Origin of the sequence: Dyadobacter sp. CY312, assembly GCF_021390535.1 — a bacterium.
GTDB lineage: Bacteria > Bacteroidota > Bacteroidia > Cytophagales > Spirosomataceae > Dyadobacter.
The window spans coordinates 173014-230684 of record NZ_JAJUXG010000007.1; the positions used below are offsets into that span (position 1 = coordinate 173014).

Below are 57671 nucleotides of genomic sequence, written 5' to 3' on the forward strand. Positions count from 1 at the left end.
TGGTGAGTATCGCCCGGTTGCGGAAAATACAACAGTTGAAGGTTTGCAGTCTAACCGTCGTGTTGAGATCAAAATCTTGCCTCAAAACACAATTCGTTCTTCTTACCCTGCTGGTTTCAGAAAATAAGAAGTTCAGTTAAAACATACAGAGAGGGAAATCAGGAAACTGGTTTCCCTTTTTTTATGAAAATCGTTGACTATAAGTCACTAATCTATTAACAATTATCCCTACCTTTGCACCCTGTTTAATTTAGGGACGAGTTCCCGATCATAACAAATTCAATAATGGCAGTAAAAATTAGGTTAGCGCGTCGTGGACGCAAGAAAAAAGCGATTTATGATATCGTAGTCGCAGATGCCAGAGCACCACGTGATGGTCGCTTCATCGAAAAATTGGGTAGCTACAACCCAGGTTCAAACCCTGCTTTCATCGTTTTGGAAGCGGATAAAGCTGTTGACTGGTTGCTTAAAGGAGCTCAGCCAACGGATACAGCACGTTCAATCCTGCAACATGAAGGAGTAATGCTGAAAAAACACCTTCAGATTGGTGTGATTAAAGGCGCTATTACTCAGGATGTGGCAGATGCTCGTTTTGAAGAGTGGAAAGAATCTAAAACTGGCCGTAAGGCAACAGCTGCTGATTCATTGTCTCAGAAATTAGAAGCTGATAGAAACGCAAGACTTGAAGCAGAACGTAAAGTTAACACTGCACGTGCTGAAGCTATTGCTATCAAAAATGCACCTCCGGCTCCTGAGGTGGTAGAAGAAGAAGTTACTGAAGAAGTTGTAGCTGAAGAAGCTGCTGCTACCGAAGAGGTGGCTGCGGAAGAAACTGCTGCTGTTGCTGAGGAAACTGTTGCTGAAGCTGCACCTGCAGAAGAAGCTGCTCCTGCTGCTGACGAAGCGGAAAAGGCTGAATAATATAGCTTTAACCTAATAAATATGAGTCTGTCGGTTTTCCGTACAGACTCATATTTATTTAAGGTCATTTAAAACTTTAAATACAAAACAGTGACACAGGATAATTGTTACTTACTTGGTTACATTGTTCGCACGCATGGCACCAGTGGCAATGTGGTTATTTTTCTGGATGTAGACTACCCGGATGATTACGAAGATCTGGACTCGGTATACGTTCAGTTGAAAGGCGAATTGGTTCCTTACTTTATTAGTAATTTCAATCTTCAGAAGCAGGGCAATGCCATTGTTACCTTTGAGGATGTGGATACAATAGAGAAAGCGCAGGCATTGGTAGGCAGCTCTTTGTTTCTTTCGCTGGATGAGCTCGACGAGCTGGACGGTGAGGAGTTCTACTACCACGAAATAAAGGGCTTCACTGTTGTGGATGAAACCAAAGGTGAGCTGGGCATTGTGCGGGAAGTATATTCACTGAACGGACAAGACCTGATCGCCATGGATTACCAGAATGTGGAAGTTCTTATTCCAACAGCTGAAGATATCGTTCTTAAAGCCGATAAAGAAAATAAAAAGCTATTCGTGAATCTGCCGGAAGGATTGCTGGAAGTATATCTGGATAATGATTCGGACGACCAAAACATACCCGATGATGCGGATTGATATCATAAGTTGTGTGCCCAATTTGTTGGAAAGCTTTTTTGCACACTCCATTCTCAAACGTGCACAGCAGGGAGGATTTGTGGAAGTAGTTTTGCACGACATCCGCGACTTCTCCGTTAACAAGCACCGTACCATCGACGATTATGCTTTTGGTGGTGGGGCAGGAATGGTGTTGCAAATTGAGCCCATAGCGCGTTGCATTCGCTCTTTACAGGCAGAGCGGGATTATGATGAGGTTATCTATCTTACACCTGACGGTGAGCTCATGGAGCAGAAAATGGTGAATCAACTTTCTCTGAAAGGAAATCTGATCATGCTTTGCGGACATTACAAAGGTGTGGACCAGCGGGTAAGAGATATGTTCATTACGAAAGAAATCAGTATAGGAGATTACGTACTTTCGGGTGGAGAATTGGCTGCTGCCGTATTGGCTGATTCTATTATCAGACTTTTGCCCGGTGTATTGAACGATGAGACCTCTGCACTTACCGATTCGTTTCAGGACAATTTACTGGCTCCACCGGTTTATTCAAGGCCTGCCGATTTTGAAGGAAACGTGGTGCCTGAGATTCTGATGTCAGGGCACGAAGCGAAAATTGAAGAGTGGAGGTATACGCAGTCGGTGAAAAGGACCCGGGAGCGTCGCCCTGATCTGTTAGGATAAAAGAAGAAACCCCGACTCAGGTATTGTACCGGGCCGGGGTTTTATATGATGATCAAAAATCAAGATTGCAGTTAATCCACTCGTTATCGAAGTTGGTTCCGTATTTGCGATAAAAGCCAACAGCGGAGGTGTTCCAGTCTAACACCTGCCACATCATGCCTGTACAGCCTGTTTCTTTTGCAGCTCCAACTGTCGCGTCAAAAAGTACCTTTCCAACTCCATTGCCGCGCATGTCTTCCGTCACGATAATATCTTCCATATAGAGCCGCTTCCCTTTCCAGGTTGAGTAACGGAAATAAAACAAGGAAAGACCGATAATTTTGGAATCAACTTCTGCGACGAAAAAGTCAAAAAGCTTCTCGTTATAGTCTCGCGTAAGCTTCTCAACATTATTGGTTACCTGATCAAGTGCCCGTTCATAAATGGCAAGTTCTTTGATTAGCTCATAAATTGCAGGTATATCATTTACGGTTCCTTGGCGGGTTGAAACGTTCATAACAGTGGTTTAAGCTTTAAATTCTTACTGGTTACAATATACAATTTTTCACTATTGATGTTGCACATAATTGCCCCATTTTTCCAGAATTGCCTGGAAATTAGCAGGTAATTCTGTGTCGAACTGCATCCATTCGCGGGTTGTTGGATGAATGAAACCGAGCGATTTGGCATGAAGCGCCTGACCCGGTAACATGGCAAAACAGTGGTCCACCATGGCTTTGTAACTTCCCGATGATCCACCTCTCAATATCTTGTCACCACCATAAACGGTATCATTAAAAATAGAGTGACCAATGTGCTGCATGTGAGCACGTATCTGGTGTGTACGTCCTGTTTCAAGATTACACTTTATGAGTGAGACATATCGTAGAGGCTTGATTATTTCGTAATGTGTAACCGCATGTTTGCCTTGGGAGCCGTCTTCGAATATATCCATCACCCTGCGATCCCGTGCACTTCTGCCGATGTGACCAGTAATGGTGCCTTTCCATTCTTTTGGCTCTCCCCATATGAGCGCGTTGTATGTCCGCTCTATGGTATGATCTGAAAACTGTTTGGCAAGAAACGTCATCGCAAATTCGGTTTTGGCAATAACCAGTAATCCTGATGTATCTTTATCGATGCGGTGAACAAGTCCGGGCCTTCCTTCTCCATTTCTGCCCACAGGTAAATTTTGAAAATGGTAAACCAAAGCATTAATCAGGGTTCCTGTCCAGTTTCCAAATGCCGGATGGACAACCATGCCGGTTGGCTTGTTTACGAGTAATAGAACATCGTCTTCATAAATGATATCTAATGGAATATTCTCTGGAATGATTTCGGTATCCCGTGGTGGCTGTGGCAGGGAGAGCGTAACAACATCGAGTGGTTTCACCTTATAGCTTGCCTTGGTAACCTGCCCGTTCACTTTTACTGCTTCTGCATCAATTCCGTTTTGTATTTTTGTGCGTGAAGCATTTGCTACATGAAGACTCAGGTATTTGTCCAGCCTCATGAGACTTTGGCCTTTATCGGCAACTATGCGGTAATGTTCGAAAAGATCGTCTTCTTCGGAGGTTATTTCCAGGTCGTGTTCTGACATGCTAAGATATGGGGCAAATGAAATTAAGGATGAAGCTGTTTCTCAGTCAAGAAAACTTCATTCTACAAAGCACAAAATTATCAAATTAAGTGGATAAACTGGTTCCTTTCCTGCCTACACCTTTGCAGTTACTGTCTGACGATGAAATTCGCCGGGCTGGAATAAGATTATATATAAAACGGGATGATCTCATACACCCCACTGTTTCGGGAAATAAATGGAGGAAACTGAAATATAATCTGGCAGATGCTATTGCCGGAAATCATGCAACTTTACTGACGTTTGGCGGAGCTTATTCCAATCACTTGTACGCCACAGCGGCAGCAGGAAATGCACTCGGTTTTAAAACAATTGGCATCGTTAGAGGAGAAGATTTTGAGTCTGAACTTACACCAACTTTGCTATTCTGCCGGGAACAGAATATGGATTTGCATTTTATTTCCCGGCAGGAGTATAAGCGGCGTAATGAGGCGGAATATTTGAATGAAATTTCCAAAAAGTTTAAAATGCCTTACCTCATTCCGGAAGGAGGAACAACAGGACTTGCGCTCAACGGAGTGGGGGAGATGGCAACGGAAACACAATCCCAGCTCGGTTTTAGACCTGCTTATTATGCAACCGCAGCAGGTACCGGTGGAACGGCCGCCGGAATATTATCGACTGGAAGTAACGTGTTGGCTTTTTCTGCTCTGAAAGGAGGAGGTTTTTTAGCCGATGATATTTCAGAGCTGCTTGCCACAAGTGAAAACCCGGGCAACTTGCAGTTATTAACACAATACCACTTTGGAGGATATGCGAAATGGACACCCGAGCTGCTCAGCTTCATGGCTGACTTTTACGCCCGACATGGCATTCAATTGGAACAGGTGTATACAGCTAAAATGATGTACGGTCTTTATGACCTTATGGCAAAGGACTTTTTCAAGCCAGGAGATACGGTCGTTGCTGTTCACACTGGCGGGCTGCAAGGCCTGTTGGTTCAGAAAATGACTGACAACCAATCAGGCACATAACTCTATTTTTTTTCAGCTTCACCGGTACCAGTAGATTTTTGATTAACATATTCTTTAATCAATTCTTTCTCGCCGGCGATCCACAGTACATCATCATTTTCTATAATCATAAAAGAATCGGGATTCAGAATTCGTTCGCCATTGCGTTCAAGCCCAACGATCATACCATGGGTATTTTCGCGTATTTTGCTTTCCCGAATACTTTTGCCACGAATATTGTATTCGTTTTTAATTTGAATCCTTTCCAAAACGATGGTTTCGGGAGGAGCAATGTAAGTGTCACCATTTACGCTAATTTCAACATGTCCTCTAAATGCATCCAACTGTGCATCGGTGCCAATTACTTCAATACGGTCGCAGGGATATAATACTTCGCTTGGCTTGGGCAGCTGAATGGTTTTGCTGCCGCGTTCAATCAAAACTACGTTGATGCCGAAATTCTCTCTGATTTTGAGCTCCTGTAAAGTTTTGCCAATCAGATTGGAATCTGCACTCACTTCCAAAAAGGCAAAGTGCGCTTCCCAGGGCAAAAGGAGCTTTCTGGACTTTCCACTTCCTTCCAACTGGCGTGCATTGAGATTTTGAAGAAATCGTTCTTCAATTTTCTGATAGAATAATTGTAATCTCTGGTAAAAAATGGCAAACGCCAGAATCATGATGCCACCGGCAATAGCCAGCGCTTCCGGTGTACTGTAAAACTGGCTTAGCAGGAATACCATCAGCAGCAAAGCAACCAGAACCCGGGAGAGTTCCAGGACAAGTAATGGCCCCCGGCTGTATTTTCTGCTTAACCAGATAGAAGAGTAGGCTTTCCGGTTTGATCTTTTAAAAATGAGTGCCCATAAAAACGGTGCTATCAGGAGGAATGTAATGAAAAACAGAACGGAATTGGTAACATAGTTTTCGGGAATACGCGCATGAAGTATGTCAGCCAATTGCTTGGAAGACAGTAAAATGATACCAATTACAACAACTGAATTAAGTATGACCGTTTGGGCGTATGATTTCAAAATCTGCTGCCACTGCGTAGTTCGGGTAATATTGCCGGTGGTGGAACTATATCGATTCAGATAACTACGTAGTTTTATTGGTAAAACCCTGTCAAGCCAATTGTAGAGTGGATCAGATAGTTTCATCATGTAAGGAGTGGTGAACGTAGTAATCACCGAAACACCGACAGCAATTGGATATAGAAAATTACTCGTAACGTGAAGCGACAGCCCAAGGTTTGCGATAATGAATGAGAACTCACCTATTTGTGAAAGACTCATGCCCGACTGTAAAGAATTTTTTAATGGTTGACCCGATATAACGGCCCCGATGGTCACAAAAGTGGTTTTCCCAAGAATTACCACCAAAACCAATATGGCTGTAGGTATCGCATATTCTAAAAGAAGACTCGGATTAATAAGCATCCCAACGGATATAAAGAATACCGCCCCAAACAGGTCTTTGAGCGGTTTTAGAAGATGTTCAATTTTTTCTGCATGTGTTGTCTCTGCAAGGATAGATCCCATAATAAAGGCCCCCAAAGCTGCTGAAAAGCCCGCCTTTGTAACAAGAAATACCATTCCAAAGCAAAGTGCAACGGAAGTGATTAGCACGCTTTCGTCATTCATAAGCTTCCGGTAACGACGCAGAAGCGTCGGGAAAATAAAGATTCCACCCAAAAACCATATGATCAAAAAGAAAAATAACTTTAGAATAGATTCAAAAAGCTCCATTCCTGCAAATTGCTGACTGATGGACAGGGTTGACAGTAATACCATAAGTAAGACTGCTGTAAGGTCTTCAATTACGAGAATTCCTAAAACCACGCGCGTGAACTGTTGCGTTTTTAAGCCAAGCTCATCAAAGGCTCTGAAAATGATAGTAGTGGAGGAGATGGCAATGATCCCGCCAAGAAATAGGCTGTCGATTTTACTCCACCCAAGTAACTGACCTGTGGTGAAACCTGTTACAAGCATGAGAGAAACTTCGAAAAGCCCCGTGATAGCTGCCGTATTCCCAACCTTCATCAGCTTTTTAAAACTAAACTCGAGACCAAGATTGAACAACAGGAATATGACTCCTATCTCCGCCCATATTTCGATCGTTTTGATATCGGTTATGGTTGGAAAAAGGTGGAAGTTGGGTCCTACGAGCAATCCGGCGAGTATGTATCCTAAAACAATGGGTTGCTTGAGTTTTTTAAATATCAGCGTGATAATACCCGCCATTGTGAGTATTAACGACAAGTCAACAATGAGTTGCGGAACGTGGGTCATGTACTATATGCTGTTGTATTACACTTCGGGAAGCAATAAAATACAAAAAGCCTCTGATAAATCAAAGGCCTTTTGTATTAGACTTGAAAATTCAGATAAGCTAATATTAACCTACACTTCCTTCAAGGCTGATTTCCAATAGTTTTTGTGCTTCCACAGCAAATTCCATCGGGAGTTGATTTAACACTTCTTTGGCGTATCCATTTACGATCAGAGCAACGGCCTGTTCCGTAGGAATACCTCTTTGATTGCAATAGAAAAGGATGTCCTCTCCAATTTTTGAAGTCGTTGCCTCGTGCTCAACCATTGCCGAAGGATTGTTCACTTCGATATATGGGAAGGTGTGAGCGCCACATCTGTCGCCAAGCAACAGGGAATCACATTGGGAGAAGTTACGTGCTTTTTCAGCTTTTTTGAAAACCTGAACCAATCCACGGTAAGAATTCTGACTCTTTCCGGCAGAGATTCCTTTTGAAACAATACGGCTTCTTGTATTCTTTCCTATATGGATCATTTTGGTACCTGTATCGGCCTGCTGCATATTGTTGGTCACAGCCACGGAATAGAATTCACCTATCGAATTATCGCCTTTCAGGATAACGGATGGGTATTTCCAGGTAATGGCTGAACCTGTTTCAACTTGAGTCCAGGAAATTTTAGAACCTGCTCCGTCACAAAGACCTCTTTTGGTTACAAAATTGTATATCCCACCTTTTCCGTCCTTGTCACCAGGATACCAGTTCTGAACGGTTGAGTACTTTACATTGGCATTTTCATGCGCGAATATCTCTACTACCGCAGCATGAAGCTGATTTTCATCGCGCATTGGCGCTGTGCATCCTTCCAGATAACTTACGTGGCTATCTGCATCACCTATGATCAGTGTACGTTCGAACTGACCCGTTCCGGCTGCGTTGATACGGAAGTAGGTAGATAACTCCATCGGGCAACGAACACCTTTAGGAATGTATACGAACGAACCATCAGAAAAAACAGCGGAGTTCAACGCGGCGTAATAGTTGTCTTTCGGAGGAACTACCGATCCAAGGTATTTTTTAACAAGCTCAGGATGCTCTCTGATCGCCTCACTGATGGAGCAAAAAATAATTCCTTTTTCTCTCAGAGACTCTTTGAAAGTTGTAAAAACGGATTCCGAATCCATTACAGCATCCACGGCAACCGGAACGCCCGAAAGCCTTTTTTGTTCGTTTAAAGAAATTCCAAGACGCTCGAATGTATCACGCAATTCCGGATCAATATCATCCAGACTGTCAACTTGTTTTTTCTTTTTCGGTGCCGAGTAATATTTGATTGCCTGAAAATCAATCTTTGGATAAAAAACATTAGGCCATTTTGGCTCTACCATTTTTTGCCACATCGCAAAAGCTTTCAAACGCCACTCAAGCATCCATTCCGGTTCATTCTTTTTGGCAGATATAAACCGTATTGTGCTTTCATCAAGCCCAACAGGAGCTTCATCCGCCTCAATATCAGTTACAAAGCCGTATTTGTATTCCGAACTGGTGATCTCCTCCAACAATTCATCTTCTTTGTTCATAGTCTTATTATTATCACGCTACATCCTCGTTGTGAGTGTAACACACAGAAACGGGATTGAGTTTATTGAGAGGGCCAAAAATACATAAAAAAGCCCACAAATTTATGACGCAGATCATAAGTTTGTGGGCACGGGGTATCTTAAAACGATTATAAATACGCTCCTGTCGACAGATAATTCTTTACATAATCAGCCACACCTTCTTCCAGTGTATGAAATGGCTTGTCGTAACCGATCGATCTTAATTTGCTCATATTGGCCTCGGTGAAATACTGATATTTGTCACGGATATCGGCTGGCGTATCAATAAATGAGATGTCAGGAGTTTTGTCCATAGATACAAAAGTATTGATCACCAGATCTTTGAAAGTACGTGCCTGACCGCTTCCCAGATTGTAGATACCTGAATTTTTGCGATGATGCATCAGGAAAATACATACGTCAATAAGGTCTTTCACGTATATAAAATCACGCATTTGTTCACCGTCCTTAAAGTCGGGATTGTGGGAGCGGAACAGTTTCATTTTGTCCGTTGCTTTGATCTGATTGTAAGCATGCATAATCACCGAAGCCATGCGGCCTTTGTGATATTCGTTTGGTCCATAGACGTTGAAGAATTTCAATCCTGCCCAAAACAAAGGCTTTTTCTCCTGCTGCAATGCCCAGATATCAAATTCGTTTTTCGAATCACCGTATGGGTTCAGTGGTTTTAATTGAGAAAGCGTCGTTTCGTCGTCGTCGTACCCATGTTCACCAAGTCCGTAGGTTGCAGCCGAAGATGCGTAAACCAAAGGAATCTGGTATTCAACGCATTTGTTCCAGATGTCTTTAGAATAGTTTACGTTCAGTTTGTCGAAAATTTCTTTGTCAAATTCCGTAGTATCGGTTCTTGCACCTATGTGGAAAATGAATTCGAGATCCCGGTTATTTTGGTCGATCCAGGAGAAAAGTGAATCCCGCTCTACTCTTTCCTTGATTGTTTTTCCTTCGAGATTTTCTGCTTTTTCGATTTTAGAAAAATCGTCTACGGCAATGATATTTGTAAAGCCATCCTGGTTAAGCTTACTGATAAGTCCGCTGCCAATGAATCCGGCTGCACCTGTTACGATAATCATGGGTGATTACTGGTTTGATCTGTAAAAAGAATGCTAAATAAGAGCGTTGAAACTTGCGTATCTACTCTTACTTTTTCAGACAAATAGGATTTTTTTTAGTTATCCGCCTGTTTATCTGCAAAACTACGGATACAAGATGTAATTTTGTACCCTATTTATTTAGAGAGAGGAAAGTTTTATGATTTACGTAACAAGAAAAGAGCATTTCAACGCTGCCCACAGGCTTTTTAATCCTGCCTGGTCAGATGAAAAAAATCAGGAGGTCTTTGGCCCATGTGCCAACAACAACTGGCATGGGCATAATTTTGAATTAATTGTTACCGTAAAAGGCAAACCCGACGCTGATACAGGTTTTGTGATAGACCTTAAAGTGCTGGGCGATATTATCAAACAAAAGGTTGTGGATAAGGTAGATCATAAAAACCTGAATCTGGACGTGGATTTCATGTCGGGCAAGATGGCGTCCTGTGAAATATTTGTGATGGAAATCTGGAAGATTCTCGCGCCTGCTATTTCAGAAGTGGCTCCCAATGCCAATCTGCATTATATCAAACTGATAGAAACTCCTAAAAACTTCGTGGAGTATTACGGAGAGTAAATGTTACAAAGCATGAGGCTAGTAGCTAAGTGCCAACAGCTAATTGCTGAAATATGAAATACTACCTCATTGCCGGCGAGCGTTCCGGAGATCTTCATGGAGCAAATTTGCTAAAAGGTATTAAGGAAAACGATCCGGATGCGGTCTTCCGTGGGTGGGGTGGAGACATGATGCAGGCAGAAGGAATGGAGCTGGTAACACATTACAAAGACACTGCCTTCATGGGGTTTCTGGAAGTGGCGCTCAATCTGCATAAGATTTCAGGATTTTTGAAAAAGTGTAAAAGTGATATTCTTGAATACCAGCCGGATGTCATCATTCTGATAGATTACCCTGGTTTTAATCTTCGTATTGCATCTTTTGCCAAAAAGAAAGGTCTGAAAGTTTTCTATTACATATCACCCAAGGTGTGGGCCTGGAACCAGAAAAGAGCCTTGAAAATTAAGGAGAATGTAGACCGCATGTTCGTAATCTTTCCTTTTGAAATTGATTTTTACAAAAAGTACGATTACAACGTCGACTATGTCGGAAACCCTTTGATGGATGCTATTGCGGCATTCAAACCGGATCCTGAATTCAAAAAGAAGAATAATCTGTTGACCGATAAACCCGTCATTGCCTTGCTGCCCGGCAGCCGGAAACAGGAAATTATTGGAATGCTGGATCTGATGCTTGCCGTGCAGCCTCATTTTTCGGCTCATCAGTTTGTGATAGCAGGAGTAAAAAATTTGCCTGCTTCCTTGTACAACAAATATGTTACAGCGGGCAAAGCTGTAATCGTTTATGAATCTACTTATGATCTTTTGTCCATTGCCGATGCTGCATTGGTTACGTCAGGGACAGCAACCCTCGAAACCGCGCTGTTGAATGTGCCTGAAGTAGTCTGTTACAAAACCAGTGGCTTCTCTTATGCCATTGCAAAACGGTTGATCCGGGTTCGTTTCATCTCTCTGGTGAATTTAATTATGGACAAAGAAGTGGTGCGTGAGCTGATACAGGACGAATTAAATGAAAAAAATATCAGAGAGGAACTGGCTTCTATTCTTCCCGGCGGCCCGAAAAGGTCTGTTCAACTGAGTGATTATGCCAAATTACAAGAGCTCGTAGGAAGGGAAGGAGCCTCGGAAAGAGCTGGGGGGCTGATGGTTTCGTATCTGAAAGAGAGCAGGGGAGATAAAAGTGTAAATCGGCTCTAGCTTAGAAACCAAGGGGAACTATTTGATTGTAAAATAGGCTATAAATTTTTTCCATGATTTCGATTGATTTAGGTTAGAGTGTTTTGTGATTAAGATCGAATCTTCCTTCCGTAATATGAACTGATTCTCCGGTAGCAGATGTAGCCGTGAACTCAAAAGTGCCAGAAAGAATTCCAGAAGAAATGTTTGATTTAGAGATCGTTATTGATCCAGTGTGTTCTTTGGATGTAATGTAATTCTTATGTTTAAAGGAATAAAAGCCATAGTTTTTAGGGTAAAACGAAGATCCTGTAACTTGTGTATCATCATCTAACATGTGGACACCAACATCAAACGTTCTAAGAAACAACTGCACCTGTTCACCAGAAGAGGAATTGGTCTCAATGTTTACATAAATAGTATCAATCAATGAATTATAGTAATATACCCCATAGATAGGTTTGATATTAACAAAAATATCTCCCGTTCCATCCGGTATCCACACCTTCCCATTCACCTTGCAGGAGAAAGTATTCTTTCCCTCCTGGGAAATGGGTGTAAGTTCAGGGCCTTTGTCGCAGCCCCAAAAGAGGATCAGAACTGCTAACGCTGTGATGTATAGGTTTACATTTTTCATTGGTTTTGTTGTTTTGGATGAAAAACATTCGTTTTAAAATTTGCTTGTTCTACGGCGGTTTCATACGGTAGTTGATTTAGTTCAATGGTTTTTTAAACATAAGCAAGTTAGCACTGTCCTGCGGTGTTGTATCTTGTCGTAGGACAAGATTTTAGGTTGTTCTACGACAATATTTTGACTTGTTGCAGAATAACAAAATTTCGTAAATTGCTAATGGTTAGTAATTTACTTCATCAGCAAAATGAAAAACAATAAAACTGTTCAGGAGCTTTATCAGGTAATTCGTGAATTGGATTCGTTTTCAACCATAGGGATCAAACCACGGCTTTTCCCTAGGGAAAAATATCATTAAGTGAAAGAGTCCACCTCACTTTTCGTCGTGTACCTGATCGTTATACCGCTACATTTCTGGGAACCACTGAGCCTACATTTTGTAAATGTTTGAAAAAGGTATTGATGGAGAAGCAATGATTATTTAGAGAGAATCCATTCGCCCTTATTTGAAAATTGGGCGGTTTCTGTCCAGTGTTTGTAGCGTTAATATTAAGGCGTTGCAAACGCTGATCCATTCAACCTCGATTGTAAATCGCGTTTAGCGGGTTAACCCGTACTGGTTGCCTATCTTGTTGTTCAAGAGAGACGTTAAGCGAGCTGAATTTTGAATCTGGTCTGCCTCAACCTCAAAGTCGTGGCGAGGCAGGGGACACTAAAAAACAAAAACCCCACAAATAAATGATTTGCAGGGTTTTGCTAACTTCTATCCCAACTACAATTAATGAACTTTCACGATTTTACTGATGACAGACTCACCATTTTTCAGCCTGAACTGCAACAGATATTGTCCCTCGGGATACGTTTTCATATCAAGCTTGTTTGTTTTTAAAACACTGGTGAATATCACTTTTCCAGAGGGATCGACAGCCCGCATATCCACCACCTGGCTCCAATCCGGAAACGAAATAGTCACTTCATCGACAACCGGGTTGGGATAAACGACAAGCAGTTTTTTCATTGAAAAATGAACGTTTTCGATACGGCTGTACTCATTGTCCCCGTTCAGGTCGATTTGTTTTAACCGGTAGTAATTAAGACCGGCGATCGGGTTGTTATCCCTGAAATTGTAATGTAGCACACCCGCACTATTGCCTTCACTGCCAGCAGAAGCAACAAATCCGATGGTATTCCAGTGCGTTGCATCCGACGCGGCCTCCACTTCGAAACCGGCAGATCCGCTTTCACTGGCAGTAGTCCACGACAAGGTTATGGCGTCGCTATCCTGCGCCGCATCAAACCGGACCAGCCGGACTGGGAGCGGATCGGGAACTTCCCCCGACAATTGGAGCTGGTCGATATAGAATACTTGCCCTACCGCGCTGCTGCCATTTTGGATGGTAATTCTTTGGGCCAAATCCGCCATAGTCCGGGCGTTTTCTGAGCCAATGCGGGCGGCGGAGTTCAGCGCTAATTCCGACCACGGTATCACCACTTTTGTCCATACATTCAAAGGCACTTCGATCTGCTTCACGCTGCTGGCAGGCACGCCGTCACCCGTACTTTCTGTATAAACACGCAGTTTGATGGTAGTACCTTCCGACGCCGTTTCTCCGAACACCCAGAATGAAATTCCACCTTTGTAGCTGCTGATATCAAGAGCCGAACTGTTGTAAAAACTAAGTGCTCCCCAGGTTTCGGTGGACGTCACCTTCAGCGAATTAGCTCCCACCTTCACCTGAGTGGTGCTGCTTGCCTCCTGCGTTACCGCATAAGACCAGTTCTGCCATCCTGTTTGGAGCGCATCTGCATATATTATCTTGTCGGGATTCACCGTAATCGGAGGGATTTCAGCCAGTAATTTGATACCATCGAAGTTCACATCAACCCCTCCTGCGCCTCCCGTTTCCCGAAATAACACCGATTTAACCTGACCAGGGTTACCCAGATCCGCCCATGGGATCTTGAAGTAGGTCCACGCTCCGGCCGTAACCGAGATGGGTTTGGGAGTACTTTCCACATCGGAGGCATTGGTAGTCAGTACACTCAATTGTACTGCGCTGCTGCCCTCGGCGTAGGCCCAAAAACCAATACCTTCCGGATAAGTTATTGTCGATTGTGCATCGGCGGCATTAGTTGCAGCCAATCTGAAACCCTGCCACGCGCCGGTATAGCTTACCTTATATGCTTTGGTGCCCACCTTGACGGGAGCAGTACTTGCTGCATCCTTCACGCCGGCCCAGGAATTCCAGTCGTTCCATCCCGCGAGGATTGCTTCATCGTATAAAACCAGGTCCGGCGTTGCGGCATTGCTTGTTGTGACTGCCAACGATACGCTGAAATCAGAGGTGTTCCCGGCGGCATCTTTCGCTTTCACAGTCAGATTGTAAATGGTATTGCCCGAAAGCCCGGATACGGCATAGTTAGTAGCAGCCGTTTCAGCAATTTTCACCCCGTTTCTGTAAACATTGTACCCGGTGACACCAACGTTATCGGTTGAACCGGCCCAGGATAATACAAAACTCGTCTGCGTTATGCTCGCTGCCGATAGGTTTACGGGCGTAGAAGGAGCCTCGCTGTCGCCACCTGTTTGCGCAACTGTAGTCGTCGCGTAAACCACACCGCGGCAATTGGTGGCCAGATAAACCCTGCCGTACGTATTGGGATCGCCCGTGATATCATTGATACCGCCATACTGATGATCGGAATCGTTGATACGCACCCAGGATGCACCCATGTTGGTGGAGCGGTAAAACCCGTAAACTCCTCCCCAAAAACCTGCGATGTAAACCGCGGGATGGTTGCTGCCGTTGGGCGCTTTGCCGAAACCAACCTTGGAAGCACTGTTTATACCGGCTACTTGTGTATAGTTCGCGCCGCCATCTGTGGAATAATATAATCCGACCGTGTTGCAAATCCAGAGCTCTCCCTCGATGCCTGGTACCGCTTTGATGCCTGTTTTCCATAATTCCCAGCTGAATGCAGTGGGAAGCCCGGAGGAGGCCACTGAGAAAGTTGCCCCGCTGTCTGTACTGCGGTAAATTTTTCCTTCACCGGCATCGTAACCGTAAAACGTAGCGGGGTTCACACGGTCGGCCACAGGCTTGATACCTGCCGGAAGTCCCGACACAGCAGTCCAGGAAGTTCCGTTATTGGTGGAGTAGAATGCAGCAGCATTAGCAGGCTGCCAAACCAGCGTATTGCCGTCGGAAGAGATCGCTATGTTCCCAGCACCCGTTGTTCCTGCGGGGAAGCCGCCGAATGCGGTCCAGTTTACTCCACCATCGTTTGAATAAGCGCCGTAATTGCCTGAAACATTGGTATGGACCCGTACCATTTTACCGGCAACATTCTCGGCGTATGCAATGGACGTATTGGTGCCATAATGTGGAGACAGTCGTCCGGAGGTCGGGGACTCGTCCAGGTTGGTTTCATGCCGGAAACCGTCAATATCACCTATCGCGCTCACGAGCAGCGGACCGGAAGCCGGACTTGCCAGTTCAAGCACAACGGTTTCTTCGATACCCTTCACCTTGAAATCCCATGTGGGGACAGCGGCTGCGACATTACCCGAATTGAAAACACCATACCCTGTAATAAACCACGCATTGTTTTCATTGAAAGGGTCTATGTCCACATCACCGATCCAGTGAGGAGTGGAAGCTGCGCCAAAAGGTGCATCCGTATAGGTGTATCCGGCGCCGTTCAGGCGTGTTTGCCAGGTTGCACCGCCATCGGTACTCCTGTAAATTTCGTCTCGGGGAGCCCATCTGTCGAGGGTACTAACCACAAGCACATCCGGATTACCCGCAGAAACGCTGATTCCGCCGTAGCCACCCTGATCTGTATGCGGGCTCGGCGTAATTTCCGTCCAGGTACCTGATCCTGTGGCATATTTTAAAACTGCGCCGGCCGTAGCCCCATTTGGACCGGCTCCATTCGCGTAAGCAATGTATAAAGTGCCATTGGAAGCCAGTGTGGCATGATGAGGCATGTACTCCGTAGTAGCCCCTGCAACGAGCGACCAGCTTTCGCCGCCGTCGGTTGAGCGGTAAAGATTAGGACTGCCGGTAACTGCTACGCCGACATAAATGGTCTGGCTGGCTGAGCCTGCACTGCCACTGGTTTTATCAAAAAGCACAAACGAAATTCCACCGGATGCGATGGCAGAGGAAGTCACCGGGAAGCTGTTGACTTTGGTCCAGGTGGAACCGGAATTTACGCTTTTCCATAACCCGTCGGTACTGGATCCAAGAAACAACGTACTGCCCAGGTTAGGGTCCACCTGCAACCGTTCCCCCATAGTGCGTCCGTTTTCGTTACCTCCGATTTTGATACCTAGCGGACTTCGCGTCCAGGTGTTTCCCTTATCAGACGAAGCGTAAACGGCCCCCGTACCGCCCCATGATTGTGTGTATAGACCCGTTAAGATGTACACTTTATTGGCATCGCCTGGATCAGGCGCGATGCTCAATACGCCCATATCGTCGGCCGTATTGTTTCCCATAAAATCCGTAATAGGTATCCATTCCTGCGAGGCCTGGTTCCAGCGGTATGCGCCGCCCACGTCGGTCCGGGCATAAACCAGGTTTTGCTCTGCCGGACTATACTCAACGCCCGATACCAATCCACCAGCGCCCATGCGCACATTTTTGAACGTATGAACTTCGGAAGTCTGTGAAAAACCCGGACCAAAAGTCCAGAAAATCAGCATTAAACTCAGGACAAAAGACCGGTGGTTGAGCCCGTCAAATGATAGGAATGTCTGTCTGGTAATCGTTTTTTTCATAAGTAAATTTCATTTATACACTTAAACAATTGCAGGAATTTCCCTGGATAATGATATGCGTAGGCTAATATCTTTCTTTTATCCAAAAATTTCTTGGACAAATTTAGAATCAATCAGTATGGCAGAGGGGTACCTTTTGTATCTTTTTAGGGGTTCAAAAGTTTCCTGTTGAATGAAATTTGTTAATTGTGACACTTTTTACAGCTTTATCAGTTCCTGACCGGCGCCATACAGTGAGCACTCGTCCGGCGTGCGCAGGCTGCGGGCGAATAAGCTACCATTGACGATTTTATAAATGATTGATTAATAATAAATAATATAGTGTATCGGATTTCGACTCCGCTCCTGACAAGCATTTTGGGCGTCATCGCACCGGCGACCCGGTTATATTGTTTTTATGAAATAAAATTAGTCCTCATACAGACGTTTGTGGCGGCTTGATTTGGAAGCTACAACGAAATACCATTCAGCTACCATGTTCTTTCGTCCGCCATTGCAATTAGCCTGACTATGGGAATCTTCTTCACGTTTCGATGCAAATGCCCTCTTCTGTTGGGCTTGAGACCTTGGAAAGTACCTGGGCTTATGCCATCTCATTCCAGCAATATTGTTTAATAAGAGATTATAACAGTACGACTGCCAGCCTTATGATCTCACTTTTTGAAAATTATCTGATCCATACTCAAAAGAGAATTGAACTCTTCAGGTATAATTCTGTGGAAGACCGTATAGATCATTATTTGAAAGAGTCCACCTCACTTTTCGTCGTGTACCTGATCGTTATACCGCTACATTTCTGGGAACCACTGAGCCCAATGTTTGAAAAAGGTGTTGATGGAAAGAAAATGATGTTCAGGTGGGGTATTCTCAGGCATCAATTAGTAGGAAGGGAAGGAGCCTCTGAAAGAGCCGGGCGGCTTATGGTTTCGTATCTGAAATAAGTTGGAACTGAGCTGACAACTTTCTCCATTTCGAAAGCCAGTTTGAGTAGAGGACAGGCAGATTTGATATCTCCGATATGCGACAATCAGTCAAAAAATCAAACTAGAATATTCTGTAAATTATAGAGATTATTCTATATAGGTGTTATTTGATGAAAATTGTTATATTTTTGAGATCTATAATTCCGGGAAACATCCAATTAATTTGGATACTCTGGTAATCCTGCATTCGATACCGAGATATCAATTATGCTCAAAATGTTATTGGTTGGTGATAAACATGATGTTTATGACAGAATTGTCCTGATTTTAAAGGAAAATAGTTTTCAGGACTTTACCGTAGTCCAGGTGGAAAACGGACAGGACGCGCTGGAAAAGCTTGCAGCCGGATTTGACTTTTTGCTGCTCGACCTGGAAGTATCCGATACCAAAACACTCGCTTTTGTGCTTCATGTACGGAAAAATTATCCTGATTTACAGTTGATTACTTTCTCATTTAATATGGAATATGCTATTGTGAGGCGGTATCTTACCAGTGGTGTAAAAGGGTATTGCCTTTTGGAACAGGACAATTATCAGGAGATGATACAAGCCATCCGACGAACTCAGGCCGGGAAAGTATATATTAGTCCGGTAATGTTGGAATACGTAGCTAGTGAGGCACTCTATTCTCGTAAAAATGACCGTTTGCATACGCTGGATACACAAGAATTCGATATTTTGATGCACCTCAGAAAGGGAAAGTCTTTCGAGGTAATCGCGGCCATTTTTGACGTACACATCTCGACTATTTCGTTTCACAAATCCAGAATACTTGACAAATTGAGGATCAGCTCCATATCAGAATTCGAAAACATACTGAAAGTAGAATGCATTCTCTAATTCCGCATTCTTACCAGTTTCTCATATTCCAACACCGTAATCAGGCTGCCCTTCATATCCACGAGCTTTTTGTCTTTGAAATCTGACAAAGTCCGTATCACGGTTTCTGTCGCTGTCCCTACCATAGATGCTATATCTTCCCGGGTTATTGACATGGAAAAAGGTTTGGATCTGTCGTCCTGATAGCGTTGTACAAGCATCACCAAAGCCTGAGCGACCCGTTTTCGAACCGAATTGTAGGCAAGTTGAAGAAGGCGCTCTTCCCGATCTTTAATTTCGTTACTCAGCATTTTAATGAATTTGGAAGCCACCTCGCGGTTACCCTGTAAAAGATTGAAAAAATCATCTTTGGGTATCATGGCAACTTCCGATTTTTCGAGCGATATGGCCGTTTCCTGGTACGCTTCGCCTTGTAACAGATCCAGATATCCGAAAAAATCTCCCTCCTTGTATAGGTCTGTGATATACTCTTTTCCGTTGTCGTTTGATTTGTAGGCTTTTACTTTTCCGCTTTGCAGGAAAAATACATTGGATGGATAACTTCCTTCGGTATATATAGTCTCCTTTTTACGAAGGGTTTTAATCTTCTTGTCTTCGGCAAGTTTGGCGATAAGATCGAAAGACTTTGCCTCCTTAATAAACTGATCGAGGCCATCCGCAGAACGATCGAAATGACGTTTCAGTCGCTCACTCTTTTTGAGCCTTATCTCAACTGCGTTCAGAAGTTCTACATCATCGTAAGGTTTTGTCAGGTAGTCGTCTGCACCCATGGTCATTCCTTTTCTATAATCGTCTTTTTCGGCTTTTGCTGTTAGGAAAACGAAAGGAATATTGGATGTTTTTTCATCTTTTCCCAACATATGCAATACACCATAACCATCCAGTTCCGGCATCATGATATCGCAGATGATCAGGTCGGGCTCTGACTGGCCGGCAAGTAGAACGCCTTCTTTACCATTCCGGGCTGTAACTACTTCATAATTGGCCAGTTCCAGAATTTCCGCTGTATTCTCCCGCATTTCCGGGTTATCTTCAATCAAAAGTATTTTCTTGGTTTCCAATGTGTTATCTGTTATGATGTCGTTAGTGTAGATACTTTTTTTAAATATCAGTCATTCTTAATATGTTCCGGAAGGTGATTGGGCAAAACGATGGAAAAAGTACTGCCCACGCCGACTTCACTGGTAAACGACACCTTGCCGCCCATCAGGTCAATGTAATTTTGCACGATATTGAGTCCCAGCCCTGTACCCTGCGCATTTCCTGCATTGTGTGCTCTGAAAAAGCGCTCAAATATATGCGCCTGATCCGCACCGGGAATTCCGATCCCTTCATCCCGAATCTCTATGGCTACTAATTCCTGATCCGATGTAATATTGAAATGGATTGATTTTCCGGCATCGGAATATTTGATGGCATTGGAAAGCAGGTTAAAAAGTACGTTACGCAAAAGTTGCTTATCGAGCCACACATCAGATATACCTGTGTATTGAAATTTGATTTGCTGGCCTTCTTTGCACAACCCTTTTATCTCTTCTATCAAGCCCGAACTGAATTCTTCCAGTTCCACCGAAACAGGAATGCTTTGTACACGACCTTCTTCCAGTTTACCAATGGAAAGGAAATCGTTGAGAATCTCGGTGAGGTTGGTAACGGCGGACTTAATGCGGAGCACATGTTTCTGCCGTTTTTCCTCTTCCTCTGTTTTGGCATATCTGCCTATCAGTGACGCTGATGATAAAATTGTAGCCAATGGCGTTCGGAATTCGTGAGATGCTATGGTTACAAACTGGCTTTTCATGTTGTTCAGCTCACGCTCCTTTTTCAATGCTCGTATCACTTCCTCCTGCGATTCTTCCACTTTGCGTACCGCCGCTGCCAATTCCTGGGTACGCAAATTTACACGTTCTTCCAATTCGGCATTCAGTTTTTGAATTTCAAGATTTGCCTCTATTATGCGATTCTCCTGTTTCTTCCGCTCTGTGATGTCTATGACAAAACTTACAACAAATTCGCCATCACTGGTTTTGAAAGGACTCAGACTTACCTCAACCGGAAATTCACTCCCGTCATAGCGCCTGGCAAAAAGATCCATAAGGTGTCCCATACCACGCGCTCTTGGAGCTTCAAGGTATTCGTCACGATACGAAACATGATGTTTGCTAAACCGTTGCGGTATCAGTGTTTCAATTTTTTTACCAACCAATTCCATGTCGCTGTACCCGAATAGTTCTCGTGCCTTCGGATTCATCATTACTATCTCCCCGCCTTTATTCACCACAACAATTCCTTCCGTTGCGTGTTTGAAGAGGGCATCTAGCATTTCAATATGCCGTGTCATCACCTTTGTATGTATTAAAATATCTTCATCGAACATACAAGGTACAGGAGATAGGTGAGGAGAACAAGGTTTAGAATGGTACTGGAAGTTGGATTTGTTTGTAACTAATTGATTGTTAAGATGAAACCGTCGTCAGGTTTTCTACTATGTATTTTGTTCTAAGTGTTTGAGCGAAATTAGTTTCGGTTATTTTTTAAAACCAATTGAAATACAAGTCTTTAAATAGCTAATCGCTAAAAGCTGATTGCCAGTAGCTGCTTATATTAAACGGTTTGGCTAAACAATGCCGACTGTGGAACGCTTTCCCATAACCTTGCATCGAAAGCCATACACACATTTCGAACAAATGCTTTTCCGCCTTCCGTTATGCGTAAGTGGTACGGCTCAATAATAATGAGTTCATCCGCTTCCATTTCTGACAAACGCTCCACTGCTTTGTAAACTTCCTCACACACGTCGTCTTTGGATGTCCAGGTTGTTTCAAACTGGGTCATCAATCGTAGAATGTGCCGGCGAATGATGAGGTCGTCGGCTGTAAGCTCATGCCCTCGAATGATCGGCAATTGACCTGCATTGATCCTTTTGTAGTAATCTTCTACTTTCTTCTCGTTTTGAACGTAACCATTCCAGCTATCGCTGATAGAAGATGCGCCAAGACCGATGAGTAATTGCGTGCGCGTATCGGTGTAGCCCATAAAGTTCCTGTGCAGGCGTTGTTCGGTTTGCGCTTTGTACAGTTCATCGGTTTCCAGTGCGAAATGATCCATACCAATATCCTTGTATCCGGCAAGTTCCAATGCGTTACGACCAGTTTCATAAATCGCCATTTTTTTGTCGGCATCCGGCAAGTCCATTTCCGTGAAATTTCTTTGCCCTGGTTTTATCCTTGGAACATGGGCATAACTGTAAAATGCAATGCGATCCGGTTTCAGTTTGATGACCTTAAACATGGTCTCCATCATGTAACAGGTTTTTTGCTGAGGAAGCCCGTATACGATGTCATAGTTGACAGAAGTGTAGCCAATTTCTCTTGCCTTACGGGTTAAATGCGCTACTTGCTCGTAGGTCTGATGTCTGTTAATAATCGCAAGTACAATCGGGTTAAAATCCTGAACACCGATACTGATTCTTCTGAAACCTACATTGTAAAGCGCTTGCAGATGTTCATCGGTCGTATTGCCCGGATGGGCTTCAAAACCAAATTGTACATTGGGATGAATCCCTGCATTTTTGGTCAGTCCGTTAATGAGTTTTGTCAGGTTCTCAGGACTGAAAAATGTGGGTGTGCCACCTCCCAGGTGTATTTCTCTGATAATGGGTTTTTCATTCCCGAATATGGAGAAATACATTTCCCATTCTTTCAAAACTGCATTGATATATTTTGTTTCAACCGCGTGGTTGATCGTAATTCTGGTATTGCAGCCGCAGTAAGTGCAAAGACTTTCACAAAATGGCAGGTGAACATACAGGCTGATTCCCTCTTTCTGATTAGAAACTGTAAATGCTTTTTTTGCAAGATTACTCCAACTTTCCTGGGTCGGTGGTGTTTTTTGCCAATATGGAACGGTGGGATAGCTCGTGTAGCGGGGACCCGGTGTATTGTATTTGAACAGCAAATCCTTATCCATGAGAAGAATCGTTTTGATGTATGATTGAGTGGATCAAAACTAGCAATGTGCCAAACCTAAAAACATGACTTAGGTCAGCTTAAAAACTTACTGTTGTGGGCGTGGAAGTGGCTTGTTGCAGTAAATAGCAGGCAAAACAAAAATACCTGAATCAGTATATGCTGATCAGCAAAAATGATTTCCTACTCGGAATCAGAAGCTTATTGTGTACTCCCAAAGAGAATGAATGCTTACTTTCCATGGCAGATCGTAATTCGGTCGGCCTTTGCGGAAGTATTCGCGGGATATTGAATTAAAAGCCCACGGGCAACCAGCCATATTCCTGCGACCGCCATCACGATGGGGGTCAGTTTACGAATGCGTGTACGAAGGTTGGGCGTGAACCATTGTTTAAAAAAACCAACAGCCATCATCATTGGAAGTGTTCCTATTCCGAAAAGTAACATGTACAATCCGCTGCCTGCCATGCTTCCCGTAACCATGGAACTGATCAGTGCCAGATACACCATACCACATGGAAGCAAACCGTTGAAAATTCCAAGCAGCAGCCAGCCGTGCATTTTTCGGCTCCTTAGCATTTCGCCCATTTTTTTTCTGACAAAGTTGACTGCACGTTGCCAGAATAGGGGAGTGTGGAAGTATGTGTCGAGCCTGGCTGGCCAGAAAACATAAGCCAGCATAAGTATTCCTGCAAAAACAGATAGGTATCGTAAATAGCCAATCCAGGCGAGAGATGAACCTATGGAGCCAATGAGCAGACCAAGAATTCCATAAGTGAAGGCGCGACCGGAATTATAAATGGTTAGTCCTGCGAGTTGTTGTAACCGGTTTCCTTTCTGAACGGGCAATGCAAGAGCAATGGGTCCGCACATGCCAATACAATGGAAGCTGCTCATGAGCCCCATTGTAAGTGCCAGATATGGAAGAAAGGTGATCATCGGGAAATTTAACGGCCTTCCATTACAATTACATCTTCATTCCAATACGTATCCGTTCCGTTTTTCCAGTCAATTTGGAGACGGTAACGCCCGTTATGAATTTTTGATGCAGGAATAAATTGTTGTTTATCCTGATTTACAATGACAAAACTGCGGTCATTCTTTTCATTGGAAGGACAATACAGATTGATTGTTCCTGTAACATTTCCGGCATTTTCCGGATACTGAATCGTCAGACCTTCTTCATTTACCTGCCAGGATAGCGGTTCATAGAGTTCTTTTGCACGATTGGTTTTGTTAAGTTTTTCCTGAAATTTCGTTTCCTCTTCGTAATAATGATCCGTAACCAGATCAATCTTCTGACTCGCACTCATACCTACCAGCACCAGTATTCCGGCTACAAAGCTCAGATACAGAGTGGTTATTCCGGCTCCCCAATTGAATTTCATAATGATGATGGATATAAAGCTGTTGGCTATTAGCTTTTAGTGATTGGCCGTTAGCTTTTAGTTAATATGGATTAAACTTCGTTTGTTGCAATTTCGGCGGATAACACTGTTTCTTTAAACTGAAAACTGTTAACTGAACTCTAGTAAGCCGGTGCCATAAAGGTCGTTTCAAAGGTTTCGAGTTTTTCTTTTCCCTGATACACCGACAGTTTTAGTTTCGTTTTTCTGCTTTTTAATTCCGCTTTTGGTATGGTGATAAACAGCGTTCCATCTGACATTCCGGCTCCGTTGAGTGTCAAATCAGGTGTTCCTGCAAAAACGAGCTTACCCTGAGAATTGTCTAAAACAAGAGTGGGCCGTACGACATGATTGGTTTTATTGAATATCTTAAAAGTGTAAAGATTACTCACAGAGCCATCCTTGTTCTCAATGTATTGGCTTCCCGGAGCACGGAACAGCGTAGTCTGGGTGTCTGTGCGCGACAAGATCATAAAGCCGGAAACCGACCAGAGTAATACCAGCACTACGATGTACCCAATTACCCTTGGTGTGATCAGCTTGTTGGTTTTGTTAACGATGGCATTTTCGGATGTGTAACGGATCAAACCGTGATCAAAACCTACTTTATCCATAATAGAATCGCAGGCGTCTATACAAGCTGTACAGTTCACACATTCCATTTGCATTCCGTTTCGGATGTCAATTCCGGTTGGGCAAACTGCCACGCACTGATGGCAATTGATGCAGTCACCTTCGTTTCGGTCTTTACCTTTGTGCAGCTTGCCACGAGGCTCGCCGCGTTTGTAATCGTAAGCCACCACAATAGAATTACGATCCATCAAAACTCCCTGCAAACGTCCGTATGGACACACAACCGTGCAAGCCTGATCACGTAACCATGCAAAATTGAAATAGAAAATCGCAGTGAAGGCCACGATACCACCAAAAAGTGGCAGGTGATCGCTGATTGGCTCACTGATGATTTTGCCAACTTCATCTACACCGATTACGTAAGACAAAAGCAGATTTGCAATCAGGAAAGAAACGGTGAGAAACAGGGTATACTTCAAACCCTTTTTTATGATTTTATCACTATTCCATGGAGCTTTGTTTAGTGATTTTTGTTTTCCTGCGTCACCCTCAATGGCGTATTCGATTTTCCTGAAAACCATTTCCATAAATACCGTTTGCGGGCAAGCCCAGCCACACCACAAACGACCAAAAATGGTGGTGAAAAGCACAATAAATACCATGAACGAGAGCATCAGGAGACCGAAAAGCCAGTAATCCTGCGGACCGATGAAGATGCCGAAAATGATGAATTTTCGTTCCAGAACATTGAACAGCAATAATGGCTGTCCGTTGTATTTCAGAAATGGCGTTACGAAGAGTAATGCTAATATCAATACCGTAAACCATACGCGTCTGTTGTGCCAGTTGCCTTTTGGTTTTTGCGGATAAAACCAGTTTCTTTTCCCATCCTCGCTCACACCGCTGAAATGATCGCGGAAGTATTCGTCCTGCTCCGGAATATCAAAGGTTTTCATTGATAATGCATTTTAATGTTTCAGACAAAGTCCGGATGATAATCCTGGATCCAGAACTTTACCTGAGTGAATTTATTTGGCAGCCACTTTATCTTCCACCAATTCACCCTGAGGTTCTTTTGGATTGGCAGGTTTGGTGCCTTTTATCGAGAGTACAAAACTTGCTACTTTCTGAATATCAGTTGGTGAGAGCTGCTTCTCCCAGGAAATCATTCCCTTTTCGGGAACACCGTATTTGATTACTTTAAAAAGGTCGTTGATACTTCCGCCATGCAGCCAATATGCATCTGTTAAGTTTGGTCCCACAGTACCTCCACCGTCCGGACCGTGGCAGGCTGCACATTTTTCGGTGAACAGCGCTTGTCCCTGACCTATTGAAGCGTCATCTGTAAGTTCGGTCACCGAATTTTCGTCCATGCTGGCACCTACTTTTTCAATATAGGCTTTCTTCTCAATCTCCGCCTGGGCGATATCTTTTTCGAGTTCGGCTATTTGCATGTCTCCAAATCCGCCAAAGTAGTAAGCTGAATAGCCGATTGCAATTACAATGGTTGATACAAAAAGCGATTGGAGCCAGGGTGGCATACGGTTATCAAGTTCCTGAATACCATCGTAGTCGTGTCCTTCGATCAGAATTTGCTGTTCGTCTTTGATCGCAATACCCATCCCGGCGAATTTCTTCCACCAGTGCTCGCTGAAGAGCGCCTTGGATTCGCCTTCGGTGGTAGTCATTTGTCTTAGTAGGCTCAGTGCATTCACCAGCAAAATCACCACCAGCACAGCGACAAAGAATAGTACGCCAAGCAGGATATACAAAAGCAGATCGGTGCCTGTAATAGCTCTCACAGGTGCTTCATCTTGCGCAAATGCAGAAAATGAAACAAAAAACAGCATTAGCACAGACAGTACTCCTTTCTTTACTACACCATCGTTGAGCGGCAGACTGCTCATATTTTTAAGTGATTTTTTATCAATCCTGAAAACAAAAACCAGGAGGGATATAAAGAATCCAAAAAATATGATCAGCGAAATCAGAGGGAAGATCTCAATCCCCACAATGTTTTCAAGATATGTTCGAAATTTCATGATGATAGTTTAAAATGATAATGACAGATGATTTTTTATTGTTTGTCTGTCTTGATATCGGTTCCCAATCTTTGCAGATAGGCAATCAATGCGATAATTTCCTTGTTTTCGCTGGTTTTGATTCCACTCTGTTTCAGTCGTCCCTGAATCTCTTTTGCCTGTCGGGTCAGGTCCGCATTGGCGACTTTATCATAATCCTTTTCGTAGGGCACACCAAGCGTTTGCATCGCACGAATTTTCGCGGCGGTATTGCTCGTATCCAGGTCGTCTTCAAGAAGCCAGCCATATCTTGGCATGATCGATCCCGGCGACATACTTGTCGGATCTTCCATGTGGTTGTAATGCCATGAGTCAGGATATTTACCCCCAACACGATGCACATCCGGTCCGGTACGCTTGGATCCCCATTGGTGCGGGAAGTCGTATACAAACTCACCTGATTTGGAATACTCGCCATAACGCTCTATTTCAGCACGGAATGGTCTTATCATTTGGGTATGACAAACGTAACATCCTTCCCGAACGTAAATATCGCGTCCCTGTAATTCGAGCGGGGTGTATGGCTTCACAGCTGCAATAGTCGGTACATTGGATTTGATCATAAAAGTTGGAATCATTTCGATCATACCACCAATGGCTACGGCGATCAATGCGAAAATTGTAAGTGCCAGAGGTTTGCGTTCGAAAATTCTGCGGTGCCAGTATTCGTTTTTAGATGCATGCCAGATTGCACTCAAAGGCATTGCTTTTGCGGTTTCGGTTGGTACCAGTTTGCCTTTTAGAGCAGTCATCCAGAGATTGTAGATCATCACTACAAATCCGATCAGGTACAATGTACCACCAACACTTCTCAGGAAATAAAGTGGTGCAAGCTGGGTAACGGTTTCAAGGAAATTGGGATATTTCAGCAGACCTTCCTGAGTGAATTCCTGCCACATAGAGCTTTGTACCCATCCTGCCCAATACATTGGAACGGTATAAAATATGATACCCAATGTGCCGATCCAGAAGTGGAAATTGGCTGCTTTTTGAGAGTATAACGGACGGTTGTAAAGACGTGGAAACAGCCAGTAAAGCAATCCGAAAGTTAAGAAACCATTCCAGCCGAGGGCACCAACGTGCACGTGAGCAACGATCCAGTCGGTATAATGTGCAATGGCATTTACATTTTTGAAAGAAAGCATTGGACCTTCAAACGTAGCCATACCATAAGCCGTAATGGCTACAACAAAGAATTTTAAAACGACATCTTCACGAACCCGGTCCCATGCACCGCGAAGGGTCATAAGTCCGTTGATCATCCCGCCCCATGATGGTGCAATAAGCATAACGGAGAAAACGGTTCCCAGCGTTTGAGCCCATTCGGGCAGAGATGTGTATAACAAATGGTGAGGTCCGGCCCAGATGTACAGAAAGATAAGTGCCCAGAAATGGACAATGGATAACCGGTATGAATAAATTGGACGGTTGGCTGCTTTGGGAAGGAAGTAGTACATCAAACCCAGATACGGTGTTGTAAGGAAGAAGGCCACAGCATTGTGTCCATACCACCACTGCACGAGGGCATCCTGCACACCTGCATAAACCGAGTAGCTTTTGAATAATGAAATTGGGAGGGCAATACTGTTCACAACGTGTAACATGGCCACTGTTACAAACGACGCAATGTAAAACCAAACAGCCGCGTAAATATGTTCGGTACGGCGGTTGATGGTGGTCATCACAAGGTTGATTAATGCCGATACCCAAACCACAGCAATGGCAATGTCAATCGGCCATTCAAGTTCTGCGTATTCTTTGGAGGTTGTAAGTCCCATTGGAAGGGTGATCGCCGCTGCCAGAATGATGAACTGCCATGCCCAGAAATGGAAACGACTCAGAACCGGGCTCCACATGGGTGCCCGCAAAACACGCGGTGCAGAGTAATACAGACCAGTGAAAAATCCATTACCAACGAATGCAAAAATGACAGCATTGGTGTGAAGGGGTCTTATCCGGCTAAAAGTGAGATAGGGAATATCCATGTTCAGGTCGGGGAAAACGAGCTGGAGTGCGGCAAGCAGACCGACAAGCATTCCGATTAACCCGAACAGAATTGTTGCAATAGCAAAATTTCGTACGATGCGGTTATCATATTGAAACTCGTCCAGCTCGACAGATGCAATACCCGGATGTGGAAGGTTTGACATAAGTTAATAGAATTTGGTGAATACAGTATTAATTGGTTGGTTGTTCCGTAGTGGTATCGTCAAGCAGTATGCGTACCGATGGTGTATAGTCGTCATCAAAATGCCCTTTTTTAACCGACCACATAAATGCGCTTAAAAAGCCGACAGCGATGATGAGGCTGATGGTGATCATGATATAAAATGCGCCCATGGTTGGCTGGGGTTAAGTTTTATTGATAGGTCAAAACTACCGGGTTACTGTCGGTGGAACGATGACACAGGTTATGGTTTCAATATGACATTGATCAGTTTTTGATCCACTTTCGTGCTGCTAAGTTGCTGGCGAGCGTTGTGAAGGCCACAATGGTAATAGAACTGACGGGCATCAGGATCGCGGCAATTACAGGTGATAAATTTCCGGTGACGGCAAAGGCTAGTCCGGCAATGTTGTAAAACAATGAGATTCCAAAACTTAGCTTAATAATCTGCTGCCCTGATTTGGCCAGTTTCATATAAGCTGGCAACTTCGCAAGCTGGTTCCCTTCCACAATGGCGTCGCACGAAGGGGAGAAATTATTGATGTCGTCGGATACGGCAAGTCCCACATTGCTTTGGCGTAAAGCACCTGCGTCATTCAGTCCATCTCCAACCATGAGTACATTGCGGTATTCGGTTTGTTGCAGATTCTCAATAAAACGCAGTTTTTCTTCCGGTTTTTGTTCAAACAAAAGACTTGATCCGTCGCCGAAAACGGGAGTTAACAAAGCTTTGTCAGTAGGTTTGTCTCCTGATAAAAGGTAAGTATGGTAACCATTTTTTTGTAGTGCTTTTATGGTTTCGGCTAGTTCGGGTCGGTATTTGCTTTTTACTGTGAAGTAACCGTAAACTTCATTTTCGACAGAGAAATACACATGAGATGCATCGCTTTTTTCTTCGGTTGATACCGTTGCACCTACCCATTTTGAAGAACCAAGTCTAACCTCTTTTTTGCCCCAATATGCGCTGATGCCTGCTCCGCCGGTCTCGGTGTAATTGCCCAGGCTGCGTTTGCTTGCAGTTGTATCGGCTAGTTTTTTTACGATCATTCTGCTCAGCGGGTGCGACGACTGCATGGAGATTGACTTCACCATCACCAGTTCTTCGGTAGATAATTCCTTTCCTACAAAATCAACCTCGGCTTCGTTTGCCTGCGTAATGGTGCCTGTTTTATCAAACACGACTGTGTCTATATGCGAAAGCCGTTCTATGGTATGTGCATTTTTTGGGTAAAATCTGTTCTTGCCAAAAAGTGCGAGCAGGTTTCCGTTTGTGAATGTAGAGGAGAGAAGCAGTGCGCACGGACAGGCAACCAGCAAACTTGTAGTAAATGCCCGAAAGGCAGTTTCCGGGTTGTGAAGAAAGATGATCCAGGTCAAAAATGTAACCGTGGCAATGATCAGTACGATCACCGAAAAGTACTTATTGATGCGAGCCGCGAGCGTCTGGTTTTGATCTTCCTTTTCCTTGGAAAATGTATCGTGGTTCCATAGTTGAGTAAGGTAACTTTGCGAAACCCGTCGCAATACTTCCAGCTCAATGGATGGTCCTTTTTGTTTTCCGCCTGCATAAATGGTATCTCCTTTTTTTCTTTCAACAGGTTCAGATTCACCCGATACAAAGCTATAATCTACCATTGCCCGAGGACTAAGCAGGACGGAGTCGGCGGGAATAAGTTCTTCATTCCGAACCAGAATCTGATCACCGGTAGTTAATTCTGTAATGGGCTTGCGGGTCTCAACGCCGTCATCGACAACGGAAACAGCCACCGGGAAATAGGATTTATAGTCTCTGTCAAACGAAATTCCTGCATAGGTTTTGTCCTGAAAATACCGGCCTATCAGCATAAAAAATACGGCACCGCTGAGTGAATCCAGATATCCGGGACCCGTTTCTGTGAAAATCTGATACAAACTGATCAGGAAAATACAGGTCAGAGCGAGTGCGATCGGAGCGTCAATATTGAGATATCTGCCCTTTAAAGCTCCCCAGGCAGACTTGAAAAAATCGGAAGCACAATAGAAAAAAAACGGTAGACTGAAAGCGATATTGAGCATGTTAAACAAGAATCTCAGATCGCTGTCCGAAGAAGAATCGCCCAGATTGAAATACTCCGGGAAGCTCAGCATCATAATGTTCCCGAATACAAATCCTGCTATACCGATCTTGTATAAATGTGTACGGTTCCACTTTTTGATCTGTTTTCCTTCCACATCATTGAGGCTGATGTAAGGCTCGTAACCAAGGCTGGAAATGAGTGAAGCCAGTTCACTAAGTCTGATCTGTCCGGCGTCGTAAGTTATACGTACTTTCTTTTCAGGGAAATTGACAACAGAACTTCTTATGGCAGGGTTGAGCCTATAAAGTTGTTCGAGTAGCCAGATACAGGAACTGCAATGCATTTTGGGAACAAGCCAGTTTACACTGGAAAGGCGTCCGTCGGTGAATTCGAGTAACTTTTGTGAAACTTCGGGCAAATCCAGATAATCATATTTGCCCTGGAAATAAGCTTTGTCGGGTGATATTCCCTGAGCTCCGTCGATGTTGTAATACCGGCAAAGGTCATTTTCTTTGAGCAGGTCATAAACAACCGAACAGCCATCGCAGCAGAATTCATGGCCATCCTGCTCAATGATCTCATCCCGGCATTCTTCTCCACAATGGTAACAGGTTGTATGGGTAGGAGTTTCTTCTTCAACTGCAAGTTTGTTCGCGCTCATGGCTCTACTCTTATTGTGATATCACCCGATGGTTTCCAGTGATGAAATGCAGCTTGACACGTATGTAAAACTGTGATTCAAAATTGGGAGAATTGGACGGGAGAGAAGATGACGGAAGCGGGTGACCAAGTATGACTTTGGTCAGGAATTGAGATGGTGTTCTGAAATTTTGAGACAACAAAAAAAGCCAAAAGGTGCGAAACCTTCTGGCTTGATCTATTTCTTATGGCTAATAGAAAATTATCTACCTTTTATTCAACATCTGTGGAATACCGATTTTACGGTTCGAAGCTGCCGTACTGTCAACACCTAGATTTTTTAGTATCTCCGAAGTAAGCGTGGAAGTCGTATCTTTTGCATACAAAACGACCGGCCACAGGTCACCGCCATCAGGGTTCAGATCCATGCGGAGTAGAAAAGCATAGCCATTTTTTCTTCCTGCAAACACAATGGCGTCATTCACTTTTTGCTTGATGGGTGTAAATTTTTTGCTGAAATAATTACGGAGTTCAGTCATGGAGTTGTTCTGAAACTCTTCATATGATGATTTCAGGTTTTCGAGTTCAGCCGCTTTGTCTTTCAGGATTGCCTCGCTTGTTTGTGCAGAAGCAAGTTTTTCGAATGCTGCTCTTTTGCTTTCGAAGTCGTCGAATTTGCTTTTCAGAATCTTGTCGTACTGAACACTTTTTTCAGTGATTTCTTCATTCAGCTTTTTGAATTCCGGCATGTTCGAGAGGATAAACTGTTGGTCAACATGACCAATCTTCATGTCCTGTGCCTGACTTTCAATAGCACAAAAAGCTAAAATAGCGAAAGTGAAAAGGGAAGAAATTGTTTTCATCTTGTCTGAATGGGTTAAAGAGTGGATAACTTCAAACCCAACGCAACTGTCTGATTTCTATTGTGTTAAAAAATGTTAAAAGGTTGTTCCGCTTGTGGTTAGCATTATTCCACAAATGCAATGCATTCCACAGATATCAGGATGCCTGCGGGAAAGGGCATAACCTGGGGTGTGCTTCTGGCAGGAGCATTTTCCGGGAAAATCTCTCCATAGACTTTATTCAAAATAGCGAAGTCGTTTCCTGTAACCATAAATACAGTTGTTTTTACAATTTTGTCCAGACCGCTTCCAAGTTCTTCCAGAATTGTTTGTATGTTTCTAAACGACTGGGTTGCTTGTTTCTCAAAGTCGTCGTCTAGTTTTCCAGTAGCCGGGTTGACGCCGGTGGTACCTGAAATAAATATAAAACCCCCGGCAACAACCGCTTGTGGAAACACTTCGGTCATTCGGGGTATTTTAGATGTATTGAAATTCTTCCTGTTTGTCATGTTAATTTTTTGGTTAAAACACCCTTACAAACTTCTAAACCCGACTTACTAATCGTCGTTACGTCTTTCTTTTCTTCTTCCTGGCCGAAGGAAACAATACATTATTCAGTATGAGCCGATAACCCGGAGAATTAGGATAAAGATTGAGATCCGTGGGCATTCGGCGTCCGCCGCCTCTTCCCTCCGGATCGTGGCCGCCGTAGAAAGTCCATTGCCCGCGGCCCATTTCACCATAAATGTAACGGTCCGACTGGCTGCTTGTTCCCATAACCAGCGCGCTTGGTTTTACTGTGTTTTTAGAGAATGCAGTAGTTTGTCCAAAAAATTCTCTCACCAGATTTTCATGATTCTGCACCAACATGGCAGGAATTACGTCCCATTTTGCTGAGAAGTCGAAAAGGGAAAAATAAGCTTCGTTGCTGCCATAGCCGCGGAAGCGTCCAGCCGAGGAATTGATATCCGAAAACCCCATTCCCTCGTAATCGTCCAGCTGTAATTTAAAATTTTGGAAGGCAAAGGTTTTGTCGAAATCGAGCCGGGATTGTGCGTCGGGATCAACACCATCGCCATCGAAATTGTCAACAATGTCGATTCCTTCGGCGGCAAGGGCAATATCAAAAGTTTCAGCTCCCGAGCACATTGCGAACAAAAAGCCGCCGCCGGCACAAAACTCCTTGATGAGCTTGGCAACTGCAAGTTTCATTTTAGACACTTTTGAATAACCAAACCGATCTGCTATGGCTTCCTGTGCTTTGATGTCTGCCGGAGAAGTTCGGCGAATACTGCGGCCAAACTGACCAGTGAAATCTTCGTGATGCAGATGCAGCCAGTCGTACCTGGGCAGATCGCCTTTTAGTATTTCCTCATCGTAAATAACCTCGAATGGTATTTCTGCATATTTCAGCACCAACAGCACGGCATCGGTATCTTCAAATTCAGCTGGGCTTATTTTCACAGGAGAATACACCGCTATTTTCGCTGCTTTGTGAAGTTTCACCACGTCCATGTTTACATCCGGTTTTTGGATTTCGTTCAGTATCTGTTGATTTTGAGCGTTTGATATGATCTCGTAAGACACCGCCCGTAACTTGCATTCATTTTCGATGCTTTTGCTGTACTGCACCATAAAACTGCCGCCCCGATAATTCAGCAGCCAGTCAACATCCAGATCACCTTTCAGCAACATGTAGGAAAGTCCATAAGCTTTGAGATGATTGCTTTGGGTATTGTCCATCGGGATCAGTAGAAAGTTGGCGAAGCAACTCTGGGTGGACAAAATGAAAAGTGATAAGATAAACCTGATCATCATACAACAGCCGGTTTGAAATTGCAGGAATTATGGGGGGAGGGGATCAATAAAATCAATTAAATTTATTAATTATTCGTTTGATAATGAAGTTTTTGTAAAAGATAAAATCGATTTTTTATTCGTGCTCATTCGTAAATTCGTGGCAGTTTTTTTCTGGATAACTTACTGATCAGGATAAAGCTTAATTTTGTTAACACCATCATAAACTGATATTTAATGACAGAAATAGAGATGTTGGGCGCGGTTATGAAGCAATTCGCCGGAATGGAGCAGGAAGCGTTTGCCTTATCGCATCCGTTTTGGCAAAAGAAAACTTACAAAAAAGGAGAGTTTTACAACGAATATAAAAACGTTTGTAAACACCTTGGGTTTATTCTGAATGGTGTTTTTCGTACCTATTATACTGATTCGGAAGAAGAAAAAAATGTTTTCTTTTTCTCACAAAATCAGATAGTTGTATCCTACAAGAGTTTCGTGACACAAACCCCGTGCAATTATTACACGGAGTCAATGACGGAAGCAACGATACTGTACATCCACTATGACCACCTCCAAAAGCTATACAGACAGTCGCAGCAGTGGGAGAAGTTTGGCAGGCTGGTGGCTGAAACCGCTTTCGACATCGCTATGACACGGGCAGAACATTTCCTCTTCCTGACACCCGAACAGCGATACCTGGATCTGCTTGAAAAACATCCCGACATCTTTAACAACGTTCCTCTATACCACATCGCTTCGTATCTGGGCATTCAGGGGCCGTCGTTAAGCCGGATCCGTAAACGGATGAGTAAGAGTTAACTAAACCGAATCGTATGTTTGAAGGGCGTGAATCCTGTAAGGAATACGGTGGGAGCATCCATTGGTGGCAGTGCACCTCTTAGTGCAATGTTTTTATGAAGGCCTGTTCCCGGACCGAAAGAGATCGTATCACTTCCGAAAGTGTAAGTTCCGGTACCTTCTTTTAAAATCCATGAGTCTTTGGAACCATCTACTTTTACCACACCTTTGAGTTCGCCGCCGGGTCTGAAAATCAGTTCCAGAGCAGCAGGTACGCGTTCCGTTCCATTCGTAATCACTTCGATTTCCATTCCTTCTTTCGTTTCCTTTATGCGGATGTTGGTTTCAAGGAGCTGCACTTCACTCTGCGGACGATTTACTTTTGGCATTTTTTCCCAGTCTCCGCCCGGATCAATAGCATCCTTCGGATAAGGTTGCCAGTATGGACCTTCCAGCTTTTGCGTCAGTTCGTATACATTTCCGTTCACCTTCACTTCGTCTGACTGGAATTGTCCTTTACCGAAGAAAGAAGATGCAAATCGCACGCCCTGAAGTACCGCGTTTCCTTTCATGAATGTGAACCACACGGGGTTTTTGGCGATCAGAGTTGCATCTCTGCGATTTCTTCTGATGCGCACCAGTCCGGAATATGGGAATGCCTTAACATAACTCAGCGGCAATGCGGCAGGAGGAGGAAGCGGTTCCCACAAAGTGGAGTCTGTTAAATAGTAGTCGAGAAAATAACCGATTTTATTTCCGGCTGTCTCCTCAATCAATCTGCACATCGCTGCGTATGTTTGATTTTTGTCAAGAAGCGCAAGGTACCGATATGGGTAATAGTAATTTTCGAGTGTGCCAATCAAAGCTTTATCCTGCCTTCCAGACGCGTCGGTGACGATTTCACCGTTCGGATGCACATAATAAAGTGTCATATTCAGGTTTTTTCGGACGTGTTCAAGCAGTTCGGGTTTATTAAGTCCCGCAGCAATGGTTATCAGCAGGCGGTCTGTCAGCGAAGAATATATGAAAGTACTTTTCTCATTGTACTGTCCGTCGGCGTCTATGTCAATGTTTTCTCCCAGCCATTCATTTATTCTGTCTACATATCGGGTGTCGGGCCAAAGCCCGTTCAGTTTGGTAAGAGCAGCGGATACCACCCACCGGTGATTTGGCGTGTGTACGCCGCCAACAATAAGCGCTTCACCAGCATTGAGCAGAAATTTTTTCAGTGGACCAAGTACAGTATTGGCTTCTGCCGCCTGCGATCTCTCCGTCAGCACATAAGCCATGGTAAGGCGTTTTACCAAAAAACCGGTGTCAGGCGTAGAGTGAAAATTGGTGGAAAGTAAATCAATGGTCCCGTCGCTGTGCTGAATTTTCAACAAATACAAAGCTGCCAGCTTCATTCTTTCAAGCAATTCGGCAGACTGATAGTATTTTGAATCAGGCGAGAATACGGCAACGCCGCCGGCTTGTATGATCGCGGAAGTACTCTGAGGATTTAAAATATCAAAAGAGTCAGGCACTCCGCCGAGGTCTGGACTGGCCGGATTCTGAACCTGAATTTTCAACAAATTATCGAGTCCGGTGTCGTTGCGTTTCACAAGCTCGACAATCCAGGGAGGCATTGTTGAAATATATTTATTGTCGAATGCAAAAACAGAAGAGGTCAAAACGGGAAGGGCGCATAGCGAAGTGCCGCCGATATTAATGAATGTTCTTCTTTTCATGAATGGGCTTTTTTACTTTTTAAAGTAAAAAGAAGAAGCATCCGGAACGCTACTTATACCGAAAGTAAGTTTCGGTTATATCAGCGATCAGATTTGATCAACTCGCGCAACTGCTTGAATATCCAGAAAATTGCCATAAATGGAAAGGTTATCGCCGCAGCTACAATTGCTGCAACCGCCATTATTGCCGCAACAATTGATCTTAAAAAGAAATCAAAAATTTTATTCATTAAGAAATATGGAGGTTCGGCAACCATACGATTTGAATAATAAAGATTTAAATAAAGACGATCGTTGAGCTTTGGTATGATCTTTTACCTGTTTCTTATAATTGCATCAATATATTATTGAACTAAAATCATAAATCATGGAAAATCTCACAAAGATCACATATAATATTGGGAAATTTTGGTTGGCAATCGTGTTATTCATTGCCATGATCATTTCTACCATTGTTTCCTTACCGTTTGTACTGATAGGAAAAGCCATGGATATGTGGCATACTCATAAATTAGGAACGAGTAAAAACCCCATTTCTGATTTGTATGGCTAATTAAACAGCACTAAGTCAGGATTATTGATCATACCCACCAACAGTCGTGTTCTGTCGTTGGGTATTTTTTTTGCATCTTCTTGGATGTAATTAATTTTTTGTATTTACTTTGTAATTCAAAGTACTTTTTATTTATGTCGTTAAAGTATAGTTACCTGATAATGGCAGTATTGCTTTTTCTGGCGGAAATAGTAATCGCTGTGTTTGCGCATGACAGTATCATTCGTCCCTACGGAGGTGATTTTCTGGTTGTTATTTTTCTGTATTGCCTGATGAGAGCCTTGACAAATGCAAGTGCGTGGAAGGTGGCAACAGGGGTTTTACTTTTCGCTTATCTGGTTGAGGTCGCTCAATATCTGCAACTTATAAATATGACAGGCTTGCAAAATAACAAGGTTGCGAGAATTATTTTGGGAACGAGTTTCGAATGGGGTGATATGCTTGCCTCCACGCTGGGAATTGTAGTTGTGTTGTTAGTTGAAAATAGAAAACGAATTTTTGCTTTATGAAATATTTTGTCAAAGAAGGTTCTGTGGTGAGGGAGATCTGGGGAAAAGCCGATACCATCCTTTTCATTTTTGCGGGTGCATCGGCCGAATTTGCTTTGAATAAAGCGGTGGATTGGCTCTACTTTACAGGAAAGCTTCCGGCAGATCCGTTGGGAAGGCTGTTTTCTACCGTGGCTTATGCAAGGCAGATCGTGTTCGCTGAATATGATGACGCATTGCGTTCGATAGATAAAATTGCTGCCATTCACAAAGGTGTGGAGCATTCAAGAGGAAGCCGCATTCCTGATTGGGCTTATCGGGACGTGTTGTTTATGCTGATCGACTATTCGATCCGGTCATTTGAAGTTTTGGAAAGAAAATTGACCGAGAAAGAGAAGCGGGAAATATTCGAAACGTTTTATCAGGTAGGTTTCAGAATGGGAATTGCCGGACTTCCGGGAAACTTGCATGACTGGCAAATCATGCGCCAGGAACATTTGAGGGACAATATGATGGCCAGTAACTTCACAGCCGATTTATATAAACAATACAGAAAACACCTGGGGCCTGTTCGTTACTTCATGCTGAAAGAGGTACAGGTAATGGTGGTGCCGCAAAAGGTGATTACGTTGCTCGGTTTGAGGACTTTTTCGTTATTGACACCAGTTCTGGCGTTGTACAAGCTGGTTCGTTCGCTTGGTATTGAAAAGGTATTCAGAAATGCGCTTTTACCTCAGGACTACAAACATCAGGTCATAGAATTGGATCAGCCAGAATTGTCGGTTGCGGGCTAATCCAATTTTCACCACGAATGCACCAATACACCACGAATGATTTATTTGTACTCGTGATTTATCCGTGCATCCGTGGTATAAATTCCTCTTAAAACTGCACCGTATACCTCACAGAAACAGCCCTTCCTGGTAAATTATACCCACGTTTTTCGTAATAATTTTCATCTGTTACATTGTTGACTTTCAATGCTAACTGATGATTTTCTGCCACCTTAAATGACGCAGTGAAATCCATCACCATGTATTTTGGGTATTCAATTTCTGGATTGATCGGGTCGGTGTAATCAATGTCCGTGCGCGTGCCAATTGAGCGGCCTGATAAACGCAGACGAAGCCATCTTAAATTGTCATATTCCAATCCGTAGTTTAATGTGTTTTTGGCAACGTTCTGAATATCTCTGTTGGTGGATGCTCCATCTGTTCCTACAATTAGTTCTTTCGCTTTTAAGATCGAAGTTCCATTCCAGAATACGCGGAGTGAATATTTGTAATTGCTCAATGCTCCAAAATCGTAACTTATTTCAGTTTCCAGTCCGCTAATTTCGGCATCGGCAGCATTTACAAAAGTAGCCCGTGAAATGATTACGTCATTGTTAGGCAAAGGTTCGTTTACCGTTTTGATGATCTTGGCAATGCGGTTATCCACCTTGGTTGAGAAGTATGTTACGTTTGCCGATAAACCTGCTTTTGGTTTGTTGAAACTCAGTCCCAAATCCCAGCTCACGCTACTTTCGTTTTTCAGATCCGGATTCCCGGCTGTTACAGCAATACGTCCTTTTGAATCCCGGATTTCGTTATAGCCGGCCACACTATATGCATCGGTGGTCACAAATGCACGGCCGATTGTTCCTTTTGCGCGAAGGAAAGGAACCAGTTCATAGGTAATTCCCAAACTCGGACTTGTAAATGGATTCGTTTTTTTGCCTGCTTTGTAAGTGGGAAGTAACGCAGTTTCTTTTACATCGAAAGTAATATTGTCGTACCGGATACCTGGCTGAATGGTCAGTCTGTCAAAATTCAAAAGTACCTGAGTGAAGAATGCCGAAGAAATAATGGCATATTCAGGTTGGGTTGGCGCACGTTCCGTGGTATCATTCGTCCAGCGGCGACTGTTTGTGGAAGCGTTCAAATAGTCGTATCCCAGAATCACAGAATGCCGTCCAACCTTCCAAACATCTTTCACCTGAATCCCTTTCCAGGCATTGTGTCCTTGCGCCGAACGGAAAGGAATTACAGGTTTGCCGGACACGTTGAGGGTATAATTTTTAGTATTTTCCTCTGATCCGAATACTTTCAAACTTGGGCTGTGGTTGCCGATTTCACCCGTTAAGGAAATGTCCAATGCAGCTCGATCTACGTCCTTTGTGCTTGCTTCGGTACTGCCCGATGAAATTTCGCCAGGTGATTCCACATCTTTTGCCTGAAATCTTTCACCACGTACATCAACACGCCATTTCTCAGTCAATTGGTATCCCAAACGCACTGCGCCTGAGAAGTGGTGAAGCTTTGTAAAAGGCCTTCTCAAACCATCATCCTTGCGTTCGTCGACCTGTTCAATGGGTTGAGCTGTGTAGTTTTTCTGTGCTTTCGTGTATCCAAAAGCATCACGAAAAATATTGTCCTTCCCGATTTTGTAGTCTTTCGCTCTTTCAAAATAAGAGAAGGAAAGATCGTAATCCAGCTTTTTGGTCAGGTTTCCGCCAGTGTTTAAGCCTGCCTGCAAAGTTTGAAAACTGCCATATTCAACAAATCCATTTCCCTGCGTTGCTCCTCTCGATTTTTTTGTAATCACATTGATCACACCTCCCATCGCCTGCGAACCGTAAAGCGACGAAGCAGGTCCTTTCAGCACCTCAATGCGTTCAACACCATTCAGGTTGATTTGTGATAAATTGGTAGCACCGGCAGCACGGCCGTCAATAAGTAATAAAGTCCGCTGATTCAACCCTGAAAATTGTGGACGGAAACCTCTGATCCCGATTCCGGATGAAAGGTTTGGATACTGGATCACATCCACAGCAGCCATTTTTCTGACAATATCCGTCAGATCCACAGCCGGAGTCATTTGCATATCCTCCTTGGAAATAAGGTTTATTTTTTGAGCGATGATTTCCTTCTTCGTTTCAAAACGCGTAGCCGTAACAACAACCGGATTGAGCAAATTTTCACGTGCAGAATCGGGAACGCTTTGCTGCGAATAACCCGAAACCGAAAGCAGCGAAAAAGCCGATAGTTTAATGATGAAAATGTTCGGTAAAAGGTAAAATTTCCTTTTCATATGGTTGAATAAAGTAAAAAATGGGAATGTGGGAGTTTTTGGGGATTTTGAATTATCGAAAACAGTTGTCACACGGAGTAACTAGTTTTGGAGCAAACAAGCTCTTTGAAAATAGTACTTTTGCTCCTTTGAATAAGCTAAAATATTTGTCACACTGAGCTTGTCGAAGTGCGGGCAACCAAGTTTAAAATTTGCCAATCAACATTTTGATAATGTATTCATTTCGGAATTATTTTTTTTGTGCCAAAACGATTTAATTAGTCCAATATGAGCACTTGCATGAGCACAGCCACTAATGCTTTGTTAAATTATTGATAGGTAATAAATTATCTTGGTCGCTCGGGCTTCGACTCCGCTCAGCCTGACAAAATCAGTGTCATAATTAACTGTACCGGAAGCCTTACGTATTGTTAAACGAGTGCTTGCTGAGTACCAATTAGTTACTTGTTGACAGGCATAAGAATAACTCACCCCTCAAACGCCTCAAACAAAGTAACCAAACCAATACCAATAGAAAACGCTCCTACGACATAGTTGATAATAGTCAAAAAGGCATCCTTTTTCTGAGCAAAACGGCTGATTGAAAAGGCAAAGAAATATCCGTACGCCGACATGGAAAGGATAATACCTACGCTTTGTATAACGATGATCCAAACGGCGGTTGCAGCGTCACTTGCGGCCAGCGTCAATGCAACGGCACAAGCCCCTCCTGTCCCGGCCAAACCGTGAATCATGCCTACCAAAAATGATTTGCTGAATGTGGTATTGGTTGGTTGTGAGTTGCTTACCGTTTTTGGTTTGAAATTCCTTCGAATCGCAACAATGCCTAGCCAGATCATCAGTGGGCCGATTAACATCTCTACTTTATCAGAGATATTGAGCGAAATAGTCGACTTTAAAAGGAGAACCAGAATGGCAAAAAGAATGAGTGTAAACGAATGACCCAGAGCCCAATGTGAAGACCTCCAGATCAATTTCCAGCGCTGGGAGGCACTTTTCTTTTCATCGGTTGCCAATACAGAAACGGCTGCCACATGGTCGGGCTCAAACGAATGCTGGACGCCGAGTAATAATGAATCTACAAGTAAGAAATTGATCATGTTGGTACAGATAAAAAAATACAACTTGCATTCTGCAAGTGATTAAATTTTTATCCGTAAAGCCAAAGGGAAATGCAGGAGAAGACCATGCAGAATCTACCGGTCCAATACCACTTGCTTTTCTTCCCGAAAGCAAAACGGAAATATGATTGACTGGCAGGTCTTCTGGCTCGTTCAGTTCTGACGCCTTCCCGGAACAATTTTCTCATCGTCCTAGTGACTTTTTGCCAAAACACTTTTTATGAACTTACAGCAGCGGGTACTGCTCCGGATTTACACCGGATTCCCTATTAATCACGCCAAGGCGCGAACCAATGAATGCGCAAAACTAGTGCTTTTTGAAGCAGATGGTATCAGTAGGTTGGGAAAATTCTTTTTGGGGGAGGTTTGTGTGGTTCTCCTGTCTTATTCCAATGTGGGAGTTGTTGACCATTGAAAGACCGGCGAATAGGCAGCCTGTCAATCATATATGTTTTTTCGATCTCCGATGTCTATGACGGAAACGATGAGTTTTCCAGAGTAAATCTCGTATACTATTCTGTAATTCCCAGCTCTTATTCGATATGTGTTGTCGATAGCTTTTAGCTTTTTACAACCTGGCTGAAACGGATCTGTTTCGAGAGAATCAATAGCTTTCTGAATGCGGGTAAAGTCCTGCTTTTGCAAACCACGAAGAAATTTAACGGCAGATTTTGACAATACGACGTTGTATTTCATTCGTCTATACCATGTATTTTGTTTAGCTCAGCTTTAACCTCTTCCCAAGGTACATATTCATCACCTTTTGCGGCTTCAATCGCGATCATATCCAAAATATCTTCAACCAACTCAGAATCAGAAGTGCCATCGATAATAACGCGCTTGATATTACCCTTCGCAGTATATTCGGTTTTTATTCCTGGTAAGTTCATGATTAGATTTTTGTTTAATGTAAAATTAACATAAATATTGAATACACCAGTTCCTGATGTAGGAATGTCAAATCATATGAAGAAAGTTACAGATAGTGAAATTTTTAAGACTATTCTCAAAGTCTTCATAACACAGGTCTTGCTCCGGAGGAGCGTCCTGTTTATAGAAAATCACCATACAAAAACGCATTCCGGCTCCGGAGGAGCCTCCTCTTCAAGCTGATGATTGGATAGATGGAAGACAGGAAACTCCTAGGGAGTTAAATCCTGACTTGTTGAAATTTTGTGCTATAAACAAATGGCTCTTACCGAGCCTTTTCATCAGAAGTAGTTGAATTTGCCGGAATACGTTTACCCTACGAAATTCACCATTCATTGACATTTCCACAACTTATAACCCTACCTTTGCAGCCTGAAAAGTTCTTTACTTTATTTTTCCAACAGAAAAGGGTTTTACCAACCAGTGAATTAATAGGGAATCGTGTGCAAATCACGAACTGTCGCGCAACTGTAAGTAACACCAAAAAGTTTACATCAAAAGATGTCCACTGGGACAACAATGAGAGAATGATTGAATGATAGAATGGAAAACATCGCACCGGCGACCCGGTCACTCATTCTGTAATTCGCTCATTCAAAATTATTCCGGGAAGGACGATGTAAATGTTACAAGTCAGGAGACCTGCCTTTTTTTGTTGACAAATGCTTTCGCGAAATGAAGCTGAGTCTGGTTTGGAATAGTTGGTTTTGAAGTGTTTTGCTTCTGAATCGTCGTGCGCTTACTTTTTTTGTTTGCCGCATTCTGCCCTTATTTTCTTCTTTCTACGTTCGCATGTAAAATCTGCAAAGAGCTTTTAACTCATTTACAACCAAGTTAAAAGTATGCAAAAAGTTACAATCTGCTATCCGCGAACTGATAGTGGCAAAAACACCTTAAAAAAACGAAATGGTAATTCTTTACTAAGCCTTGTCTTCTTGTTCCACTTCATTTTCCTTGCCGGATCGGTGCTTGCCGAGCAACTGGGAACGGTCAGTGGTTTTATCCAAACTGAAAACGGTGAACCGTTGGTTGGGATTCATGTTCGTCTGGAAAACACACCTTTCGCTACTATCACGGACGATGGCGGACAATTTGAACTAAGAAATGTACCTGCCGGAAAATACACCTTTCTGACCAGTGGGGTAGGGTACAACGCCAAAAAGGAGAACATCGAAGTTAAAAACAAAAACGAAACCGTTCTTCAATACAAGCTGAACAGCCAGACCAACGAGCTATCAGAAGTTGTGATCAGCTCGGTTCGTTCGAAATCGTTTTCGTCAGTGAATAAAATTGATGTCCCGCTTCGCGATCTGCCGTTGTCTACATCAAGCGTGACGGTGAAGACCATTGAACAACGTGGAGCCGACGACCTGGGAGAAGCGATGAAAAACGCAACGGGTATCCGGGCAAACAACACGTATGGTGGCTTCCAGCACTTTACGGTAAGAGGATTCTCTAATTTTGTATTGTTGGTTGACGGTGTCCGTGATGAGCGCCACAATATTTCAACGAGTGCGCCCAATACCAATCTGGCAAACGTAGAAAGTATTGAAGTGTTGAAAGGACCAGCTTCGGTTCTTTTCGGACATTCGGCTTTGGGTGGGATCATCAACATTGCCCGTAAAAGACCAACTGCAAACCTGAAAGCCGATTTTTCGGCGGCTTACGGAAGCTTCAATACGCGCCGAATAAGAGCAGGAGCAGGCGGGCCAATCAATGATAAATTGCGCTATCGGGTTGATTTTGGAATGTCGGACACGGACGGGTATCGTCACTCAGGCTCGACCACCAACAATGGATATTTTGCTTTGGAATACACACCGACTGATAAGGATTTATTCTATCTGACCGTCGGAGCCAACAAGGATATTTACGATACAGATGCAGGCATACCGATGCTCGAAGGCAGCAAACCAGCGCCGGGACTGAACGTAAACACACGTTACAACGATCCACAGGATTTTCTGAAACACACCCGTTACGATTTCCAGTTGAAATACGTTCGTCAAATTGGAGAGAATTTGCGGCTGTCGAACCAGATTTCTTATTACGATGACAACATCAATTACTTCTCTACCGAAGAGCTGACCTACAATGCGACGCTGGACTCGATCACGCGCTCGTTTCCCTATTATTTCAATCACCTGACGAAACCACTTCAAAATCAGCTGGAACTGACTTATGATTTCAACACAGGAAGGGTTGAACATAAACTTCTGGCAGGTTATTCACTGAGTGTTCTGGATAGGAAAACATACAATGCAAACATGTACGGGCCGGGACAATTTGTGACTATTCCTATCAACAATCCTATTGCGAATCAGGGTTTTCTTGGTTATAAAACAACCAATTATAGGGCCACGATGGAGAATGTGCACGGAATTTATGTGCAGGATTTTATCAAAATTTCGGATAAGCTGAAAGGACTTGCCGGGTTGCGTTATGATATTTTTAACGGTACTTACTACACCAACAAGGTGGACGAAAACCGCAACGTGACGGAAGAAGGACCGGAATCTACGATCTCAAAATCGGCTTTGACTTATCGTTTAGGGCTTGTGTATCAGCCGACCGATGTGCTTTCTGTATATGGATCTTATTCAACTTATTTCAAACCATCCCGTCGTGTAGCGCCAAATGGTGAGACGTTTGATCCCGAAACCGGATACCAGGGAGAGCTTGGCAGCAGGCTGAAAGTTTCCAGAAAATGGTCAGGAAATCTGTCGTTTTATTACATGCGAAAAAACAATCAGCTGGAAAGTTTACCAGGAGGGATATTGCGCCGTGTAGGTTCGGCAGAATCCAAAGGTTTTGAAGCAGAAATTCAGGGAAATCCGATTGCCGGATTGGATCTGACCGCGGGATATACTTTTTCGGAGGCTAAATATCTTCCTCATTCGGGAGGCGAAAACAATGCTGTTGCCAATAACCGGACTGCTTTTGCTCCAAAAAACATGCTGAATATCTGGGTGAATTATGAGTTGCAAAACTCGGTTTTGAAAGGCTTGAATTTTGGTGCAGGTGCCAATTATATGGATGAAACATTCACCAACAGCACCAATACCTATGTGCTTCCCGCCTACACAGTGGTTGACGCGGCAATAGGTTACCGGGTTGGCAGAGTGGGCATCAGGCTGAATGTGAACAATGCATTCAACGAAAAATATTTCGCCAACGCCATTTTTGCCAATCAATTTTCACCAGGCGCAACACGGAATTTCCTGGTAAGTGTAAAATATAGTTTGTAGAGCTTATAGCTGTTAGCGATTGGCTATCAGCTGATTGCTAACGGCGTTAAGTTAATCGCTTATTCATGAAAACTTTCACAAAAATATTCCTGCTCATTCATCGCTACCTCGGGTTGGTGCTGAGCCTGCTTTTTGTGATCTGGTTTTTGTCGGGATTTGCCATGATGTATGTCAAATACCCGACCATGCGCCAGCACGAAAAGCTGCAAAACCTGCCCGTTGCCCGATTTGAAACTGCAAAACTGACTTTGAAAGAAGCTATGGATCGGGCGGTAATTATGGACACGATGCGATCTGTCAGACTGGGTATGATGCTCGACAGACCAGTATATCGGCTTACGACCACCAGAGGAGAATATCGTGCCGTTTTTGCCGATACCGGAGAATTGTTTGGTAGCACAGATACGACTCTTGCCAGAAAACTGGCAGTCGCTTTTCAGGGAAATAAAAGTCAGCCAAAAGAACTGGAAACGCTTACGGAGATTGACCAGTGGATGGCTGCGGCCAGGTCAATGGGTTACGTCACTCCGGTTCACAGGTTAAAGATGGATGACGACAAGGGAACCTACATTTACGTTTCTACACAGACCGGTGAAGTGGTTCAGCGGGTAAATGCGATGCAGCGTTTTCTGGCCTGGCTCGGACCCATTCCCCATTGGATTTATCCCACAGTACTTTTAAGAAATCGGCCACTTTGGAACGATATCATTATCTGGACTTCGACGTTGGGAAGCATCATGTGTATCGCGGGAATTGTGATGGGTTTTATTCGATACAAAAGAAAAAACAAGGATTCGCTGGTCTTTAGTCCTTACAAAAAACGCTGGTTTCGCTGGCACCATTACACCGGTTTTATATTTGGAATTTTCGCATTTACTTGGGTTTTTAGTGGCTTGCTGTCGATGACACCCTGGGATTGGGCACCGTTCACCAGGCTCAATATGGAAGAAACCAGCCAGTGGACAGGCGGACCAATGAACCCTGCAATTTTCAATTTATCACCAGTGAGAGCTGTAAAAATGTTCAGTACAGAGCTTCCCGTCAGAGAGATTCACTTTACCCAATTTGACGGCAAACCATACTACCTCGCTTATCAGGATGAGGAACATACGAGAATGTTGTCGGCAGATTCGGCAGGAAATCGGGTTTTTGAAATGTTTCCGACGTCTGTTTTTTCAGAGAAGATAAAAGAATTAAATCCTGGAATTGGTGTTGAAGAAGAAGTGGTACTGCACGACTACGACGATTATTATTATTCCAAAAACAGAGACAAAAGATTGCCTGTGTTACGAATGAAAATGGATACACCGGAAAAAACCTGGTATTACGTAGATTTAAAAACAGGTCAGGTGGTGCTGAAACATGAGAAAACGAGTCGCTTGGAAAGATGGCTTTATCATGGTTTACACAGTCTGGATTTTAGCTTTATTTTCTACAAACGTCCATTGTGGGATATCGTGATGATTATACTAATGCTCGGCGGACTACTGGCAAGCAGCACCGGGTTGATACTGACCTGGAAATGGTTAAGGAGATGGCAGGGGAGGAGTTTTAGGAATTAGAATGAAGAATGAACCAGAGTCGCGGACGACAATTAAAAATTAGCCTGAAAGGCTTTCATCCCTTAACGCAGGGCATCGCCCTGTGAATTTATGGCAAAATCAAACTTCCTCATATCAGCACCATCCAGTAACTCAGGTAAGACAACCCTTACTCTGGCGTTGCTACGTGCGTTGAAGAACAAAGGGTTAACGGTTCAGCCATTCAAATGCGGGCCGGATTATATCGATACCATTCACCATACCAAAGCGGCTGGGCGACCGAGTGTGAATCTGGACACATTTATGTCTTCTGATGCCCACGTTCAGGAGATATATGCCAAGTATTCCGGGGAATCTGATGTAGCTGTAACGGAAGGAGTGATGGGACTTTTTGATGGTGCTGATAGAATGCAGGGAAGTAGTGCGGCAATTGCGGAACTGCTTGATATTCCTGTGATTCTGGTAATTAATGCCAAATCCATGGCGTATTCCGCAGCGCCGTTGCTTTATGGTTTTAAGAATTTTTGCAGTAAAATAAACCTAGTTGGTGCCATTTTTAACTTCGTCAATTCAGAATCGCATTATCGTTTTTTGCAGGATGCCTGTTCTGATGTCGGGATTGAGGCGTTAGGATATTTGCGAAAAAATGAAGAACTGATCATTCCGTCCCGACATTTGGGTTTGCATATTTCTGCGGAAACAGATTATGAGAATATCATTGATAGGCTGGCTGCGGAAGTTGAAAAGACGGTTGATTTAAATAGGTTGCTTGAAATCTCAGTCATGCCTGCAGTTGAGGTCTGTGAGGACACAGACCTCGGCATTTCGCCCACGTTTGTGTCCCCACAAACGTGTTGTGCGGTGGATGTCTGTGAGGACACAGACCTCGGCGACAGCGACAAGAACAACCTTAAAATAGCCATTGCCCGTGACGAAGCATTCTCCTTTACCTACCATCAGAATATTAAAGTTCTCTCAAAATTCGGAACAATAACATGGTTCAGTCCGATACATGATACTATTTTACCAGAAACCGATTTTCTCTATTTACCTGGCGGATATCCTGAATTGTACGGAAAAGAATTGAGCGCCAACAAATCCTTGTTGCTTAGCATCAAACAATATTGTGAAACGGGAGGGCTGACTTTCGCGGAATGTGGCGGATTGATGTATCTCGGAAATTCAATCATTGACAAACAAGGCGAAAGCTATGAAATGGCGGGAGTTTTAAACTGCTCAACATCCATGCAATGCTCTAAAATGACACTTGGTTACCGCATTGCACACTGGAACGACTTGGAAATAAGAGGCCATGAATTCCATTATTCCGGATTCGCAGAGGAAAATCTGGATGCAGAGGAAGTTAAAATAACAAATGCCAAAGGAATAGAAGTTTCAACAAAATTATATCGAAAACTCAGCACTTTTGCTTCTTACATGCATGTTTATTGGGGTGAAAAATTTGAATTTATACAGAGTTTGATAAAACAAAAGGCTAATAGCTAATGGCTGTAAGCTGACAGCTAATTATGAAAGAAATCAAACGACAACGCATCACACGATCGGATGGGAAGGCGATTAACCTTGTGCAACGGCGCGGACATTTGTCTTACTGCTACAACGCATGTTGCTGCGGTCGGGTGGATCGTGGTTATGATCCCGTTCCGGTTGAGTTGTACAAAAGCGAGTGGCTAAAAAGAAAACTGCGCAATGTGGTGCACATGACCAAAGGCGGTTGTCTGGGCCCTTGTACACTTGCGAACGTCGTTACTCTGCTTTTCGACGGACATTCGATCTGGTTTCACTCCATCAACAACGACTGGCAGATCCTAGCCATTTTTGATTACATTGAAAGTATGGTAAAGGCAGATCGGTATCTGGTTCCACCGTCCGATCTTGCTGAATATGTTTTTCAGTTTTATACCTGGAAAGGATCTGAGAACGCGACTGTTGCCGGACAAACAGCCTTGCCAACGGAAGGGATTGTATTTATGACCCACGCCGATACCGATTTGCTCACGCTCAACCGCGCCATGGAAATATTGCCGGAAGATTTTCCAAAAACGCTGGGTATAAGTTTGCTCGCCATAAAAAGCGAAGAGCAGATGGCGCAGCTGCTCAGTCGGGAAATTGCTGAGGCGAAGATCATCGTGATTCGGATTCATGGACGCCTGAGCAGTATTCCTGGTTTTGGAGAACTTGCCAATTTGGCCAAACAAAGACAACAGCATTTGATTGTTGTAAGTGGAACGGGGGATCTTAATCCTGAATTTGCAGCAGTTTCCACCGTATCGCCGGCGATTTTGCATGAAACATTGGCCTATTTGCAGGCAGGTGGTTACAGCAATTTTAACTCACTTTTAAATTTCCTTTCAGATCATTTTCTGATGACAGGTTTTGGGGCGGAAGCACCTTTCAATTTGCCTGAACATGGCATTTACCATCCTGATCTTCCTGAAAATACCGATATGGACGATTGGGTTAAACATGCAAATCCCAATTACGCCACGGTAGGAATAACCTTTTACAGAGCGCATTGGATCAGCGGCAATACCAATTTTATTGATGCCATGATCCGTTCTCTGGAAGACAAAAATGTGAATGTGCTTCCCGTTTTTACATCTTCATTAAAAGCTGTGAACGAAGTTTCCGGAAAACCTTTTGCGTTTGAAATCTTTGATTCCATTCCTGGTCAGAGGATTGATGTGCTCATCAATACCATCTCTTTTGCCATCACCGATATCAAACCTGCCGGAGCTGTAAGTCAGCCGGTTGCGTCGCTGACCGAACTTGATGTTCCCATTTTACAGGCCATTGCAAGCGGAATGAGTCGTGGTCCATGGGAGTCGTCCAGCAGAGGGTTGAATCCGCTCGATACGGCAATGAATGTTGCGATTCCGGAATTTGACGGCCGGATTATCACCGTTCCCATTTCATTTAAAGAAAAAGGAAAGGAGACAAAAGGTTACGAGCCGGTGGGAGATCGGGTGGATCGGGCGGCAGGATTGGCAATTCGTTTTGCACGTTTGCGTCATTTGAAAAACTCAGAAAAACGCATTGCTTTTATATTTACCAATTCCAATACAAAAGCCTCGCAGGTTGGAAATGCGGTTGGATTGGATGCCCCCGCTTCGCTCATGAACATGCTTCACGCGATGCTGGCGGAAGGATATAAGATAACAAACCTGCCTGCAACGGGCACTGAACTTATCCACGAGCTTATTGACCGCTGTTCGTATGACGAAAATTATCTGACTCCTGAACAGCTTCTCAATGCTGCCGGACATGTTGCTTTTGACACCTATCAGAGTTGGTTCGAAGAACTGCCTTCTGTCATACAACAAAGAATGGTGAAACAATGGGGGCCGCCGCCGGGAGAAACCTATGTTCAGGATGGCAATATTGCACTTGCGGGACTTGATCTTGGAAATGCATTCGTAGCATTGCAGCCTCCACGCGGTTACGGAATGGATCCGGATGCGATTTATCACCAGCCTGATCTCCCACCAACGCATCATTATTTTGCCCTTTATCGCTGGCTCCGGGATAGCTGGAATGCTGATGCAATTGTTCATGTAGGTAAACACGGCACGTTGGAATGGCTTCCGGGGAAAGGAATTGGTTTGTCTGAAAACTGTTTTCCTGATGCTATTCTTGCTGATATGCCGTTGTTTTATCCGTTCATAATCAACGATCCCGGAGAAGGTTCGCAAGCCAAACGCCGCGCACATGCTGTGGTGGTAGACCATCTCACGCCGCCCATGACTTCCGCGGATAGCTACGGAGAATTGGCTCAGCTGACTCAATTGGTTGACGAATATTATCAGGTTGAAAGTCTGGATCCGGCGAAGTTGCCGTTGCTGCAAAGACAGATTTGGGAGTTGATTCAGCAGACCAATCTGGATACGGACCTGGCTGCGATGCTGAGCCGTGACCATGGTGATCACAAACACGATTGGGACGATGACATGACACCTGAGGGAGTTCCGGTGAGCCTGACCGAAATGGACGGGAAAGACATCGCCCATTTGATTGAAGATATTGACGGATACCTGTGTGAGTTGGGTGCTGCGCAAATCCGGAATGGGTTACATACGTTGGGAGAAATGCCTTCCGGTGATGCGTTGCCGGATATGCTGCAATCGCTCACACGACTGCCAAATGCCAATGTCCCTGGTTTACAATCAGAAATGGCGGCGGTATTTGGTTTTCAAATTGATGCGCTTTTACAGAATAAAGGACAAAAGACAGAGGCTGTATCAGATTCATTTAAGGTTTTGGCAGGACGAGCCGTCGTTACCAATGCGGATGTTTTGGAGATTTTGGATGAATTGAGTAATCACTTGTTTCGCCTCATGAAGCGGGAGAATTTTAGTCCTGAATCCATTGATAAAGTAATTTTTGAAACACTGAATATTATTCCTTCTGAGTCCGGTTTGTTGGGAATCAAGAAGATACTGGAGTTTGTGTGCCAAGAACTGATGCCGAATCTGGCACGGACGGATGAAGAGATCACAAACCTGCTTCACGGACTTTCCGGTGGGTATGTCCCTGCCGGACCAAGTGGTGCGCCGACACGAGGAATGGCCCATATCTTGCCAACGGGCAGGAATTTTTATGCGGTAGATCCTCGGGTTTTGCCGTCCAAAGCGGCCTGGGAAGTTGGTCAGCAGTTGGCGCGTGAAGTATTGGATCGTCATTTGAAAGAAACGGGGCGATATCCTGAAAATGTGGGGATCAGCATTTGGGGGACGAGTGCGATGCGTACGCATGGTGATGACGTTGCAGAAGTTTTGGCATTGATGGGCGTTCGCCCGGTTTGGCAGGCCGAAAGCAGACGAATCACCGGAATTGAAGTCATATCTCTGCAAGATTTGAGCCGGCCACGTATTGATGTAACGACCCGGATAAGTGGCTTTTTCAGAGACGCATTCCCTCACCTGATCGAATTGCTGGATGATGCCGTGCAAATGGTGATTGCGTTGGATGAATCGTTGGAAGATAATTTTATCAAAAAACATTTCCTGAAAGATCTGGCTGAACTGCAGAAGGACAATTCCATTTCGGTGGAGGAAGCGGAAGAGCGTGCTGGTTACCGGATTTTTGGTGCTGCACCAGGAAGTTATGGGGCGGGAATTTTGCCTTTGATCAATGAAAAAAACTGGCACGCAGATGCTGATTTTGCGCAGGCGTATGTCAATTGGGGAGGTTATGCCTATTCAAAAACTGCCCAGGGAGTGGACGCCAGAAGCGAATTCAAACAACGGCTATCCGGCGTGGAAGTCGCGTTGCATAATCAGGACAATCGGGAACATGATATATTTGACAGTGATGATTATCTGCAATTTCATGGCGGCATGATTGCAACAATTCGAAGTCTGACCGGACAACAACCGAAACATTATTTCGGCGATTCGCAAAATCCTGCACAACCCGTTGTAAGAGATTTGAAAGAAGAGACTTTGCGTGTTTTTCGGTCGAGGGTGGTTAATCCAAAATGGATTGAAAGCATTAAAAAACATGGTTACAAAGGTGGTTTGGAATTGACAGCAACTGTTGATTATATTTTTGGGTACGATGCAACGGCCAATGTTGTGGACGACTGGATGTATGAAAAAGTAGCCAATACCTATGCGCTGGATCCTGCGATGCAACAGTTTTTTCAGGAGGCCAATCCGTGGGCACTCAACGCGATCGCTGAAAGATTACTCGAAGCGGTACAAAGAGGAATGTGGGCTAAGCCATCGGAGGAGGTGCTGGAAGGTTTGAAAGATTTGTATTTAAAAAGTGAAGAATTATTGGAAGTCAGAGGTGAATGAGAAGCTGGATATTGCTCATTTTAAAATTGACATCAAAATAGAATTAAAGAAATACCTATGAAACAATACCCTTTTACCGCAATTGTCGGGCAGGAAAAATTGAAACGCGCTTTGCTGCTTTGCGCTGTGAATCCTGCAATTGGAGGTGTTCTTATAAAAGGTGAAAAGGGTACGGCGAAGAGCACGGCAGCCAGAGGGTTGTCAGCGATTATGCCGCCGATTCAAAGGATATTGGGTTCGGCCTTTAATACTTCCGAACAGGAGTATGTTTCAGGGAGTGATTATAAAAATGATCAAGTTTTCGAGCTCGAAGATATAACTGTGCCATTTGTTGATCTTCCGTTGGGCGCGTCTGAGGACAGAGTTTTAGGAAGTCTGGATTTGCAGGCCATTGTTGCCGATAAGAAGAAGAAATTCCTGCCCGGATTACTCGCAGGAGCCCATCGGGGAATTCTGTATGTGGACGAGGTAAATCTTTTGCAGGATCATTTGGTAGATATATTGTTGGATGTAGCAGCGTCCGGAATCAACACGGTTCAAAGGGAAGGGCTGTCGGTAAGTCACCCTTCAAAATTTGTTTTGATTGGCACAATGAATCCCGAAGAGGGGAATTTGCGGCCACAATTTTTAGATCGTTTTGGTTTGATGGTAGAGGTGGAATCGCAAATGGATGTGAAGGACAGAACAGAGGTGGTGAAACGCAGAATGGCTTTTGAAAACGATGCTGATGCTTTTGTAAAACAATGGTCAGCAGCTCAACTTGCACTACAAAATCAGGTACTGAAAGCACAGCAATTGCTTCCGTTTGTGACGATGCCCGAAGGTTTGCTGACGCTCATCAGCCAGCTTTGTATAGAGTGGTCGGTTTCCAGTTTGAGGGCGGATATCGTTTTGTACAAAACAGCAACCACGCTTGCCGCATTGGCAGGCCGCGAAACGGTTACGGCCAATGATGTAAGGGAAGCGGCGGAATTGGTGCTCGTTCACAGGAAAGGCAAAAAGCCATTTGAACAAAATCAAAAAAAGACGGAACCTAACCCTCCAAATCCGGAAACGACAGATTCGAAAGAACGAGGTAAAAGTGAGCGTAATCAGTCGGATACAAACGAGGATTGTGGTGAAGGAAATTGCCCTCCGGATGCGCCGGAACAGATTTTTGGGATTAATAAAAATATAGAAAAGCCCGATTTACGACTTGATTTACCTGCAATTAAAAAGGAAATGCCGGATGGAAGAAGAATCAAAGCGGCCAATACGGCAAAAGGAATACAGGTGCGAACAGAGCAAAATGCTTTGGCAACCGACATTGCGTTTTCGGAAACAATACAGCATGCGCTAACGCGGGATCCTGATTTTGTGAGTTTGAAAGGGGAGGATATTCATCAAAAAATAAGACATGGAAAAGCGGGTCATCTTATATTGTTTGTGGTAGATGCGTCTGGTTCCATGGCTGCGGGAAAACGGATGGAAGCGGTGAAGGGAAGCGTATTCAACCTTTTGCAGGATGCATATCAAAAGCGGGATATGGTGGGTGTGATCGCGTTTAGGGGAGTCGAAGCTGAAATTATTCTTGAACCCACTTTGAGTATTGATCTCGCAGAAAAAGAATTGGAAAATCTGCCAACAGGAGGAAGAACACCACTCGCCCACGCCATGCAATTGTCTGAACATATTTTAAAACAATACCGAAATGCGCAGAATTTAAAGCCACTGCTGGTTATTCTGAGCGATGGGAAAGCCAATGTGCCAATAAATGGCGGAGGTGATGCCTGGCAACAGACGTTACAAATTGCCAGCAATATTGCCGAAATGGAAATCCCTTCTTTGGTATTGGATACTGAAACCGGCTACCTGCGTTTTGGAAGGGCTGTGGAACTATCCAATGCGTTGGGAGGCGAGTGTGTTTCGCTCGATACGCTTTCTTCGAGTGAAATTACGGGGAAGGTTTTGGCTAGGATGGAGGGGTGGGGTTAGTAAGGAATATCCATGGCGTTGTCATGGAAGAAAAGTAATTTTTTTCATAAATAAAATATGAGATAGGCTTAAATGTTTGTCAGACTGAGCGGAGTCGAAGTCTTGGCGATCAAGTGTAAGTTATTAAATTGAATATTGAGATATTTAATAATGATCGAGCCGAAGGTTAGGTGTATACGAGATTGAAGACAGTTAACTTGGTCGCCCGGATTTCGACTCCGCTACCATTGACGCTTTTTGTATGTGATTGATTAATAATAATTTATAATTGGTCGCTCGCCCTTCGACTCCGCTCAGGGTGACACCGCTTTAAGCGTCACTTATATTGTTTTTTTATGAAATAAAATTCAGCCTCAGCCTGACAAACGACCACTCAATAAACCCAATTAATAATAATTGTCAGAAAAATAGATTTGCCAAAACACAACAAATGACAAACAAAAAACTAAAACCCATCATGTTTGTCGGTACTGGATCGGATGTGGGGAAGAGCGTGATTGCAGCAGGATTTTGCAGGATTTTTAAACAGGATGGTTATTATCCCGCTCCTTTTAAGGCGCAAAATATGTCCTTGAATAGTTTTGTCACTCCAGATGGACTGGAACTTGGGAGGGCTCAGGCGGTGCAGGCGGAAGCAGCCGGGATTCCTTGCCATACAGATATGAATCCGGTATTGCTGAAACCGACCAGCGACAAATCTTCTCAGGTTGTTCTGAATGGAAAACCGGTTGGTAACCAGTCGGCCTACGAATATTTTATGGCAAACGATCGGCGGGAGTTATTTTTCGCTGTGAAAGAAGCATTCGATCGGCTTTCTACAAACTTTGGTCCGATTGTGTTGGAAGGTGCCGGAAGTATTTCTGAGTTGAATCTGAAACATCGGGACATTACCAATTTGCGAATGGCCGCTCATGCCGGTGCTGCTACTTATCTCATTGCGGATATTGACAAAGGAGGCGTTTTTGGCAGCGTGTATGGTACAATTTCCCTGCTCACCGAACAAGAACGAGCTTTGATGAAAGGTATTATTATCAATAAATTTCGTGGGGACGGGCGGTTGTTTGAAGAAGGTAAAAAGATGCTGGAAGATTTGACAGGACTGCCGGTTGTCGGTATTTTGCCCTACTTTCGTGACATTCATATTGAGGAGGAAGACTCGGTTTCGCTGGAATCCAAGTTTAAATCTTCCGTGGAAGGCAAGATAAATATTGCGGTAATTTTGCTAAAAAGACTTTCCAATTTCACCGATTTTGACCGGTTGGAGCAGGATCCAAGAGTGAATCTCTTTTATACCAACGATCCGGCTGAAATTGGAAAAGCACAGATTGTGATCATTCCAGGAAGCAAAAATACGATTGCAGATATGCTGGCAATCAAAAACAACGGTATTGCCAAGGCGATTTATGATGTACACAAATCGGGCAGAACCGTGATTGGTATATGTGGCGGTTACCAGATCATGGGTGAAACGATTGAAGATCCGCATCATGTTGAAGGCGAAATTGAGCAGGTTCCTGGCTTGGGGTTGTTACCCGTGCAAACCGTTTTGCAATCTGTAAAAACCACACTGCAATGTGAATTTGCTTTTCGGGAAAGTGCAGAAACTGGTGTTGGATATGAAATTCACATGGGTGAAACCAAAATTTCAGGACAGGAATCTCCGGTAGCGGTGCTTTCCGATGGCAGGAACGATGGTTGTTTTTTGAATGACAAAACCTGGGGAAGTTATCTTCACGGGATATTGGATAATGAAAATGTAGTTGAACATTTGCTCGCTCCCTATCATTCCGACGCAAAAACATCGACATTCAATTTTCAGGATTTTAAAGAGGAACAATACAACAAGCTGGCTGATCTGATACGGTCCCATGTGAATATGGAAATGATATACGATAGTTTGAAAAACTGATAATGAGAGGTTTGGTTGTTTTTTTCATGACCGGCGACACAAACCTAGTCGCTCACAGCCAATCGCTATCAGCTAATAGATGACAGCTTAATAATAAAGAATATGCTTCACGGACACGGCGATGACCGTTATAAATACGATAAAGAAATTGTTGCGGACTTCAGCACCAAT

The 57671-nt window shown here is 43.8% G+C and carries 46 protein-coding genes, 1 pseudogene and 2 riboswitches (2 of these 49 only partly in view); of the genes and pseudogenes, 21 read left to right on the forward strand and 26 right to left on the reverse strand.

Features of this window, described 5'->3' with window-relative positions; translation table 11 throughout:
* The 4 genes from LZG71_RS10460 to trmD all read left to right on the forward strand — a co-directional run.
* Nucleotides 1-127, forward strand: partial view of an OmpA family protein gene (locus LZG71_RS10460; RefSeq protein WP_233820160.1) — the final stretch only. The gene continues 1379 nt to the left of window position 1, outside the view; 127 of the gene's 1506 nt are visible here — the last part of the coding sequence; its start codon lies off the left edge, out of view; it ends in the stop codon at nt 125-127.
* A gap of 158 nt (nt 128-285) precedes the next feature.
* Entirely contained in the window at nt 286-921 is a 636-nt protein-coding gene (locus LZG71_RS10465; RefSeq protein ID WP_233820162.1) for a 30S ribosomal protein S16, read from the forward strand.
* 90 nt (nt 922-1011) lie between these two features.
* Nucleotides 1012-1578: a ribosome maturation factor RimM gene (gene rimM / locus LZG71_RS10470; protein ID WP_233820170.1), complete on the forward strand. Its 567-nt coding sequence runs from the start codon at nt 1012-1014 to the stop codon at nt 1576-1578.
* A complete protein-coding gene (trmD, locus tag LZG71_RS10475; RefSeq protein ID WP_233820504.1) occupies nt 1568-2242 on the forward strand; it encodes a tRNA (guanosine(37)-N1)-methyltransferase TrmD in 675 nt (224 codons plus the stop codon). Before rimM ends, trmD begins: the two co-directional genes overlap by 11 nt.
* 52 nt (nt 2243-2294) lie before the next feature.
* Here the strand turns inward: trmD and LZG71_RS10480 are convergent, their stop codons facing one another.
* Together LZG71_RS10480 and LZG71_RS10485 are read right to left on the reverse strand one after the other, a co-directional pair.
* Nucleotides 2295-2738 (reverse strand): GNAT family N-acetyltransferase, encoded by a 444-nt coding sequence (locus tag LZG71_RS10480; protein WP_233820171.1) that lies wholly within the window; start codon nt 2736-2738, stop codon nt 2295-2297.
* 51 nt (nt 2739-2789) lie between these two features.
* On the reverse strand, nt 2790-3821 hold the full coding sequence (locus tag LZG71_RS10485; protein ID WP_233820172.1) for an RluA family pseudouridine synthase: 1032 nt from the start codon (nt 3819-3821) through the stop codon (nt 2790-2792).
* 89 nt (nt 3822-3910) lie between these two features.
* Between LZG71_RS10485 and LZG71_RS10490 the strand changes: the two genes are divergently transcribed.
* Complete coding sequence (locus tag LZG71_RS10490) at nt 3911-4834, forward strand: 1-aminocyclopropane-1-carboxylate deaminase/D-cysteine desulfhydrase (RefSeq protein ID WP_233820173.1); 924 nt, start codon at nt 3911-3913, stop codon at nt 4832-4834.
* A 2-nt stretch (nt 4835-4836) separates the two neighbouring features.
* Here LZG71_RS10490 and LZG71_RS10495 read toward each other — a convergent pair whose 3' ends face one another.
* From LZG71_RS10495 to rfaD, 3 genes are all read right to left on the reverse strand, one after another.
* Entirely contained in the window at nt 4837-7101 is a 2265-nt protein-coding gene (locus LZG71_RS10495) for a cation:proton antiporter (RefSeq protein ID WP_233820175.1), read from the reverse strand.
* A 106-nt stretch (nt 7102-7207) separates the two neighbouring features.
* Nucleotides 7208-8659 (reverse strand): Fe-S cluster assembly protein SufB, encoded by a 1452-nt coding sequence (sufB, locus tag LZG71_RS10500; RefSeq protein ID WP_233820176.1) that lies wholly within the window; start codon nt 8657-8659, stop codon nt 7208-7210.
* Nucleotides 8660-8808: 149 nt separating this feature from the next.
* Nucleotides 8809-9774, reverse strand: a complete 966-nt coding sequence (rfaD, locus tag LZG71_RS10505) for an ADP-glyceromanno-heptose 6-epimerase (protein ID WP_233820178.1) — start codon at nt 9772-9774, stop codon at nt 8809-8811.
* A 178-nt stretch (nt 9775-9952) separates the two neighbouring features.
* Between rfaD and LZG71_RS10510 the strand changes: the two genes are divergently transcribed.
* Together LZG71_RS10510 and lpxB are read left to right on the forward strand one after the other, a co-directional pair.
* Entirely contained in the window at nt 9953-10372 is a 420-nt protein-coding gene (locus LZG71_RS10510) for a 6-carboxytetrahydropterin synthase (RefSeq protein ID WP_233820180.1), read from the forward strand.
* A gap of 53 nt (nt 10373-10425) precedes the next feature.
* The gene (lpxB, locus tag LZG71_RS10515; protein ID WP_233820182.1) at nt 10426-11568 is read left to right on the forward strand and encodes a lipid-A-disaccharide synthase; all 1143 of its coding nucleotides are present in this window, start codon (nt 10426-10428) and stop codon (nt 11566-11568) included.
* 73 nt (nt 11569-11641) lie between these two features.
* On the opposite strand, the gene LZG71_RS10520 is transcribed toward lpxB, so the two are convergent.
* Together LZG71_RS10520 and LZG71_RS10525 are read right to left on the reverse strand one after the other, a co-directional pair.
* Entirely contained in the window at nt 11642-12184 is a 543-nt protein-coding gene (locus LZG71_RS10520; protein WP_233820184.1) for a DUF6252 family protein, read from the reverse strand.
* Between the two features lie 772 nt (nt 12185-12956).
* Entirely contained in the window at nt 12957-16964 is a 4008-nt protein-coding gene (locus LZG71_RS10525) for a fibronectin type III domain-containing protein (RefSeq protein WP_233820189.1), read from the reverse strand.
* 539 nt (nt 16965-17503) lie between these two features.
* Here LZG71_RS10525 and LZG71_RS10530 point away from each other — a divergent pair.
* A complete protein-coding gene (locus LZG71_RS10530) occupies nt 17504-17905 on the forward strand; it encodes a hypothetical protein (protein ID WP_233820190.1) in 402 nt (133 codons plus the stop codon).
* A gap of 249 nt (nt 17906-18154) precedes the next feature.
* Nucleotides 18155-18787 carry a response regulator transcription factor gene (locus LZG71_RS10535; RefSeq protein ID WP_233820191.1) on the forward strand — a complete coding sequence of 211 codons (633 nt, stop codon included), beginning with the start codon at nt 18155-18157 and terminating at the stop codon, nt 18785-18787.
* Here LZG71_RS10535 and LZG71_RS10540 read toward each other — a convergent pair.
* From LZG71_RS10540 to LZG71_RS10600, 13 genes are all read right to left on the reverse strand, one after another.
* Complete coding sequence (locus tag LZG71_RS10540) at nt 18784-19848, reverse strand: response regulator (RefSeq protein ID WP_255712879.1); 1065 nt, start codon at nt 19846-19848, stop codon at nt 18784-18786. The genes LZG71_RS10535 and LZG71_RS10540 overlap by 4 nt on opposite strands.
* Nucleotides 19849-19895: 47 nt before the next feature.
* Complete coding sequence (locus LZG71_RS10545; RefSeq protein ID WP_233820193.1) at nt 19896-21128, reverse strand: PAS domain-containing sensor histidine kinase; 1233 nt, start codon at nt 21126-21128, stop codon at nt 19896-19898.
* A 263-nt stretch (nt 21129-21391) separates the two neighbouring features.
* On the reverse strand, nt 21392-22756 hold the full coding sequence (gene hemN, locus LZG71_RS10550) for an oxygen-independent coproporphyrinogen III oxidase (RefSeq protein WP_233820195.1): 1365 nt from the start codon (nt 22754-22756) through the stop codon (nt 21392-21394).
* Nucleotides 22757-22986: 230 nt separating this feature from the next.
* Nucleotides 22987-23694, reverse strand: coding sequence for a sulfite exporter TauE/SafE family protein (locus tag LZG71_RS10555; protein ID WP_233820197.1), 708 nt, complete (start codon nt 23692-23694; stop codon nt 22987-22989).
* Between the two features lie 8 nt (nt 23695-23702).
* On the reverse strand, nt 23703-24143 hold the full coding sequence (locus LZG71_RS10560) for a FixH family protein (protein WP_233820199.1): 441 nt from the start codon (nt 24141-24143) through the stop codon (nt 23703-23705).
* A 140-nt stretch (nt 24144-24283) separates the two neighbouring features.
* A complete protein-coding gene (ccoG, locus tag LZG71_RS10565) occupies nt 24284-25690 on the reverse strand; it encodes a cytochrome c oxidase accessory protein CcoG (RefSeq protein ID WP_233820208.1) in 1407 nt (468 codons plus the stop codon).
* 72 nt (nt 25691-25762) lie between these two features.
* Nucleotides 25763-26776: a cbb3-type cytochrome c oxidase N-terminal domain-containing protein gene (locus LZG71_RS10570; RefSeq protein WP_233820209.1), complete on the reverse strand. Its 1014-nt coding sequence runs from the start codon at nt 26774-26776 to the stop codon at nt 25763-25765.
* A gap of 35 nt (nt 26777-26811) precedes the next feature.
* Nucleotides 26812-28965 carry a cytochrome-c oxidase, cbb3-type subunit I gene (gene ccoN / locus LZG71_RS10575; RefSeq protein WP_233820211.1) on the reverse strand — a complete coding sequence of 718 codons (2154 nt, stop codon included), beginning with the start codon at nt 28963-28965 and terminating at the stop codon, nt 26812-26814.
* 28 nt (nt 28966-28993) lie between these two features.
* Entirely contained in the window at nt 28994-29155 is a 162-nt protein-coding gene (ccoS, locus tag LZG71_RS10580; protein ID WP_233820218.1) for a cbb3-type cytochrome oxidase assembly protein CcoS, read from the reverse strand.
* 94 nt (nt 29156-29249) lie between these two features.
* Nucleotides 29250-31700 (reverse strand): heavy metal translocating P-type ATPase metal-binding domain-containing protein, encoded by a 2451-nt coding sequence (locus tag LZG71_RS10585; protein ID WP_233820221.1) that lies wholly within the window; start codon nt 31698-31700, stop codon nt 29250-29252.
* A gap of 244 nt (nt 31701-31944) precedes the next feature.
* On the reverse strand, nt 31945-32541 hold the full coding sequence (locus LZG71_RS10590) for an OmpH family outer membrane protein (protein WP_233820223.1): 597 nt from the start codon (nt 32539-32541) through the stop codon (nt 31945-31947).
* Between the two features lie 104 nt (nt 32542-32645).
* Nucleotides 32646-33029: a RidA family protein gene (locus LZG71_RS10595; RefSeq protein WP_233820225.1), complete on the reverse strand. Its 384-nt coding sequence runs from the start codon at nt 33027-33029 to the stop codon at nt 32646-32648.
* Nucleotides 33030-33087: 58 nt separating this feature from the next.
* Complete coding sequence (locus LZG71_RS10600) at nt 33088-34335, reverse strand: asparagine synthetase B (protein ID WP_233820506.1); 1248 nt, start codon at nt 34333-34335, stop codon at nt 33088-33090.
* A 219-nt stretch (nt 34336-34554) separates the two neighbouring features.
* On the opposite strand from LZG71_RS10600, the gene LZG71_RS10605 reads away from it, so the two are divergent.
* Nucleotides 34555-35136, forward strand: a complete 582-nt coding sequence (locus LZG71_RS10605) for a Crp/Fnr family transcriptional regulator (protein ID WP_233820227.1) — start codon at nt 34555-34557, stop codon at nt 35134-35136.
* Here the strand turns inward: LZG71_RS10605 and LZG71_RS10610 are convergent.
* Nucleotides 35133-36845, reverse strand: coding sequence for a hypothetical protein (locus tag LZG71_RS10610; protein ID WP_233820229.1), 1713 nt, complete (start codon nt 36843-36845; stop codon nt 35133-35135). The genes LZG71_RS10605 and LZG71_RS10610 overlap by 4 nt on opposite strands.
* A gap of 114 nt (nt 36846-36959) precedes the next feature.
* Here LZG71_RS10610 and LZG71_RS10615 point away from each other — a divergent pair, with 114 nt between their 5' ends.
* The 4 genes from LZG71_RS10615 to LZG71_RS10630 all read left to right on the forward strand — a co-directional run bounded on the left by LZG71_RS10615 (nt 36960) and on the right by LZG71_RS10630 (nt 38680).
* Nucleotides 36960-37115, forward strand: coding sequence for a hypothetical protein (locus LZG71_RS10615; protein WP_233820231.1), 156 nt, complete (start codon nt 36960-36962; stop codon nt 37113-37115).
* A gap of 97 nt (nt 37116-37212) precedes the next feature.
* Nucleotides 37213-37398, forward strand: a complete 186-nt coding sequence (locus tag LZG71_RS10620) for a hypothetical protein (protein WP_233820232.1) — start codon at nt 37213-37215, stop codon at nt 37396-37398.
* Nucleotides 37399-37532: 134 nt separating this feature from the next.
* Complete coding sequence (locus tag LZG71_RS10625; protein WP_233820234.1) at nt 37533-37907, forward strand: DUF2809 domain-containing protein; 375 nt, start codon at nt 37533-37535, stop codon at nt 37905-37907.
* On the forward strand, nt 37904-38680 hold the full coding sequence (locus LZG71_RS10630; RefSeq protein ID WP_233820242.1) for an oxygenase MpaB family protein: 777 nt from the start codon (nt 37904-37906) through the stop codon (nt 38678-38680). The genes LZG71_RS10625 and LZG71_RS10630 overlap by 4 nt, the downstream gene beginning before the upstream one ends.
* A gap of 88 nt (nt 38681-38768) precedes the next feature.
* Here the strand turns inward: LZG71_RS10630 and LZG71_RS10635 are convergent, their stop codons facing one another.
* From LZG71_RS10635 to LZG71_RS10650, 4 genes are all read right to left on the reverse strand, one after another.
* Nucleotides 38769-40958, reverse strand: a complete 2190-nt coding sequence (locus LZG71_RS10635) for a TonB-dependent siderophore receptor (RefSeq protein ID WP_233820243.1) — start codon at nt 40956-40958, stop codon at nt 38769-38771.
* 467 nt (nt 40959-41425) lie between these two features.
* The gene (locus tag LZG71_RS10640; protein WP_233820244.1) at nt 41426-42058 is read right to left on the reverse strand and encodes a cytochrome c biogenesis protein CcdA; all 633 of its coding nucleotides are present in this window, start codon (nt 42056-42058) and stop codon (nt 41426-41428) included.
* A gap of 137 nt (nt 42059-42195) precedes the next feature.
* Nucleotides 42196-42389: riboswitch (cobalamin riboswitch) on the reverse strand.
* Between the two features lie 128 nt (nt 42390-42517).
* Nucleotides 42518-42775 (reverse strand): type II toxin-antitoxin system RelE/ParE family toxin, encoded by a 258-nt coding sequence (locus tag LZG71_RS10645; RefSeq protein WP_233820246.1) that lies wholly within the window; start codon nt 42773-42775, stop codon nt 42518-42520.
* Nucleotides 42772-42969: a hypothetical protein gene (locus LZG71_RS10650; protein ID WP_233820247.1), complete on the reverse strand. Its 198-nt coding sequence runs from the start codon at nt 42967-42969 to the stop codon at nt 42772-42774. The genes LZG71_RS10645 and LZG71_RS10650 overlap by 4 nt, the downstream gene beginning before the upstream one ends.
* A 431-nt stretch (nt 42970-43400) precedes the next feature.
* Nucleotides 43401-43674: riboswitch (cobalamin riboswitch) on the forward strand.
* A 177-nt stretch (nt 43675-43851) separates the two neighbouring features.
* Between LZG71_RS10650 and LZG71_RS10655 the strand changes: the two genes are divergently transcribed.
* The 3 genes from LZG71_RS10655 to LZG71_RS10665 all read left to right on the forward strand — a co-directional run bounded on the left by LZG71_RS10655 (nt 43852) and on the right by LZG71_RS10665 (nt 49304).
* Complete coding sequence (locus tag LZG71_RS10655; RefSeq protein WP_233820248.1) at nt 43852-46257, forward strand: TonB-dependent receptor; 2406 nt, start codon at nt 43852-43854, stop codon at nt 46255-46257.
* A gap of 65 nt (nt 46258-46322) precedes the next feature.
* Nucleotides 46323-47819, forward strand: a complete 1497-nt coding sequence (locus tag LZG71_RS10660; protein WP_233820249.1) for a PepSY domain-containing protein — start codon at nt 46323-46325, stop codon at nt 47817-47819.
* A gap of 90 nt (nt 47820-47909) precedes the next feature.
* On the forward strand, nt 47910-49304 hold the full coding sequence (locus LZG71_RS10665) for a cobyrinate a,c-diamide synthase (protein WP_233820250.1): 1395 nt from the start codon (nt 47910-47912) through the stop codon (nt 49302-49304).
* 323 nt (nt 49305-49627) lie between these two features.
* Here the strand turns inward: LZG71_RS10665 and LZG71_RS30690 are convergent.
* Nucleotides 49628-49927: pseudogene (locus LZG71_RS30690) on the reverse strand (hypothetical protein); the annotation flags it as partial.
* Here LZG71_RS30690 and cobN point away from each other — a divergent pair.
* From cobN to LZG71_RS10685, 4 genes are all read left to right on the forward strand, one after another.
* Nucleotides 49811-53617, forward strand: coding sequence for a cobaltochelatase subunit CobN (gene cobN, locus LZG71_RS10670; RefSeq protein WP_409013613.1), 3807 nt, complete (start codon nt 49811-49813; stop codon nt 53615-53617). The pseudogene LZG71_RS30690 and the gene cobN sit on opposite strands and share 117 nt — an antisense overlap.
* Before the next feature lie 57 nt (nt 53618-53674).
* Nucleotides 53675-55591 carry a magnesium chelatase subunit D family protein gene (locus LZG71_RS10675; RefSeq protein ID WP_233820252.1) on the forward strand — a complete coding sequence of 639 codons (1917 nt, stop codon included), beginning with the start codon at nt 53675-53677 and terminating at the stop codon, nt 55589-55591.
* Between the two features lie 430 nt (nt 55592-56021).
* Nucleotides 56022-57500, forward strand: coding sequence for a cobyric acid synthase (locus LZG71_RS10680; RefSeq protein ID WP_233820253.1), 1479 nt, complete (start codon nt 56022-56024; stop codon nt 57498-57500).
* Between the two features lie 102 nt (nt 57501-57602).
* Nucleotides 57603-57671 carry the beginning of an aminotransferase class I/II-fold pyridoxal phosphate-dependent enzyme gene (locus LZG71_RS10685; protein WP_233820257.1) on the forward strand. It continues 954 nt past the right edge of the window, so the window shows 69 of its 1023 coding nt (coding positions 1-69); its start codon is at nt 57603-57605; its stop codon lies beyond the right edge, outside the window.

Bases quoted from the DNA above. Each gene is read 5' to 3' on its own strand.
- LZG71_RS10625 (WP_233820234.1), top strand. From the start codon at position 37,533: ATGTCGTTAAAGTATAGTTACCTGATAATGGCAGTATTGCTTTTTCTG.
- LZG71_RS10585 (WP_233820221.1), bottom strand. From the start codon at position 31,700: ATGAGCGCGAACAAACTTGCAGTTGAAGAAGAAACTCCTACCCATACA.
- LZG71_RS10525 (WP_233820189.1), bottom strand. From the start codon at position 16,964: ATGAAAAAAACGATTACCAGACAGACATTCCTATCATTTGACGGGCTC.
- LZG71_RS10605 (WP_233820227.1), top strand. From the start codon at position 34,555: ATGACAGAAATAGAGATGTTGGGCGCGGTTATGAAGCAATTCGCCGGA.
- LZG71_RS10520 (WP_233820184.1), bottom strand. From the start codon at position 12,184: ATGAAAAATGTAAACCTATACATCACAGCGTTAGCAGTTCTGATCCTC.
- LZG71_RS10660 (WP_233820249.1), top strand. From the start codon at position 46,323: ATGAAAACTTTCACAAAAATATTCCTGCTCATTCATCGCTACCTCGGG.
- LZG71_RS10530 (WP_233820190.1), top strand. From the start codon at position 17,504: ATGCCCTCTTCTGTTGGGCTTGAGACCTTGGAAAGTACCTGGGCTTAT.
- LZG71_RS10680 (WP_233820253.1), top strand. From the start codon at position 56,022: ATGACAAACAAAAAACTAAAACCCATCATGTTTGTCGGTACTGGATCG.
- LZG71_RS10600 (WP_233820506.1), bottom strand. From the start codon at position 34,335: ATGATCAGGTTTATCTTATCACTTTTCATTTTGTCCACCCAGAGTTGC.
- LZG71_RS10610 (WP_233820229.1), bottom strand. From the start codon at position 36,845: ATGAAAAGAAGAACATTCATTAATATCGGCGGCACTTCGCTATGCGCC.
- LZG71_RS10635 (WP_233820243.1), bottom strand. From the start codon at position 40,958: ATGAAAAGGAAATTTTACCTTTTACCGAACATTTTCATCATTAAACTA.
- LZG71_RS10510 (WP_233820180.1), top strand. From the start codon at position 9,953: ATGATTTACGTAACAAGAAAAGAGCATTTCAACGCTGCCCACAGGCTT.
- LZG71_RS10465 (WP_233820162.1), top strand. From the start codon at position 286: ATGGCAGTAAAAATTAGGTTAGCGCGTCGTGGACGCAAGAAAAAAGCG.
- LZG71_RS10630 (WP_233820242.1), top strand. From the start codon at position 37,904: ATGAAATATTTTGTCAAAGAAGGTTCTGTGGTGAGGGAGATCTGGGGA.
- LZG71_RS10480 (WP_233820171.1), bottom strand. From the start codon at position 2,738: ATGAACGTTTCAACCCGCCAAGGAACCGTAAATGATATACCTGCAATT.
- LZG71_RS10485 (WP_233820172.1), bottom strand. From the start codon at position 3,821: ATGTCAGAACACGACCTGGAAATAACCTCCGAAGAAGACGATCTTTTC.
- LZG71_RS10595 (WP_233820225.1), bottom strand. From the start codon at position 33,029: ATGACAAACAGGAAGAATTTCAATACATCTAAAATACCCCGAATGACC.
- LZG71_RS10545 (WP_233820193.1), bottom strand. From the start codon at position 21,128: ATGACACGGCATATTGAAATGCTAGATGCCCTCTTCAAACACGCAACG.
- LZG71_RS10650 (WP_233820247.1), bottom strand. From the start codon at position 42,969: ATGAACTTACCAGGAATAAAAACCGAATATACTGCGAAGGGTAATATC.
- sufB (WP_233820176.1), bottom strand. From the start codon at position 8,659: ATGAACAAAGAAGATGAATTGTTGGAGGAGATCACCAGTTCGGAATAC.
- trmD (WP_233820504.1), top strand. From the start codon at position 1,568: ATGCGGATTGATATCATAAGTTGTGTGCCCAATTTGTTGGAAAGCTTT.
- LZG71_RS10640 (WP_233820244.1), bottom strand. From the start codon at position 42,058: ATGATCAATTTCTTACTTGTAGATTCATTATTACTCGGCGTCCAGCAT.
- LZG71_RS10570 (WP_233820209.1), bottom strand. From the start codon at position 26,776: ATGAAATTTCGAACATATCTTGAAAACATTGTGGGGATTGAGATCTTC.
- LZG71_RS10645 (WP_233820246.1), bottom strand. From the start codon at position 42,775: ATGAAATACAACGTCGTATTGTCAAAATCTGCCGTTAAATTTCTTCGT.
- lpxB (WP_233820182.1), top strand. From the start codon at position 10,426: ATGAAATACTACCTCATTGCCGGCGAGCGTTCCGGAGATCTTCATGGA.
- ccoN (WP_233820211.1), bottom strand. From the start codon at position 28,965: ATGTCAAACCTTCCACATCCGGGTATTGCATCTGTCGAGCTGGACGAG.
- LZG71_RS10560 (WP_233820199.1), bottom strand. From the start codon at position 24,143: ATGAAATTCAATTGGGGAGCCGGAATAACCACTCTGTATCTGAGCTTT.
- LZG71_RS10655 (WP_233820248.1), top strand. From the start codon at position 43,852: ATGCAAAAAGTTACAATCTGCTATCCGCGAACTGATAGTGGCAAAAAC.
- ccoS (WP_233820218.1), bottom strand. From the start codon at position 29,155: ATGGGCGCATTTTATATCATGATCACCATCAGCCTCATCATCGCTGTC.
- rfaD (WP_233820178.1), bottom strand. From the start codon at position 9,774: ATGATTATCGTAACAGGTGCAGCCGGATTCATTGGCAGCGGACTTATC.
- LZG71_RS10590 (WP_233820223.1), bottom strand. From the start codon at position 32,541: ATGAAAACAATTTCTTCCCTTTTCACTTTCGCTATTTTAGCTTTTTGT.
- LZG71_RS10620 (WP_233820232.1), top strand. From the start codon at position 37,213: ATGGAAAATCTCACAAAGATCACATATAATATTGGGAAATTTTGGTTG.
- LZG71_RS10495 (WP_233820175.1), bottom strand. From the start codon at position 7,101: ATGACCCACGTTCCGCAACTCATTGTTGACTTGTCGTTAATACTCACA.
- ccoG (WP_233820208.1), bottom strand. From the start codon at position 25,690: ATGAAAACCTTTGATATTCCGGAGCAGGACGAATACTTCCGCGATCAT.
- LZG71_RS10555 (WP_233820197.1), bottom strand. From the start codon at position 23,694: ATGATCACCTTTCTTCCATATCTGGCACTTACAATGGGGCTCATGAGC.
- hemN (WP_233820195.1), bottom strand. From the start codon at position 22,756: ATGGATAAGGATTTGCTGTTCAAATACAATACACCGGGTCCCCGCTAC.
- LZG71_RS10535 (WP_233820191.1), top strand. From the start codon at position 18,155: ATGCTCAAAATGTTATTGGTTGGTGATAAACATGATGTTTATGACAGA.
- LZG71_RS10675 (WP_233820252.1), top strand. From the start codon at position 53,675: ATGAAACAATACCCTTTTACCGCAATTGTCGGGCAGGAAAAATTGAAA.
- LZG71_RS10665 (WP_233820250.1), top strand. From the start codon at position 47,910: ATGGCAAAATCAAACTTCCTCATATCAGCACCATCCAGTAACTCAGGT.